This is a genomic window from Halobacillus sp. ABR2_026 (assembly GCF_056158545.1).
Map to the genome: position 1 here is coordinate 3711432 of NZ_JBSWTM010000001.1, position 57671 is coordinate 3769102.

Sequence of the window (57671 nt, forward strand, 5' to 3'; positions counted from 1 at the left end):
ATCGTAAATTTCCCCACCATTAATGGTTACGATATACGACGAACGGCCAAGGTCTTCTGCAATAGTTCTGCAACGGGAAAGTGAACGCCCTGTACTGAGCACAACATGGATCCCCTTTTCTTTTGCTTTCTGCACTGCTTCAGCATTCGCTTTGGAGACTTCACCTTCGTGGTTGACGAGAGTTCCATCTAAATCCAAGGCGATTAACTTGATTTCTTTATCCATATGCTTCACGTCCTCTCTATGACTTCTCTTATTTTAATATAAGGTCCAGTCGTACACAATGAATCAGCCGGCCCTTATGGACCGGCTGTCTACTAAAGACGTTTATGTTCCTCCTGGATATCTTTTAGCAAAAGTGGATCTGTTAATAATTCAAGGCCGGTTTGAGCGAGTGCTGCCGCCCCCTTGATTAGAGCTGCATCTCCTTGTTCAGATACTGCAGCTTCCCGGAATTCATCGGTGTGGGCTACAAGATGATCTGCACCGATTTTTATATAAGGGTGAATAGTTGGAATCACCTGGCTGATATTCCCCGCATCCGTGGACCCCAATCCTTTACGATTCTGGTGATAATATTCCCCGAGCTTTGATATCTTTCCTTCAAACACACGATCGAATTCCGGGGTGACCTTAAAGTTATCGACTCCATTTTGTATCCTTGTCATCCGATAAGTGGTTCCAGTCATTTCTGCCGCGCCTTTGGCAACCTGTTCGGCCTTTTTCGTCAGCTCATCGCACGTTTTTCTTTTATCTGCACGTAAAAAGAACCTTGCACGTGCATAGTTGGGGACAATATTCGGAGCGTCCCCTCCGTCCAGTATCACTCCATGGATGCGGACATCATCCGTCACATGCTGTCTTAACGCATTCAACCCATTATATAACTGAATAACCCCATCCAGCGCATTGATCCCATCTTCGGGATTGCTTGCAGCATGGGCCGGCTTGCCAAAAAACTCGAAGTCAACCGGGTCTACAGCAAGCGTAGGAGCAGAGCCCGATGTGCGTCCCATAGGGTGGACCATCATACAGGCATCCAACTCTTGTACAAGTCCGTGTCTCACGAAAGTACCTTTTGCACTTCCGTTCGGTCCTCCTTCTTCCGCAGGCGTTCCAAGTACCACTACTTCTCCTCCTGTTTGCTCCAAAAAATCTCCTAGTGTAATGGCAGCAGCCACGGAAGCCGTACCGATAATGTTGTGCCCACATGCGTGCCCGAGACTCGGGAGAGCATCATATTCAGCAAGGAAACCAATTGTAGATCCTGGTTTACCTGAAGCCTTACGTGCTTTAAAAGCTGTCGGGTGTTCCGGTATCCCCGTATCCACATCAAAACCTGCCGCTTCAAGAAGAGATATTAGTTGCTGGGACGCAAAATACTCTTCATTTCCAACTTCAGGATTCGCGTGAATCGCATGACTGACTTTCAGATATTTCTCTCGATGAAATTTCAATTTCTCTTCTATAGAGGCTTCTAATGAATGATTGATACCTATACTCATACTCGCCCCCCCCTTTACCAACCGATGTCTTCCAGTGGAACAAATGTAGGAATGAGCGACTGATTGTATACTTCCTCGATGTGTTGAGCTACATCTTCCTGTTGGTAGATTTCTACGATTTTTTGATACGTTTTATTGTCGGTTTCATCCGCACGGGCGGCGATGATGTTAATATATGGTTGAGCCGTTTCATCCTCAATGGCAATCGCATCTTCAACCGGAACAAATCCAGCTTCGACCGCTACACCATTATTAATGATCGATGCTGATACATCCGGCAGAACACGAGGGGTTTGAGCCGCGACAATCGGTTCAAATTCAAGATTTTTAGGATTATCCTTCACCTTGCTTAAATCGCCGTTTCCGTCAAAATCATCTGGAAGTCCAATCAAACCAGATTCTTCCAGAAGCAAGAGCGCCCGGCCCATGTTAGTCGCTTCTTTCGGTATGGCAATTGAGCTTCCATCGGGAATTTCACTGACATCTTCATACTTGTCAGAGTAGATACCCATCGGGGCAATCAATGTGGTGCCGATCGGAGCAAGATCCAAGTTATGTTCTTCAATAAAAGAATCGAAATAGGAGACCGTTTGGAAAGCATTCAAATCGATGTCTCCGTCCGCAAGAGCCATATTAGGACGAACATAATCAGCAAATTCGACGAGCTCAATTTCAATGCTTTCTTCAGCCGCTTTTTCTTTGATTTTCTCCCAGATTGGTACTCCTGACCCGTTCAATCCCACTTTCACTGTCTTAGTTTCCTCAGAGGCTGCCCCGCTTTCATTCGAGCAACCTGCGAGTACAAGACCTCCTATGACGATTAAACTTAATGCAATGATCCATTTTTTCATCATTAAAACCTCCTATTGTCTTCGTATCTTTTTAGACGCCATGTTTCCGATCGTCTGTGTGATTTGTACAATTAGAACAAGTAGTAAAACTGTAGCGATCATGATATCTGTTTCAAATCGCTGGTATCCATACGATATCGCGAGATCTCCAAGACCTCCGCCTCCTACGAAACCGGCCATAGCCGATGCTCCCACCAGACCGATCGTCGCAATCGTTAAGTTGAGGACAATCGAACTTAACGCTTCCGGTATGTATACTCTGCGTATGATCTGCCACGGGGTAGCTCCCATCGCTTCCGCCGCCTCAACGACTCCAGGTTTCACTTCCATGAGGCTGCTCTCTACCAAACGAGCAATATAAGGAGCAGAGAAAATCACGAGTGGGACGACCGCTGCTGCAGTACCTATCGAGGAACCCACAAGCAGTCGTGTAAATGGCAGGATGGCCACAAGCAAAATAATAAAAGGAATAGAACGGAAAAAGTTCACCACGGCACTGAAACCCCCGAACAGTGTTTTATTTTCCAACAGCCCTCCCTGTCTCGTTACGACGAGAAGAATCCCCAAAGGCAGGCCGATCAAAGTAGCAGCCAGCAAGGAGATCCCCACCATCAACAATGTCTGATACGTCGCTTCCCAAATCTTCGGCCAAAAATCCATTAAGTTAACCTGCATGTGAAGACACCTCCTGGACCGATACTCTTTGTTGAATATGATTGATCACCCGGAGAATTTCCTGATCTTCCCCTTGAAGTTCTACGACAAGGTGACCGAACGGTGTACCTTGAAGTTCTGTAATTTGCCCAAACAGCACATTCACTTCTACAGGAAATGATTTCGCCACCTGAGAAAGTACGGGTTCGCCAGCCCTCTCATCTACAAACGTCACCCTGTAAATATTCCTCGCGGATCCTCTTTCCTCAATCCCTTTTAAGATCGATGCCGGGATGTCATTTTCAAGGACCGTCCGAACAAAATTTTGAGTGGTCGGATGTTGAGGATTCGAGAAGAGGTTGAAAATCGATCCTTTTTCAATCACACGTCCATTTTCCATGACGGCGATCCTGTCACATACATCTCGAACGACATTCATTTCGTGTGTAATCATCAGAATCGTTATCCCGTATTCATCCCGTACTCTTCTCAACAGCTTCAATATTGATTTTGTTGTTTCTGGATCCAAAGCCGATGTCGCTTCATCACATAGCAAAATATCTGGCGATGTGGCTAAAGCCCTTGCAATGCCGACTCTCTGTTTCTGCCCCCCGGATAATTCCTCTGGATATTGCTTCGCTTTATCAGAAAGGCCGACGAATTCAAGGATTTCTTCAACCCTTTCATTCACCTCTTTTTTCGGGGTCCCTGATAATGACAATGGAAAAGCGACATTGTGGTGAACAGTCTTGGACTCAAGCAGGTTGAAATGTTGAAAGATCATCCCGATTCGCTTCCTCACCTGCCTCAAATCAGGCTTGGAAAGACTGGTCAATTCCTCCCCATTCACCAGCACCCTTCCTTCCGTCGGCCGCTCCAGCAGATTGACAAGTCGGATCAAGGTGCTTTTACCGGCTCCACTAAAGCCGATCACTCCAAAAATCTCACCTTTCTGAATAGTGAGATCCACTTGGTCTACAGCTCTCAAGTCATTCCCATTGTGATCGTAAACCTTTGAAACATTTTCGAACTGGATCATTTTGTCCCCTCCTAGACGCAAAAAGAGCCCCTCTTCTTAAAAAATAAGAAGAGGGGCTCCCAACCTGTATGAGATACCGTCTCTCCTCATCTTTCACATGCATTCGCACATGCTGGAGTTGGCACAGTTTCTGATCCATAGATCAGTTCCGCTGCCGAGGTTTCGTAGGGCCAGTCCCTCCACCTCTCTAGATAAGAAGAAAATTCATTTGCTTTTTTATTGATGTTGCCAATCATAATACAGCTAAAAACCTTTGTCAATTTAATTCACTAAAATTTCCGAAATATCGATCATTACGTCATTTTATGCCGGAAAGAAAATGCGGCTCTCCTCTCAAATTAAAGCTGTGTAAGGTTCTGCCGCTGAGAATGATTAATTTCATACCTCAACGGGTATGGATAAGAAGAATTTATGATCAAGGAGGGTCTTTCCATGTTTCATTATACTGTGGAAACAGACAAAGGAATTGATGAAGCCATCGAGAGTCTTGAAGCTAATTTGAAAGAAGCACAATTCGGCGTATTATGGAATTTCGACATTAAGGATAAGCTTCACGAAAAAGGACTGGAATTCGAAAAAGAATTTAAAGTCCTGGAAGTCTGCAATCCCAAAGAAGCTCAACGCATTCTAAATGAAAATGTAATGGCAGGGTATTTCCTCCCTTGTAAGATGGTCGTTTATGAAGATGGACATAAAACTAAAATCGGTATGCCGAAACCGACTTCCCTGACAGAAATGGTCGATGATCAAACCATTCAGGAAATGGCCGGTGATGTTGAAGAAAGGTTAAAGCGCTGCCTTGACCAGAGCGTATAATATCCCAAAGAGCCACCTTAAGCGGTGGCTCTTTTCATTCCTCCCTCCACTCAATGTTCAATGGGAGGTAAATCTTCCGCTTTTTTTCCTTTTAACGAATAATGGAACGCCCCCTGGCTTGTAATTGCAGCATAAAAGACCTCTTGAATTTTGTGTCCTCCTAGTGCAGTATTCAACCATTCCTTGTCCCTTCCTAAGCGGGCCAAGAGATCTTCTTGCATTTGACCATCAAGAATAAGTGGAATATCATAACCCCCACCCCTATGTAAAAGACCAAGGTCTTCCCGTGTCGGCGTTTCTTTTTCGTTTTTCAACTTTACCGAGAGTTGGCCATTAGGTTCGATGATCCCCAAAGAGACACTCCCCAGTTCAAATACTTTCTGTTCCCTGAGCATGTGTGTAATGTTATCAAGCGAATAGTGAATCCTTGAAATATTTTCTTCCACCATTCTTCCATCATAAACCACGATCGTCGGTTCAAAGGTTAGAACTTTGCCGATCGTTCGATGGTGGAGCTTCACCCATACGATAAATTTCTGTAAAAGAGCGATAACAATAATCGCTGTCACCGTATGAATATGATCAATCTTAGGATCTGCGATATCTGCTCCAACAACAGACCCCAATACGAGCACGACTAAAAAATCAAATACAGGAAGCTCACCGATTGAACGCTTGCCCATAAAGAGACCTACCCCCAGAAGCAGAGGCAGAATGGTCAAAATTCTTCCGATTACTTTAAGGGTATCCATCCATAACTCCATATTCCTCACCTCGCTTTTAGTTTGATACGGACTTATAGGCATTATCCAAGAAAATACGAGCTTGGGTGTTGACATTATACCTACAGGGGTATATTATGAGTCATGTACTGTTCAATAGCGAACGATCCACACTTCACAAGGGAGGTCTTATTCAGTGGAATATAATGATGCAGCCAAAAATAGAATCAAACGCTTGGAAGGTCAACTGCGAGGCGTTCTGAAAATGATGGAAGAAAATAAAGACTGTAAAGATGTCATTACTCAGCTTTCCGCTTCCAGAAGTGCGATTGACCGTGCGATCGGGCTCGTGGTAAGCTCCAACCTTGTGGAGTGTATCCAGGACGCTGACGATCAAGAAAACAAAGAAGCATCCATTAACGAAGCCGTTCAATTGCTTGTCAAAAGCAGATAATTTTTTTACAGCAAAATATACCCATACGCGTATAACTATAAATATTAGGAGGATGAAGCATGTCTGAAACAAAAAAGACGAATATTGTTCTATTCAGCGGGGATTATGATAAAGCAATGGCTGCCTATATCATTGCAAACGGGGCCGCAGCTTATGACCACGAAGTTACGATTTTCCACACCTTCTGGGGATTGAATGCCCTTCGTAAAGATGAGAATATTCAAGTAAAGAAAGGCTTCATGGAAAAAATATTTGGTAAAATGATGCCCCGTGGAGCAGATAAGATGGGCATCTCTAAAATGAATTTTGCAGGGTTTGGCCCTAAAATGATCAAAGATGTGATTAAAAAACACAATGCAATGCCATTACCAGACCTCATTGAAATGGCTCAGGAACAGGAAATTAACTTAGTTGCATGCACAATGACCATGGATCTTTTAGGATTGCAGAAAGAAGAATTACTGGAAGATATTCAATATGCAGGTGTAGCTGCTTATCTTGCAGATGCAGAAGAGGGAAATGTGAACCTGTTTATCTAATGAGGAGGAATCATATATGAAAACAATGACAGCAAAAGAAGTAGAACAACAACTATCTGAAGGTAAAGAACTAAACATTATCGATGTACGTGAAGATGAGGAAGTGGCAGAAGGTATGATTCCTGGGGCAAAGCACATCGCACTGGGTACTGTTGAAGAACGTACAGATGAATTGGATAAGGATACGTCTTATATTATGGTATGCCGTTCCGGCGGTCGCAGCGGTCGTGCATCTCAAATCCTGGCCGAAAAAGGATACGATGTGACGAACATGGAAGGCGGCATGATGAGCTGGGAAGGCCCTACTAAATAAATGACTGAACACAATATACCTGCAAGGGTAGAGGAGGAATGTAAGAATGGAATTGAAAACAGATCTTACGTTAGATGCCAAAGGATTAGCTTGTCCTATGCCTATTGTGAAGACAAAGAAAACAATGAAGGACATCGAAGCTGGGCAAGTCCTTGAGATCCAGGCTACTGATAAAGGTTCAAAAGCAGACCTTGAAGCATGGTCGAAAAGTGCAGGACATCAGTATTTAGGAACGATTGAAGAAGGAGACGTCCTCAAGCATTATATCCGCAAATCAAGTGGTGAAGAAGAACAAGAGAAGAAACATCCGAATGTTGTAGACAACGAAGAGCTGGATGTTCTGCGCAAGAACGATGATGTCCTGCTGGTAGACGTGCGCGAATCTGCTGAGTATGCCTTCGAGCATATCCCTGAAGCAACGTCTCTTCCACTTGGAGAACTAGATGAACGTGCAGATGAATTGGATCGTACGAAGAAGATCTATGTCGTCTGCCGTACAGGAAGCCGCAGTGACCTTGCTGCTCAGAAGCTTTTAGAAAAAGGGTTTGAGCATGTTTACAATGTAATTCCAGGCATGAGTGGCTGGAACGGCGAACTAACAAAACTTTAAATCTATATTTTTTTACGAAAAATTATACCCCGGGAGGTAATAAGATGGCTGTAAAAAACATGACGGTTAAACAAATCACCGATAAAGTGTTGAATAATGAAGAACTTTTCCTTCTTGATGTACGGACCGAAGACGCCTATCAAGATTGGAAAATAGAAGGCGAAAACTTTTCTTATCTGAACATTCCTTATTTCGATCTCCTTGATGGTGTCGAAGAAATTGTCGATCAGCTTCCAAAAGAAAAAGAAATTGCTGTCGTTTGTGCCAAAGGCGGATCTTCTCAAATGGTTGCTGAAATGCTTGTGGAAGAAGGATTCGAAAATGTTTACTCCGTAGAAGGCGGCATGAAAGCCTGGAGTGAACATCTGGAGCCTGTCAAAGTCAATGACCTGAAAGATGGCGGCGAACTTTATCAGTTCGTACGTATCGGGAAAGGCTGCCTTTCTTACATGGTTGTATCTAACGGAGAAGCAGCGATTATCGACTCAACAAGAATGACAGATGTTTATGTTGATTTCGCTAAAGAACTCGGTGTGAAAATCACGAACGTCTTTGATACGCACTTGCACGCCGATCACATTTCTGGTGGACGCAAAATTGCAGAACAAACAGGTGCCACATATTGGCTGCCTCCCGAAGATGCTGGTGAAGTGACATTCGATTACCAACCACTTCGTGATGGAGACCATGTCACGGTAGGAAATACAAACATCGATATTCATGCGTTGTACTCTCCTGGACACACGAAAGGATCCACTTCCTTCGTTGTAGATGATCAATACTTGATGACAGGCGACATCCTATTTATTGATTCTATAGGACGTCCGGACCTTGCCGGGAAAGCAGATGACTGGGTCATGGACCTTAGAGAAACTCTTTATACACGTTATAAAGAGCTTTCTGACGAACTAATTGTCCTCCCTGCTCACTTTATGATCATGGATGAGTTGAACGAAGACGGTACAGTTGCAGAAAAACTAGGAACGCTTTTTGAAAAGAACCATGGTCTGAACATTGATGATCAGGATGCGTTCAGAAAAATGGTAACAGAGAATCTTCCGCCTCAACCGAATGCTTATCAAGAGATTCGTGAAACAAACATGGGTAAAATCAGCCCGGACAATGAAGATCAGCGTGAAATGGAGATTGGGCCAAACCGTTGTGCCGTGAGATAAAAAATCATGAGCCTGGAAGCCCACGCTCTCCACAATAAATAACTTAACATTTGGAGGTATTCAATTATGAACGTAGCAAAAACACTGGATGCAACAGGATTAGCTTGCCCAATGCCGATCGTAAAAACTAAAAAAGCCATGAATAACATCGAAGCGGGAGAAGTATTAGAAATCCACGCAACAGACCAAGGTGCAAAGGCAGATTTGACCGCATGGGCAAAATCAGGTGGTCATGAACTTTTACAAACAGAAGAAGATAACGGTATATTCAAGTTCTGGATCAAAAAAGGAGAATAATCAGATCACGCCTGACTGACTCAAGATAGAATAAAGGGAACCTGCAGTGGTTCCCTTTTTTATAGGAGGTAATACAATGGAATTCGGACTAATCATGACGATCTTTTTAATAGGCTTCATAGGTTCTTATATATCTGGAATGCTTGGAATTGGCGGGTCCATTATCAAATACCCGATGCTGCTTTATATACCGCCACTTATAGGTTTTACAGCCTTCACGGCCCACGAAGTATCGGGAATCAGTGCCGTACAAGTCTTTTTCGCAACGATTGGTGGTGTATGGGCGTACCGTAAAGGCGGGTATTTGAACAAAACGCTCATCGTATATATGGGTGTCAGCATTCTGATCGGCAGCTTTATAGGTGGGTTTGGATCGAGGTTCATGTCTGAAGATGGCATCAACATTGTTTATGGTGTTCTGGCTTTAATTGCGACAGTCATGATGTTCGTACCGAAGAAAGGTATCGATGACAAACCATTAGATGAAGTCACCTTTAACAAACCTCTAGCCGCCCTGCTTGCATTAATTGTAGGAATCGGAGCAGGGATTGTCGGAGCTGCCGGCGCCTTTCTTTTAGTTCCAATCATGCTGGTTGTTCTAAAAATCCCGACACGGATGACAATCGCCTCTTCCCTGGCCATCACTTTAATTTCATCCATTGGAGCGACAATCGGAAAAGTAACGACTGGACAGGTGGAATACTTCCCAGCGGCCATCATGGTGATTGCCAGTCTGATCGCGGCCCCTCTTGGCGCCATGGCAGGTAAAAAAGTGAATACAAAAGTATTGCAAACCGTTCTTGCTCTTCTCATTTTAGGAACCACGATTAAAGTTTGGTTGGATATCTTTTGATATCGTTAAAGGGTAAGACGTAACTCCTTCAGAGTTACGTCTTACCCTTCCCCCTTTCTTTTTACATATATTGGGTTAAAATCACATGTGCAGGGTATAGAAGAATAAAGGAGCGATAGATGATGAGTAAGAAATGGAAAATATTGTTTATGATTCTTGCCGGTCTCATCCTCGCTGGGTTCTTCATCTATGACTTCATATCCGGAGATGTCGGCTACAGGACTGGTAAAATAGCACTCGCTATCGGGGTCGTCATTTACGTCCTTTACACCGTTTTCTCCAAGAAAAAAGAAAGTGAATTATAAGGGGGCGATATTTCTGTTGATCCCCCTGCAGTTTCACTAAAAGGCAAAAAGGCCACTTTCCATATGGAAAGTGGCCTTTTATAATTATTCTTCTTTATTTTGGTTCGGTAAGGTGCTTTCACTTTGCACCATTTCAGTTTCATCAAGATAACGCAACAGATCGCCATATATGATGGAATCAGACATCTCCAACTCTTCTTGAGCTTTATTAAAGCCTTCTGTACAGAGGTCTGCTTCTAATTCTTCCCCTGTTTCCCGATCATAACATGTTCCTTGAATACCAACATGTTCCTCACTGGCAAAGTTACCATCACGGGTAATCATCAACTGACGACGATCCTCATCAAGAAGATCATGTCCGAATTGAATAGGGTTGTCATCCTGGATACCTAGTAAATTCGTAAGCGTTGGCCGCAGATCGACTTGACCACCGACTGTGTGATTTTTTTCAGAGTCGATTCCTTTTCCATAAATCAGTAGAGGGACGCGCTGCAATTGGAATTGCTCGAACTCATTGATGTCTTTATCCAGATATTCGCCCATCGCCTCTTGGTGGTTTTCAGAAATTCCGAAATGATCCCCGTACATGACAAGAATCGTGTCATCATACAGCTCGGAATTTTTAAAGTCTTCTACAAATTTTTTGAGCGCTTCATCCTGGTAACGGATGGTCTGGAAATAACGGTTCAATGTACCGCTCGTCGTCTCCCCTTCAGCAATGAACTTCTGCTCTTCAGGAAGGGTAAAAGGATAATGGTTCGTCAGCGTGATCAATTTAGAATAGAACGGTTTATCCATTTCCTTCATCATGTTCAAGGAATCTTCAAAGAAATACTCATCAAGGTAGCCCCATCCATGAGACTTCTCCGGTGTCACTTCATAATCTTCTTTTGAATAAAACTCGTCATAACCTAAAGAATCATACATCACATTTCTGTTCCAAAACGTCTTATCATTCGCGTGCATGGAATTGGTCACATATCCATTTTCACTAAGCAGCCCCGGAAGACCTTCGTATTCATTTGAAGAATGGGTGAAGAATACGGCTCCACGGTTCAAGGGATACATGGAGTTTGCAAGTAGGAATTCCGAATCTGAAGTTCTTCCCTGTTTTACCTGGTGGTAGAAATTATCAAAGTAAACTCCTTCTTCTTTCAAATCATTGAAGTAAGGCGTTAACTCTTCACCGTGCAGTGTATTATCGACAACAAACGTCTGTGTACTCTCAAGGGAAATTAAAATTACATTTTTCCCTTCCGCAGCCCCCTCCATACGATTGCTGTCTTCTGATTTATTTTCGTTCAAATAATTAATGACAGGGACGAGTTCGTTACTGTCGGCCAGCGTCTTTTTCATCTCCGTTTTACCTTGAAGGACTATGTCATAAACATGATAGTTGATGACACCAATATATTTCACGAGCATATTACGATCAAATGTACGTTCCAAAAGATCCGTACGTTCCGTTTCTGCCCATTGAAGGTTGATCATGAACAATGGAACGGCAACAATCGCAAGGATCAAGCCTTCTCTGCGTTTCGGCATGAAAGACTGCAGGCGAGATGGCTTCAAATAGAATAATAGAAAACCAGCCACGAGAACATCTACGAACAGGAGAGCATCCATGGGACTCATAATGGTAGTAATACTACCACCAAGGTCTGCAAGGTTTGCCACTTGATTCAGCATCGGGATTGTAATGAAATCGTTGTATTCTCTATAGAAGAGAACGTTTACGTATAAAAGAATGGAACCTAGGATATAGGAAACAAACATTCCCCGACGTCCCCCAAGAAGAATTCCCAATCCAAAAATCAGAAAGATACTGCTCAGTGGATTAAAAGACAGGATATTCGCTTCATTGGAATTTTCAACATTAAGGGAAAAAATGCTTGTTTGTATATAGTTCATTTTTAACCAGAAAAGGCCAATAACTACTAGATAGACTACTAGTTTCAAACCCATTTTTTTATTTATATATTTATTGTTTGTAAACATTGTAAAACCTCCGTTAATTTTACATTACCCTATTTTACCTCATATCAAATCTTTTTTGTACCATCTTACTGATAGTTTAAAAAGTCTGACAGATTGCCATCATCTATATCAATGGTTAGCTGTACAAAAATGAAGCTCAATACCTATAAAGATGACATATTTCCTATAAAAGGAAATTAATAAAAAACACACGCTCCTCTTTTTATGTTAACCTTAAATAAAATATGTTAACAAAAGAGGGGATGCGATTTATGTCTGCACAAAGTGAGAAATTAAGGTTCATCATAAACGGAGCTCTTTTCGCTGCACTGACAGCTATTATGGCTCAAATTGAAATCCCCCTGCCGATTGTACCGATCAGCGGCCAGACATTAGCAGTCGGATTGACAGCTACTATACTTGGAAGCAGACAGGGAGCGGCGGCTATGATTGGATATGCTGCCTTAGGTGCTGTTGGACTTCCGGTATTTGCAGGGTTCAGTGGTGGTGCGCAGGTTTTAGCCGGGCCTACCGGGGGCTATATATTCGGCTTTATCCTTACTGCGTTCATCACGGGGTATATCTTAGAGAAGACGACCTTTCATTTACCGATGGCCATCATAGCGAATGTGATAGGTATGATCATCACATTAATGTGTGGAATGATTCAATTGAAATTCGTACTCGATATGTCCTGGAATCAAGCACTCGCAGCTGGGGTTTATCCTTTTATAGCTGTTGGGCTCATTAAAGCTTTTTTAGCCGCATGGATTGGTATCACCGTAAGAAAGAGACTTATACAAGCAAGATATATAAAGACAGGATCTCGTTCCGTAGCTTCCTGAACCTGTATTTCCGGGGAAATAAGGGATATATAAACATATCACATGTCGCTTTTCCTCATATCACTTGAGTATCCTTATGTGCATGAGGTTCATTCAACACATCGCTTTTTTCATCATTCATTATAATTTAAAGAATTTCGGGGAACTTAATATTGGAGGTGGATGAATATGCAACCGTATTTATGTCCCAATTGTAAAACCAATCGTTCCCGTTTCAATTTAATTGAACAAGAAGCAATAGCTATCAAAATGAATCCTAGAACTGGTGAACATGATGAAACCTATTCTTCGGAAAACATAGACCCGTTCCACATGGCATATAAAGGTCCTCAAATGAAAGTCCAGTGCGGCGCGTGCGGATTAGTTGAAGATGAAAAGTCATTCATCGCATTTGCTGAGCACAACCGCTTGAACTGATCCTCTGACATGAAACAGAGGATCTTTTTTATTCTTTTATTTCTATCGGGGAATGACTGACGTGCTTCAACAGGAATATAGGAAGTCCAAGTAAAACTAATGGCTGATAGATACCTGCTCCTATAAGGATCAGAGAGGCTACTCTTGTCCATTCTTTTTTGTAAAAGTTTTCTTTTTGAACAGTCATCATTCGTTCAGATACGACCTTCGCTAAATCGAAAAAAACAAATATGACCGTAGCCATCACCTGCATCACTATTCCTGCGAATGAAACTTGAAGCAGCACCTGTACCATGATCAAGGTCACAATCATAGGCACGGCCCCTAAATAAGCCCACTGCAAATAGCTCTTTTTACAATCTGTTTCCTCAATAGGTATAGCATGGAAGACATTCTCCACATCAGAAAAAAGTCCACCCGCCACTTCATTGTAAACGGCAATGGCGATTGGGAGTGTAAACATCAACATCCATTCTGCTCGTAATGGGATGACCAGTACAATCAGACAAACCGTTGAAATCGTCTTTAAAACTATATCCATAGACCTTTGGAAGTAGCCCAGCCATATACGTCCGAATAAATGGCTCATCGAATGATGACGTCCTCTTTTCTTTTTCCAAATGGACTTTGTAACCCCATACCTTTTTGGCGGTTTGATATTCACATGTGTGAACTGCCCTACCAGCCACATATTCCAAATTCGTGCGTCATTTATATCTATCATCCTCAACCAGTTCATTTCTACCTTTCTCATAGTTACCCAAAACACGATAACGGTTAAGCCTGCGAAAAGAATGAGGCGCGGGCCTCCATTAATATAAAACAGAGTCATGGCCAATACTGATAGGGGTAATAGAATCTTAACGGCAAGCGAATAAGAAAAGACCTTCCATTGCACCCATAAAGACAACGGATAGCTGAGAATCAGCATAAACACCCATAAAACGGCTGGCTTCCAATCCATCAAAAGATAAGCCGAAGGCAGTGGAATCAGACAGATAATGAATACACGAATCATTGTTTTTTCTACAAATAAATAGCCAATGATTTTATTTCTTGAATGAGGCAACTGCTCCAACTGTAATTCAGATGAACCGAAACGGATGCCTGGGTCTGTAAGGGACGTCATACATCCACTCATTACCGCAATAAAAGGAATAATCAAGACAAACGGGGCAATAAATGTCCCTCTCCCTTCCAATATAGGTAGGAGTTGCTGTAAAAAATCGTAACCTATAAACAAACAAAACATTAAGAATAAGATGCTATAGAACACTAATACAGGATCTACGACAAGATTGTAGGTCCGTTTATACATCTCCATCTTTTTCTGCAGCCTTTTGACCCGGATCCATTTATAGACGTAGTATGTCGTATCCTCAATCATTATGTAGATCTTCTTTCTAATTCGTGAAACTCCGACACTACCCCTGAAGAAGATACTTTGCCTTCAACGAGCATTACGTAACGATCAGCAAGTTCAGATACTTTATCTAATTGGTGTGTGGTCAATACGATACTGCATCCTTCTTCTCTTTTCTTCTGCAATTCACTCTCAAGGAATCGACCAGCATAAACATCCAAACCCATGAAAGGTTCATCAATGAATAATACAGGAACGTCTGGAATCAATGCACAAATCGTTTGAACTTTTTGTCTCATCCCTTTGGATAACGCTTCCGGGTATTCATCCAACTTATCTTTCAGTTCAAATCCTTCAGTGTAGGATTTTACACGGTTTTCAAAAACATCATCTGGAACCGAATAACTTTTTTGATAGAGTTTAAAATGGTGATAGACTGTCAATTCGCTAAACAATAAGGGCTCTTCCGGGATGTAGGTGAAATTCTTTTTATATACTTTATAATTCTTATCCTGGTCTTTAGCTGATATGGATATCGTTCCAGATTTTTTGGCGCGCGAACCAATCATCGTCTTCATCAGAGTCGACTTCCCAGCTCCATTGTGACCGACCAAAGCCATGATCTCATGGCAGTTGACATGGAAGTTGACATCGCTTAAGATCTGCTCTTTCTGTATATCCACATTACATTCAATCACTTCTAAAATGACTGCCATTATCTACACCTCCGGAACTTTAGATTATATACGGTCTCTAAGATCCATTGGTTTCAATATTTTCCAATAAAAATAAGCCCTCTCTGCTTATACGAGGGGCTTACTTATTCATTCTGGATAAAAAATCTCCCAGCAGATCATCATCGGTTTCTTCTTCAACATCTTGTCGTTGTTCCTGAAAGTCCACCTGAAGGTTATCCAGATCCAAGTCATCTAAGTCATCGTCTCCGTCTATCTCCAACGGAGTTTCCGGCAGGACAGCCTTCTCCTTCACGGTTTCGATGTTTGCCTGAGGAGGTGCATCTTCTTCCGAAGCAGCTTCTTCTTGAAGATAGAGAGCATCATCAATGTTATAGGCATTACTGTTCAAAGATGCAAGTAAAGAAGTAGCCCTTACAGGATCCATCATAAGCTGATAGAGAATACTTCCGATTAGAGCTTCCGAGTGTTCATGCTTTATCCAATTTCTCTGTTCTTTCGTTAATGCCTTTGGAAGTGGAATGGTTACCGTTTCTTTATCTTTCGAATGGGACTCGTTGACTCCCTCAAGGACGAACTGTGCTATTTTACTTGAAAAGTTACGACGCTCTTTCTCTTTTAACTGGGACAGCTGCTTTAATAAATGATCCGGTGTATCCGAGGGGATACGAAAAGTAATCGATTGTCCCCTCTCCACACTTTTTCTAGAAGAACTCATCCAATCACCTTATTTAGAGGATCCGGCTTTTTGTTCTACTTTTTTTTCAGACTTGTCCGCAAGCTTGGTGTTCTTACGGATATAGTCAGAAATAAGCTTATAATAAGCATTGGCCATCATCCAAATGCTTTCATTTTCATCCTCAAAAAATTCGATATTAAAGCCGTCCAGTTTATTGTTCAATGTCTTAATGTAGTCTTTCAAGACAGCCGAACCACCACCTACGAAATAGCAGATTTCAGACTGAGAGTTTTTCTGCCATACGTTTCTTAAATAGCGGTATTGTTTCTTTGCAAGCTCCAGTAAGATGCGGTCGGTAATATCATGGACATTCGTACGGCTTCCGCGGACCATGATGTGATGACGATCATTTTTACGGGTGATGATATCGACTACGTCGCGGCGACTGTCGAGTTCAACCCCATGCTTTGTCAGGATTTCATCACGAATCATCTCTAGTGATTCTGATACCCCCAGATTAAAGCCCTGCGCTTTATCATCATCTACATTACGGTTTCTGATGACTGCGATATCAGTTGAAAGACCACCAATGTCCTGAATTAATATCTGTTTATCAACAAGTTCCTTATTTATGATGTTCAGATCATTGTCCATGACCAGGTTCACGTATGCAGCAAATCCCTCTGGATATACCTTCACTTCATCAAATTTAATGTTCACTTTCATCCCTTGGTATTTAGGAGTGACCAAGAATTCCACCTGGTGAACAGAACCAAGAAGCTGGGAGCGGTATCCCACATCTTTTCCTTCTTTCACTTCACGAAGGGGTAATCCTGTACCCAATGTATAATTCGCTTCAATTACATTGTTTTTTGCGGATTGGGCATCTTTCCCTGTTACGGCATCCATGGCAATTGATGCAAACAGCATGATCAACGTTTGATCTTCTTCGGATTTATAACTTCCGGGATCCAACTCTGCAGAGTTTGTTGTTTTCGTAGCTAAGTTTCCCACACGGTAAATCGCATTATTTTCACGCAATGCTGGCGAATGCACTCGAATATGTAAATTATCGAGTGGATCCTTATCGTCTAAATCCTCAATTCCGATGACTGGACGATCCTCAAGGTCTCTAGCGACCACATTCGGTATATACAATGAAGATTCCAATTTCCCAAAGTTCGCCTTTACGGCATCATTTCCAACATCAACAGCTGCAATTCTTGAATTTGTCATTACACAGCTCTCCTTTTATATTACCTAGATTTGACCTCTCCTTGTTCTTAATCTATTAAACTATCAGAAAATAGTCAATGCGCCTTTTTTCGTGTTCATAAATGCACACTTGCACACATAATTGTATACATGAATACAAACAAGCAAACAAGTCGTCATCATAGCATGTGTACAAGATTGATTACATGCACACGAAAAAGAAAACATCATGTTTACAATTTTGTGTACATGCAATCATAATTGTAAACATGAATTCGTTTTTGTATTCAAAGCACAATATAACACTATATTACAATCAATAACACAAAAACATGGACTTAGTTTATCCTGCAATTTCTAGACCCTGGGCTGATTTGCATAAAAAAAGAGAGGCAAGGGCGCCTCTCTTTTTTAAACTAATTGATATAGGTACTGAATAAATCTTCGAGTTTTTTAGTAAGCGCAAGGGTCATTAACCCATTACCTTCAGCAACTTTCGAGTGTCCTAGAGGGGTTGTTCGCTTGATAAGTTGAGAAAAGATTTCCGATTCAGACATTTGCCTTTGAAACTGCCTTTCCACCAACGGAATGATTAAAGCAAGACCACCAGAAACATGAGGGGTTGCCATAGAAGTCCCTGATAAACGAGCATATTTTCCTTCTAAATAGGTAGAAAGAATATTAACTCCTGGGGCTACGAGATCAATTTGGTCGTTCGTGTTAGTGAAAGAAGCCAAAAGTCTATTTTCATCTACAGCTCCTACTTGAATGACCTCATTGTACGCACCGGGATATGCATATTCCATCGTATCTTCCCTCCCATCGCCTTCATTACCCGCTGCACAAACAACAGATACTCCTTCAGCAATGGCTTTTAAAATAGATTGGCGAAGTTCAGGTGTATCCTCAGGACCTCCAAGGGACATGGAGATGACACGGACACGTTCGTTATTCTCCCCTCTCCATTGAACCGCATAATCGATTGCGTCCGTTATCCATTCATATTTCCCGTTTCCTTCCTCTGAGAGCACCTTAAGGATGAGCAACTTAGCCTGGGGAGCTACTCCTACTACTCCCTCTCCATTTTCTACAGCAGCTATCGTCCCAGCCACGTGAGTCCCATGACCATTATTATCTTCATAATTACTCGAATCTCCATCATGATCGTCCGTGAAGTTTCTCCCCCCTATAATTTGACCTTGCAGGTCAGGGTGATCCTTCTGACAGCCCGTATCAATCACGGCTATGACACTACTATCCCCCTGCTGAGTATCTTCCCATAGACTTTGAGCCTCTACCATATGCACACCTTTTGGCACTTCCTTTGTCGTATCCAGAATCGCATCCATTCTGTAAGGAATAAGCTTCATTCGGTTCATCATCTTCCTCCTTCATTATAGAGCTGTGGAAGACTGATCTTGTTGAAATGGTAATTCTTACACAATTATAACACCGACCATTATATAGGTTCATCCTAAATCTTTGGAGAAATAAAGGAATAAAATACTAGAAAGGTATCAACATCATAAATGCAGCTTGTAAGTCCTCATTAATCCTGTATAATTTAAAGAAACATTCTATATAAAGAACAACTTCATACATAGAGGAGGAGATTATGTTGATAAAGAAAATATGCACCAAGTGCTATAGAACTTCTTACAGCAGCAGTCCAGCTTGGAAATGCCCTGTTTGCACCGAAGACCTTTCACATCTCCCTCATTTACCAATCAAGCCTCAAGCGTTCCAAACATCTAAAAAGAAAGCGATTCATATGTATGAAAAAAGTACGGGAAACCTATAGAGAAAATCAGAGTCTTTATCATCACAGCGCATGCGATTGTCCACATGTGTATAAGTGGGAGTTTGTGACTACTGTGATATAATTTCATCCACAAGGGGCTCCTTTCTGAGAAACAGTACTGCATGTGCATCTAAGGTTTTTTCCCCCTGTGTTTGCCTTAAATCAGTTGAGCGTTAAATAGAAAAATTGGAAACAAAAAAAGAGAGGAAATCTCGAAGATTTCCTCTCTTTTTATTCCCCTCATCTAATTAAGGCAAGTATTTACGCGGGTTTACAGAGTTTGAACGAGCACCATTCCAGCTTCCTTCATGAATCTCAAAGTGAAGGTGCTGACCTGTAGATGCTCCTGTGCTTCCCATATTACCAAGGAATTGACCTCGTGAAACAGATTGGCCTGCGGATACGGCAGGTGCACTTCTCATATGAGCATAAACCGTCGTGAATGTCTGTCCGTTGATTCGGTGAGAAATCATAACAACATTTCCATAGCTTGTGGAATAGTTAGCTCGAATGACGGTACCGTCCGCAGCGGCACGAATTGGAATCGTACCTCCTCCTGCTAAATCAATCCCGGAGTGAAGTTTTGGCTCGCCTGTAATTGGGTGGATACGGTTCCGATCAAATTCAGATGACACCCCAGCGCTTGCCGGCCAACTGAACAGAGATCCACTACTGTTACTAGACGTTTGACTGGAAGAGTCTGAAGATGAAGAAGTATTATTGCTTCCTGTATTCGAAGCTTGTGCTTTCTTAGCAGCTTCTGCTTTCTTTCTGGCTTCTTCTTCGGCTTTTCTTTTTCTTTCAGCTTCACGTTCAATTTCTTTTTGGATGGCTGCTTCTTGCGCGGCAAGGGTTTCCTGCTCTTCTTCTATATCAACCACGTGGTTGTGTGCAAGCTCTTCATCACGCTCAAGACTTTCCATCAATTCATTTTTCTTTTGTTTCTTTTGATCAAGTTCTTGTTTCAAAGTTTCTAATTCTTGTAGCTTTTGTTCAAGGTCTGCTAGTTTGGATTCAACTTCAGCCTTTTTCTTTTCAACTTCTTCTTTGTCAGCTTTATGCTGCTCAAGAATTTCTTTATCTTGTGACGCAATTGTGTTCAAGCTCATTACGCGTTCCAGGAAGTTTCCGAAACTTTCTGCTCCCATGAGAACATCAAGGTAATCAATGGCTCCCCCATTTTGGTGCATGGACTTCACGCGGTCTTTTAGTAGTTCATCGCGTTCAGCAATTCGCTTTTCAAGCTCAGCAATGTCTGCTTTCAATTGTTCAATATTTTCTCTAGTATTTGCAATTTCACTTTCTTTTGCTTCAATCTTATCCATCGCTTCCATGACCTGCTTGTCCAATTGAGCGATTTCAGCATTTACTTCTTCCTGCTGTTCTTGAAGATTTTCAATTTCTTCCTGTTTTTCCTGTTTTTCTTTTTCAATTTCAGATTGTTTTGCACGGTTTTCCTCTAGTTTATCCTGGTTCGTTTCAGCGTTGATTGTAGTGGAATAGAGTGGAAAACCGGATAGAATAAGACTGACGGTCAGAGCGGCTGTTAAAACTCTCAACTTCAAACTTTCTTCCTCCCCCGAATCCTTACCTTTTTATTTGGCAGATCAATAAATTTAAACTTTTAAATACTTTCGAATAGACGTAAAGCTTCCCCACAAACCAATGACAATTCCCATTAAGACCAGTAGTGCAGACACTTTCAGCACGAATGGATAAACAGGAAGCAATTCAATAAACAATGTTGGATACCTTGTAGTTACTTCTGTATACAAATAATCATAACCGAATACGACGACAGCAATCGGCAGCAGTGATCCAAGAATTCCGATCAGCAGACCTTCAAAAAGAAACGGCCAACGGATAAACCAATTGGTTGCTCCCACCATTTTCATGATTTCAATTTCTCTCTTCCGGGCAACAATCGTAATTCGAATCGTATTAGCAATCAGGAACATAGCCGTAAATAGGAGTCCTGCAATAATAGCGAGTCCAACGTTCCTAGCCATGTCCATGACATTAAAGAGGCGTTCGACCGTTTCTTTTGCATATTCGACTTTGTCGACACTGTTGAACTTTTCAATCTTCTCTGCAACTGTAATGGTGTCTTCAGGGTTGTCCGTTTTAACGATGTACACATCATTCAAAGGATTCTCATCTTTCAAGGATTCAAATACCTCACCATCGTCCCCGAGACTGTCAATCAGCTGTGTTAGTCCTTCTTCCTTGGACTGAAATTCTACAGTAGACACATCAGAAAGCTCTTCTATTTTGCCTTTCAAGGCATCACGGCTTGCATCTTCTGCCGTTCGATCGATAAAGACGCGTACTTCCACATCTTCTTCAATCTGTGTTCCAATATCATTCAAGTTCAAAAGTAATGTGGCGAACACCCCAACAAGCAGCAAGGTAACTGTCACAGCTGATATAGAAGCTATCGACATCCACCTGTTTCTTGATAGGTTTTTCACGCCTTCTTTTCCGTGGCGACCAAATGTTTTAAATTTCATAATGCTGGTCACCCCATATATTCCGTTCAATCTTCCTATTGGTTGGAACGGAAACCCTCAGAACATAAGGTGCTGGACTGCGGTGATGCAGATCGAACAATTTATATCACTTCCTACTAAACTCTCATTTTGTATATCTATGATGTCTGTTTTTATGTACTTTTTTATCTGTTTCATTTACCTTTCTCATTATATCAAAGTTATTCGCTAAATAAAGACAAATTATTATTACATTTATGTTTCAGAACGTAACATATCAATGGGAAACCTACATTTCCCTTCGACAAATTTTGATGAAACTTCCTACCTTTCAAGGATAAAAGTCATGGGTTCATAGTACCGCGACACCGTTTGAAATTAGGATGATACAGATTCAATAGAGGGACTTTTACATTGAGTATATAGCGAGCACCTTCAGCCCTAAAAAATATCACGAAAAAAGACAACCCTAAGGGTTGCCATGGAAACGCATATTTATCTTTTCATTTTTTTCAAAGCTTCCAATTCGCGCTTCAAACGGATGTTTTCCTGACGAATACCCTCCAAGGTCTGAGGTTTACTTTTCTCCGGTGACAGTTGGATTTCATACCAGGATTTTTTTAAGGCATCATTCACCTCACTGGTTCTTTTTATGAGGGCTGAGGGGTATTGGGCTTTCAAGTGTGAAACTTCTTTTTCAGAAAGCCTTAACTCTCTGAAGGTCACTCCCTCTTTGAAAGACTCTGACAAAAATTGTTCGAACCCGCTCTCGGCCATGGAAAGCATCCCTCCTGAAAATTCGTTCTTGTAACAAATATAAGAAGAGGGAACACGTTTCATGACTTTTGATAAACAGATTCTTTAACGACGACGTTGGCTACGACTTCCATTGGATCCATTAAAGGAACAGGGAGGTGATAAGGCTTCAATACAAGGCCGATTTCCGTACACCCTGAGATAATAACATCCGCCCCACGATCCAGAAGTTCCTCGGATGCCTCTTTCAATAATTGCAGAGGTTCTCCATCTGTGTTTCCACTTTTAATTCCATTTTCACCATAGATCGCTCTCATCACTTTTTCATTCTGAGTATATGGGGAAGGTTCCATGACTTCCAAGTGATTGAAATACTTTTTGAACAATCCGGTTTCCAACGTACCTGTAGTAGCCAGCACACCGATTTTCCGGACGGTCGGGTAATGGTCTTGAATGAACTTCTTCAACTCGAGAAATGCATTCAATAACGGGAAGGAAACGGACTTTTGGACTTCTTCAATGAAATAATGGGCAGTCATACATGGGATACAAGCGACATCAACGTCCAGCTTCTCTAAATTCTTTGCCGCATGGACCATTTCAGGCACTGGATTCTCGCCTCGTCCAGCGATCGCTTCTGTCCGGTCAGGGATTTTTGCATTGCTGTCAATGATCACCCGATAATGCTCTTGATCTTTGCTTGCGTTCGTCGCTCGTATAATTTTCATATAACATTCGGCTGTTGCTTCAGGCCCCATCCCCCCGAGTATGCCGATAATTTTATCATTCACTGTTATGCCTCCTAACGAAAGACCGGGCTCTGCTGTATCAATTCTCAAAGGATCCCTGCAACTCTGTTCTTCAATGGCTTGAACAATTTTTCTTCATCCATATCCGGACGATTTCTATTTAACTGCTCTAAAGCAATTTTTGCACCGGGGTCCATGCCCTGGCATCCCGCCAAAAGGACAACATCATCTTGTTCAGCTTCCGAAAGAGCATGATGAATGGCATCATCCAGCTCTTTATATAAATGAACATGGATACCTGCTTCATCCATCATCTCTTGGAAAACTCGGAGTTCTTCATCCGTCACCCGGTCTTTTTCATCCACGTGGGAATGGCTTACAGTAGCAATTACTTCTGTCAATCCTAATTTAGGGGCCCATTCCACGATGGCCTTTGCATTTTCTTTGTTGACGGTTATTCCCCGGCTTCCACGAATCGCATATACAAGCTTAAGACTCGAGTAGTCCATTTGCTGAAGAGTGTTCAACGTAACATTGATATTTCCGTAGTTGGCGAAATGGTCATCCAAAATTTTAATATCATCCTCGAATACCATCTCAAAACGACGCTCGACGCCGCCGAACGCTTTTAAGCCTGCCTGAATAGTTGGAATCGGTACCTCATTCAGCAACCCTGCGATAATCGCAACCATGGAGTTGTAAACAGAATGATAGCCCGGTGTAGACAACTCTATAGAGAATTCCTGAGGCTTATAGGTTGTCCCTTCCACAGTGAATGGTTTACGAATTTCAACGGTGAATTTCGCACGTCCGGTAGACAAATCCAAGTCTTTACATATCAAGTCTCCATCTGAAGTTTCTACGCTGAACGTCAGTAGATTAGCTTCTGTTTCATCGATTAATGATGCGGAGTAGGGATCATCCAAGTTGAGGATTGCCCACTTCCCTTTTCCGGCTTCCCGGATCAGACTTGCTTTACTATTGAAGTACTCTTCAAAAGAACCATGAAGATCTATGTGCTCACGGCTGATGTTGTTTAATGTAACAATATCAAAGTCCACACTTCCGACTCTGCTCAAATCTAGAGCTGAAGAAGAAACTTCCATGGTGACGTGGGAGACGTCCTGATCCCTCATTTGCGCAAAATAATGATGCAGATCCAATGATTCAGGTGTCGTCAGCTTTGTAGGTTCGGAGTAGTCCCCGAATTTAACCACGACTGTACCTATCAAGCCTGTTTTAAGCCCATGTTCTTCAAGAATGGCATCCGTCATAAAGGAAGTGGATGTCTTACCGTTCGTCGCTGTAATTCCAATGGTTTTCATAGCCTTAGATGGGTGATGGTAATAAGCATCACTCAGTGCTGCAAGGGCACGGCGGCTGTCTTTTACACGATATTGCGGAAGACCATCCCACCCAGGCTGGTAATCTTCAACTATAATGGCAGACGCTCCATTTTCCAAAGCATCCGCAATATAGCGGTGACCATCTGTCTTAAAGCCTTTGATACAAACGAACACATCTCCTTGTTCGACATTTCTTGAATTGTATGCGAGTCCACGGACGTCCAGTTCCTTATCATTCCATGACTCAAGTACATCGATGAATGATAGTAATTTTTTCAACTTAGCCATTCTTATCTACCTTCCCTGCATTGTTTTTGCCTTGTCCATTGAATGCTCTGTCGTTCCATTCATATGGTTCACTTATTGGTTAGCATTTCCTATGATCCATTAACTATATTCTAAATAAGGAATTATCTGTTTTTCTTCGTAACCTTATCCACGACTAAACCAGCAAGCTTCTTCCCGAATGTAAAAGCCGGTTTTGGATCTTTAGGATCCCAAATCGCATGAGCTTTAGGTCTGAAATAGGATTTCAGAACTTTTTGCGGCGAAAGCTGACCGGTTTTAATATATTCCCTTACTGCCAGAAGGTCTTCATAGGCATACCAGAACACAATGTTCTGATCCTCTTCAACCGCTTTCGGTGTGACAGGGTCCCCGATCAGTTCACGGTAGGTAATATAAGGAATATTAATGCCTGTTTTCTGCAATAGGTGATTCAAGTTTGTAATCCGCACATTAATTTCAATTAAATAATACGTGCCTGTTTCGGCATCTTTTTTGAATTCAATCTCCGCGAATCCTTTGTAACCGATCCCTTCCAAAAATTTCGCCCCCAAATCGTAGAGCTCGGGTACGTATTTTTGCTGCGTGTAAACAGACGCTCCATAGTTTACAGGGAATTGACGGAGTTTTTGACACGTCACCCAGTGTGTCACTTTAGATCGTTGATCCAAGTACGCATCAAACGTGTACATATGATCGTCAAAACCAGGAATAATGCGCTGGACAATCACTTCGATATCCGCTTCTTTCGCCTGCTCCACTTTCTCTATTAATTCTTCTTTATTGTGAACTTTGAAGAGCTTTCTTCTGAACTTGGACACAAAAGCGGGGGAGTCCACCGGCTTTACAAGACAAGGGTATTTGATCTCCTCTTCCACTCTGTCCACAAGGTTCTCATCGTCCACCTGTACGGTTTCAGGAACAGCTACACCGTGCTGGGAAGCCAATGTGTGCAGAGTACCTTTGTCCATTATCTTAGTATATAATCCCTGCTCTGTTTGAGGAATGAGGAAATGTTCCTTTAATTCTGGAAGATATTTATCTACGAATTCTACGTACGGATCAGCTGTCGGGATCAGTACAGGTGCAAGCTCCTGCTGTTTCGCATAGTCGATCAAGAAAGATTTCAAACCTTCAGGGTCTTCTTTATAATGAGGTCCGATTAATGCTTCTGTACAGTATTTGGACTCGAGGCCGTAGGCGCCTTCCCAGGCATAGTCAACCGCTGCCACATGAACATCATGAATCCCGAGACACCTGATCGTGCTCAGTCCAATATAATAATTCGCTCCTAAAACAACCGCTTTATTCGCCATGAGATATCCCCTTTTCCATCTATTGGATTGTGCTTGAAATTTATAATACACGCTATTATTTTGGTGGTTTTCTTTCTATATGTAAACATAACTATTTTACCACAAACAGGAACCTAACAAAACGTAAACCCCCGCCCTCAACCTAAGTACCCATCACCATTCCAATAACAGCGGTATCGTTACTGTAAGATGAAAGCCTTGGATCCTTGCCATGGTAAGAGCGGGTACGGTCGGGAGGCGGTGATTTTGATTAAAAAGAAAGTGACTCCACTTAACTAGGAGCCACTTTCTTTTAAAGCATTTATTTGAACGACTGGTGGCTGAAATCGACTTCAGCAGGAACCTGGTCTTGTTGAATCGTAGGATTCTGGATTTTCTTGTAGCGACGGGCAACTTTATCAACGGCATATAATACAAGGAACGTAAGCAGAACGGTTAACGACAATACATAAAGAGATGTAAGCATAAGCTGCAATCCCCTTTCCTTTTTTCTATAATTCAGGTAGGAACAAACATAACCTTCCCCTGTGGACCAGCCCGTTTATTCGCCTGTATTTTATTAAATCCTAGTATATAATACCAAATTCTACACTGAAGTAAATATATATTTTAAAATTCTTTTAAATCCGTCAAAATCCTCAGCTATTCCTTTATGTATTCCCCTTGAACTTCTCCATAAAAAGATAAAAAGCTGCTTCGTTACAAAGCAGCTTTTCCATTACCATTCAATCTCCCAATCTTCTTTTAACACTCCATAAGCGGCATATAACCTGTCAGCGAGCTTTTCTTCACTCTGCGCACCATCATCTAAACCAAGCTTCGGGAGCAGAATTTTGGCTACCTCATGAGTCATGTCTGATTTCTCCGTCGGTGGTAAAGACGGATATCGTTGGACATACGTTTTCAAGAGATTCCAATCTCTTGAGGTCACACGCTGCCTCTCCCATTCCCCTATGGTTAACTGCCCTTTCTCCAATCCCCGATGTTCCCATTCGCGTTCTTCAGCAGGTCGCTTCTTCTTGGTCCGTTGTTTCTTTCGTTCATGTATCACAATTGTCCCACCTACGAGGTCTCCGAGTCTTTTGTGCTGGGGATGGAAGAAAACCATCAGCATCCCAAATAAATAATAGAAGGGAAGCATGTCGATGATCCTTATTAAATTGCGGATCAATATCGATAAGGCCGTCGCTTTTCCTCCGTCCTCCTTCACAACCCGAAGCCCGAGCATCATCTTACCTAAGGTTTTACCCCCGCTGAACCATTCGAATAAGAAGAAATATCCCCACTGGATCGCGAACATGAGGAGAATGACGAAAGCAATCAGCCATCCTCTTCCCTCCACCATAAATTCCAGGTGATTCTCTGAAATTAGGAGGAGCGCGACTATTCCGATGTAAAATAATCCTAATAAGAGCGAATCTACGATCTGTGCAGCCCCTCTGCTTCCTAAACCAGCAGGTTGAAAGTGTAGGGTCACATGTTCCGGTGTCTTCACTTCTACTCTCTCCTGCATCTTATCCCTCCTCGTTTATGGGTTTCCATATGTCCGTTGTTTTTCTATAATAGAAATAGAATGTAAAAAATTCCCGTATTGCAGGTGAAAACATGAACTATCGCACTTTCCTCCAACGCCATCGCGACGAATGGAAACGTTTAGAAGAATTGATTCAATTGCTGCACAAAAATAAGAGTCAGTGGGCTCCCATACATTTGGATGAATTCCAGCGCCTTTATCAAAAGGTCACCCAGCATCTCGCTTTCAGCCAGACCTACTTTCCTAAAGAGGAAACAACAGGATATTTGAATGAGCTTGTGACAAAAGCTCATAACATGCTCTACCAGGAAAGTACATCCAATTGGAAACAGTTGAAGCAAATGTTTGGCAGCTCCTTTATTACCCTTATCAGCGAACAGTGGAAGTTCGTTGTCCTCAGCATGCTGTTATTCTTGTTAGGGGGCGTGGGAGCATTTCTCGCCGTTTATCAAGATCCTCTGTCCCTGTACACCATACTTCCGGACTCCATATCACAGGCTGTAGACCCGGCCCGTGTTGGAAATCAAGCAGGAGCAGTAAATGCTCCCATTATGTCTACCGAAATAATGACAAATAACATCCAAGTCGCTTTTCTCGCTTTTGCCGGCGGCGTGACATTCGGTTTACTGACGGTATATCTGCTCATTTATAACGGAATTATCGTCGGAGCACTTGCAGCGCTGTTCATGGTTTATGGAAATTCCTACGATTTCTGGGCCTATATCGTCCCACATGGAATCATTGAATTAACAGCTATTTTCATCGCAGGCGGAGCCGGGCTATTGATGGGGTATAAGCTGTGGGTTCCAGGAAAAAGAACACGCAGTTATCAATTGAAAACCTACGCCTACCGATCCGTACTTCTGTTGATTGGTACGCTCCCTCTTTTCATCATTGCGGGAATCATTGAAGGGTTCATCACCCCTTCACGTCTATCTCTTGAAGCTAAATATATGTTTGCCTTCCTTACGGTGCTCGGATTGTTGACTTACATAACGATTGGCAAAATAAAGGCCGGTCAAACTAAAGGACCCCACGGTTCATAATGTGGATATAATGAGATACAGCGGTTGTCGCCAACTGCTCTTCCGGTGCTTCCACCATCTGTAGACCTTGGCGTTCCCATTTCTGCATTTCCTGTTTTTTATCCAGTACATGTTTTTGGGCCATCGTTTTCACTAGCGTAGACTGTATATCATCAGGAGACCTTTTCGCCTGAGCTTCCATGCTTTGGTCCTCGATTCCGATCATTAAAAAAAGGTGAGAACGACGAAGTCTCTGCAAGTAATATAAGGCTGCTTCTTCATAAAGAAAAGTGCTCACATCACTGAATAGGAGGAGAAGGCTTCTTCTGCTCTGCACGCTTTGAAGGTGTTGGAACACAGCCGTGTAGTTGGATTCATGACCTTCGACGTTCAAATGATAGATTTCACGGAGGATGGTCTGGATATGGGCCATCCCTTTTGCTGGAGGTACATATACGTGAACATGAGTGGAAAAGGCGAGAACAGCTACATAATCCCCACGTTTTAAGGCTGCCGTCGCTACGGTCATCGCTGCCTCGAGTGACTTTTCTAACCGGTTATTCTCTTCAAGCTCCACACCCATCATACGACCACAGTCAATCAAAAGCGTGACGAATTTCCCCTGCTCCGGTTCATATTCATTAGTCATTAGATTTTGTGTTTTGGCCGTCTGTCTCCAATTCATTTTCCGTATATCATCTCCAACAACATACGACCGTATTTTACTAAACTCGCCTGTGCCCATTTGATGCTTCTTCAAGCGTGTCCCCTCATAAAGGAGGAAACGTTGAGCATCCTCCAAAAAATTTTTACTTTCTGTAAGATCCGGGATGATTTTCACCCTGTCTTCCTGTTGTACCTTCATTTGTTTTTCCCATAATCCCAGTCGAGAACGATAACGAACATGAAGGAAAGGCAGCGTGTAATCTCCACGTTGATCCGCGGAGAAAGAATAAGAAATGGTAACCTCATCTTTTCCCTGCAGCGATTGTTGCAAAGGAAAGGGTTGATTGAACGTCTGCGGAAAATGATCGATGATGTTCACAGTCATTCCTTTGTCAGCGGTGTTTTTGACGACGACCTTCGCCTCGTTTTCGACCCGCCGCTCCATTTCTTCATCAATCACCCGGTATACCACCAGTTCTTTTCTCTTTGGTGAGAAGAAAAGGTCCATGAAGCTCAACATGAGGGCGGCTCCATTCACACCGATTACAAAAGGCCAGGAAATCCCCATCCACGAAAGCAGAACCAATACAATCGACAAAAAAAACAAGACGTTGATAAGACGTCTGCTCGGAACAATTCCCTTATCTCGGAACAGGAACTGATCCCACAAGCTCTTGAATGATCTGGTCATGGGTTGATCCCTCCAGTTCCATATGTGGCGCCAGGATAATCCGATGCCTTAAGGAAGCATGGGCGACCTTTTTGACATCATCCGGAGTCACATAATTTCTTGAATCGAGATACGCCCACGCCTTGGCAGCTTTGGCCATGGCAATCCCTGCCCGAGTACTGGCCCCATGACGAATGGCTTCTGTTTCTCTCGTTTTACGGACGATGGTCATGATATATCCATACATTTCCTCAGTCATTGTAATCGTTGAAATCTCCTCAGTGATTTGGATGAATTCCTGAACCGTTAATAAAGGCTGGGTTTCCTCGTCATCGCTGGTTCCAATCACTTGTTTCAGGACCGACACCTCTTCTTCCTTAGAGGGAAAATCAATATGCAGCTTGAATAAAAAGCGATCTTGCTGGGCTTCCGGCAATGGGTAAGTCCCTTCAAACTCCACAGGGTTTTGTGTTGCAACGACAAAAAAGGGATTGGGCAGTGGGTAGGTCCCCCCCTGAATGGTCGTTTGCTTCTCTTCCATCGCTTCTAGCAGAGCAGCTTGAGTTTTCGCCGGTGTCCGATTGATTTCATCGGCAAGCAGGACATTTGTGAACACAGGACCTTTCATGGTTTCAAACTCCCCGCTCTTCATGTTATATATCATGCTGCCTGTTATATCACTCGGCAGAAGGTCAGGCGTGAACTGAATCCTTTTAAAGTCTCCTCCCAGGAGTTCAGCTAACGTGCGCACCATTTTGGTTTTTCCAGTTCCGGGCACTCCTTCTAATAACACATGGCCGCCTACCAGAACAGATGAAAGCATCAACCGGACATTTTCCGCCTGTCCATAAACCTTCTTTTCGTAGGCATCTATTAAATCTGTCAATTTCTCATTCATGACCCCTGCACCTCTTTCCTCATCTCATCGAATGTATGTGACCATTTCAAGAATTCTTTTTTATCGACCTCTGTGATCCCTACTAACGGTTCGACGGCCCGCGTCCATCCTTCCCAAGCTTTATAATCCTCATCATTTAAACGATAGGATAACGTGTGACGGATGTCCTGCCAGGAAGCAACAGAAGATACCCCAAACCGTTCGTGGAGAAGTTTTCGAATGTAGGATTCCTGTACTTGTAGAGACTCTCTGTAAAATGTGCCTTTACGATACCAGGCGGCCAGGGCCTGGAGCCTTTCATCTCCGAACCTTACCGAAGCTTCTCTCGGAAGAAAAGCAGGACCGAATCTTTTCCCCTGCATCCATAAGAAAAAGAGAAGGAGCAGAGCCGCCTGGATTGTGAAAACAGAAAGCCACATCGGGTAAACATTGATCCCACTGAAAAAACCTTTTTCTTTATGAACATACTCATCAAACCAAAGGCTGCTGAAATCTGGTTCAGTTCTCAGAATGGATGAGATGATTTCATAATGGTCCTGATCGGTTATGACTCCATTTGTGAACCAGTCCGGATTCATACCGACCATCAGCTTCCCTTCTCCATAAGGACGCTCAAAGGCAAGGGTTCCTTGCTCATCACTCAAGAGAACCTTATCGGACTCCTTCGGCAGCAGACGGTGTTCCTGTGGGACAACCGCTTGATATGTACGCCCCTCCTGATCCTCTACCGTTGTTTCTCCTTTATATCCAACTCCATATTCTACTTCGACATCAAAATAACCGACAGGGTTGTTTTTCATCAGCCATAACGTATTCCCTTCTTCCATCCACTGTTCATACTGATCCATTTCAGCTCCGCTGACGGTGAAAAAAGGTTCGATCAAAAGGAGCGTTTGGTTTCCTTCCGCGGCCGGCAGCCCAGCCGGATGGTTGTTCCAACGCCGCGGATTTTCTCCTTTTTCATCAAGAAGCGTAAAATAAGCTTTTACTCCTGTAGGAGAAGGCGACTCAGTTAAGTAAGGAGGGTATGGCTCAGGACGTCCGCTGGACACCCAATAAAGCACTCCTGTAAGAATGGAAACCGTGAGGGCGATCCACACCCATGTTTTTTTCGAATCATTCACGCTTCTCTCCTCCTTTCGCCGTCCATCCAACGAAAAGCTCGGGAGCGGTAATCGTTATATTCTTCTTTACGAAGTGAGCGATGACCGTAAGTGATTTGATCAAACGTATCCGCCAAGTAAGCAAAATCATCGAGCATACCTTTTTCAAAACTCTGCAATTCTTTTTCATAATCACTGTTCGTTTTCCAGGACTGCACATCCACCATTTCTCTGGCATCAAAATTCAAAAGCATACCTAAAAAGGTGTGTCTCGCTGCTTCTGAATATTGCTCATCACCTGCCTGGAGTGCCGCTTCCTTCAGATGCTTTTCAGAAGACCAGCCAAAATCCGTGTCCATCCGGAACGTTCTCTGTTCAGGGAGCGTCTTCTCTCCTGATATTCTTCCAGCAAGCTTAACCACGAGGAGGATAAGCACCCCCATTCCGATCAGGCCGAAAAAATAGATCCAACCATTGATCGCAGAATCAGAGACTTGAAAGTCAGGAAACCAAGCGGAAAGCAGCTCCTTCACCCACGCTGTAATAACATCCATCAGGTGCTCCCGTGCCGTCCCGCCCTGTTCATAGGCCTGGTATTCTGAACGCTCTAGAATCTCATTCAATTGTTCTTTTTCTTCTGTTGATCCGCTCATATGATTCACCTACGTTCATCATTCTTTATAAGAAGCAATCATATCCTTCAAATCATCCGCTTCATTTCTCGTTTTCAAATCAAAGAAGACCACCGTGTAGCCCACCATGATAAATAGTGTCGTTATGATGGAAGCAATATCCGTCAACACACGTCCCAGCAGACTTCCTCCTAATAAAAGAACCGATACCCCTTCAATGATGGAAGTAAGCAGAAAAGTAATGATTACGAAAACAATGAAAAGACCGAATGTCGCCCAAAATCGTCCCTTCGTCAGCTGCCAGCTTTTCGAAAATCCAGGAGCGACCTTTTGAAAAACAATGGCTCCAAAAAACATACTCCATTTCACTGCAAGAAAAGCAAGACCGGCTAAGAAGAGGAGACCGAACAGAACCGACAGGACGAACCCTGCACCGAAGCCGTCCCTCGCAAAGCTTATGCCTCCTAAAACGCCGAACATAAGGAGGGAAATAAAGAATGCGGTTCCGAAGATGAGGCCGACGAGGACCGTGCTGCCGAGAAGTGGCCAGAACCTCGATAAGGCACCCTTGACTGCTTGGGCCTTGGACCATTCTTCCCGCTTCAACACTTTACTTGTTGCAACCACTATGGACCCTTGCGCCAGCGGGTATATGATAACTGCAAGAATGGTAGAAACTAATAAATAAAGGACCTCCATACCAACCCCAAGGTTTGTAGCGACGATTTCCTGTGTCGCCGCTGCTGTATCAAGGTTATTGAGAATGGATTGGCCGAATCCCCCTTCCGATGGTTCGCGGAATACGTTGATCCCACTCAAAAGCATAAATAAATAATCAAATATGTAGAGGGGCCCAAACAAAAGAAGCAGAATAAGAAATAACGGGCCGAAGTTGTTTTTAGATATACTGAATGTATGATCCAATATTTCACCGAATGTTTTAGGCTTTAATTGTGATTGTTCCATGTTCAACCTCCTAGCTGATATCTTTCTATTATTCTAACATTTCAGCGTTTCATTTTGACAAAAAAAGACAGACTTATCCAAATACCTGCTCTTAAGGTATGAAAAAAAGACGACAATCATTAAAAAAGAGGAATATTAAAAGCTTGATTGCGGAAGCGTTCGTCAAATAACTTCCATATCAAAAAAAGGACCTTCCAATAGATTGGAAGGTCCTTTTTTTGCTGGAAGGATCAAAATCATCTCCGTTTCGATGTACAATTAACAGAATCTTCCTTATAATTCCTGCAAATATTTACATACGGTTTCGATCCCTTTTGTGAAGTTTTCAAGATGGAAATGCTCATTCGGTGCATGAAGATTTTCTGTCGGAAGCCCAAAGCCCATTAAAACAACCGGTGAATCCAGTACACGACCGAATACTTCCACGATTGGTATGGACCCTCCTTCTTTCGGGAATAAAGGGCGAACCTCATAGACACTTTCAAACGCATCGGCTGCTTTTTGGATGTAAGGGTTCCTGGAATCTATGGACACTGGATCTGCGGTAATGTACTGATGTATATCCACGCGCGCCCCTTCAGGCTTCTTAGTCATAATATGGTGTTTCACCGCTTCAAAGACCGCTTGGGGGTCTTGATGCCCCACAAGACGACAGCTTATTTTTGCACTTGCCTCTTTGGGTACGATCGTTTTTAAACCTTCTCCTTGAAACCCTCCTGAAATTCCGTTAATTTCGAGCGTCGGCCTAATGCCTACACGTTCCTGGAAAGTGAATCCCTCCTCCCCGAACAGGGATTCAAGGTTAAGCTCTTGTTTTGTCCGTTCTTCATTGAAGGGAACTTCCGCCACTTCCTTCCTTAGTTCCACTGTAGGATCAGGAACACCCTCATAAAAACCTTCGACTGCGATACGGCCGTTTTCTTCATGGAGAGAATCAAGCAGATGAACGAGAGCGTGGATAGAATTAGGTACGCCTCCCCCGTAGGTGCCTGAATGCAAATCCGAATTAGCGGTGGTCACAGACACTTCCATAGCCAATGCTCCCCTTAAGGAGGTACAAATAGCCGGCTGACCTTTTTCACTAAAAGAAGTATCACTAATCACAACCGCATCACACGCAAGCTTTTCCTCATTGTCCTGAATGAACGGTCCCAGGTTTGGGCTTGCGATTTCCTCCTCCCCTTCAATGACAAACTTTACATTGACAGGGAGCTGCCCATTTTCTTTCATGAGAAGGTCAACGGCTTTGATATGGATAAACAGCTGCCCCTTGTCATCTGTAGCTCCTCGAGCATAAATTTTTCCATCCCTGATCACAGGATCAAAAGGAGGGGATTCCCACAATTCAAGAGGATCTTCCGGTTGAACATCATAATGACCATAAACGAGGATGGTAGGCTTTTCTTCGGCATGCATCCAATCGGCATAGACAATTGGATGTCCTTCTGTAGGGATAACCTCGACATTCTCCATCCCCGCTTTTGTTAAGGCATCAGCGGTCCATGATGCGGCTTCCTTTACATCTTCTTTATACTCTGACAATGAAGATATACTCGGAATGCTTAAATAATGCTTCAATTCTTCAATGAACGTATCTTTATGTAACTGCACAGATTCTCTCACCATGACTCCTCCTTTGAATCGTTTGTCTATAGTATACAGAAAATTGATGACCGCCTGAAACATCCTCTCTTCATAGAAGAGATGAATTTCATGGTTGATAAAGCTGCCATAAAAAAATGACCAGTATAGACTACCGGTCATTTTTATGGATCATATGAAAATTATTCATTATAGCAGAGAAATAATAAAACCGATCACGACAACTAAACCAATGATCATTAAAATTGTTCGAATCATGGAATCACCTCTTCACCTTATAATATTTACTCATCCTTTCCCTTATCTTCACGCCATTTAAACAAACTATACTAAAAAACCTTCATTTCACCCTTGGAGACACCAAATAAAGGAAATCCTCCCCACTAGAGGACAGGACCTTTAGTCGTGTTACAACCAAAAAAACACCGGACTCGAATACACCGAGTCCGGCAGTCTTTTCTTATATTAATTGACGATCCCAATGACGGTGGGCAGCGACAGCCTGAGCGAAGTCCTTCGCAAATCCATCCATGTCATCACCGGTAACTACACCACTCTGGTCTGCAAGTTTATTATCGCTGAGCCATTTCACTGCATTGTGTGTCGCGCCTAGCGGTTTAAAGTGGGAGAATGCTTCGTTTAGGAAATGAGACGTGTGCTTCTTAAACGCTTCGCCTTCATCACTTCCCCCCACAGCATAAATCGCATCATATAGCACAGAGTCTGTCGTGAGGAAGGTGTGATCGATTTTCAGTTCTGACCCATCGTCTCCCTTGACCATCCCCTGCTTATCGCTAATGATCTCCGTCATGATGCCTTCTGAAGAAAGCTTTTCAAGGGCCTGATTGACTTCTTTTCCATTGAAGCCACTAGCCAGAATAACGCCTACCTTACGCGTGGAGGCTTTATGCACGGTGTTCGCCTGACTTAAGGCTGGAGAGGATTTTGTGACATCAGAACCACCACTTTCAGGAGGTGTCACACCGATATTTTCTGCGAATCCCCGGGCAAGCTCCAGGCTTACATGAGAGAACATGTCCACTACCTGCTCCCGGACAGCTTCACTTTCAACTTTTCCGAGCTCAAAGCTGAATGCGTTGATCATATGTTGTTTTTCATGATCGCTCATACTGTTCCAGAAAAGCGTAGCCTGAGAGAAATGATCTTTGAAGCTCTCACTTCGGGCACGTATTTTGTGGCCTTCTACTTTCTCCTGATAGTGCGAATACCCGCCTTCTTCCTCACTTGCAGGAGCAGGTGTGTTATTCCATAGGGAGTTCTTATGATAACTGACCTGGCCTTTATTAATGGTTTGACGGCCATAGCCATCCCGCTGGTTATTGAAGAAAGGGCATACCGGGCGGTTGATCGGAAGTTCATGGAAGTTCGGTCCCCCCAGACGGATCAATTGCGTATCCGTGTAAGAGAACAAACGCCCCTGAAGCAATGGATCATTCGTGAAATCAATACCCGGTACGACATTACCTGGATGGTAGGCGACCTGTTCATTTTCAGCGAAAACATTATCTACATTCCGATTCAACGTCATCTTACCAACAATTTGAACAGGGACATCTTCTTCCGGCCACAGTTTCGTTGGATCAAGAACGTCGAAATCGAACTTGAACTCATCTTCTTCAGCAATGACCTGAATTCCAAGCTCGTATTCTGGGTAATCGCCATTTTCAATGGAGTTGTAGAGATCACCGCGGTGGAAATCCGGGTCTTTACCATTGATTTTCTGCGCTTCATCCCAGACGAGAGAGTGAGTACCGAGTAAAGGCTTCCAGTGGAACTTTACAAAATGGGCTTTTCCTTCACTATTGACTAAACGGAACGTATGAACACCAAACCCTTCCATCATCCGTAAGCTCCTTGGAATAGCACGATCAGACATCGTCCACATCACCATATGAGCAGACTCCTGGTTCTGTCCTACAAAATCCCAGAAGGTGTCATGAGCAGAAGCCGCCTGAGGCATTGCGTTATGCGGTTCTGGTTTTACGGCGTGAATCAGATCCGGGAATTTGATGGCATCCTGAATGAAAAATACAGGTATGTTATTACCGACTAAATCATAATTTCCTTCTTCTGTGTAAAATTTCGTGGCAAATCCCCGGGCATCACGCACGGTTTCCGCTGAACCTTTAGAACCTGCGACTGTAGAGAACCTTACAAACGTGGGAGTTGTCTTCGATGTATCGGTCAGGAAGTCGGCTTTTGTATATTTCTCAAGCGATTCATATAATTGAAATTCGCCATGCGCTGAGAAACCTCTCGCGTGTACAATACGCTCAGGGATTCGCTCATGGTCGAAGTGTGTCATTTTTTCACGAAAATGAAAGTCCTCCAGTAAAGTAGGTCCACGGGCCCCTGCTTTTAAAGAAAATTCGTCTTCTGAAACTTTGACCCCGTGATTGGTTGTCATATGTTTTCCGGAGTCATCCACCCGAAACTGATCCAACTGCTCATCTTTTCTTGATCTCTTATTACTCATTGAGCTCCTCCTTAAGAAACCATTTTTTTAGAATGGTAAGTAATAAATAAACATTACAATCTACGTACCCGGCCATTCGACAGAATAAACACACAAATTACTTTTCCAGGAAAATGTTCTGTCAGAAACTGTTGCCGTGAATCGAAATTGTTTCCATTGTTTTCTTTAGGTCTCTTGAAAAGCCATCACCGAAAGATGCTTGTAGTCGTTCATTAAGAGAACTGGGCTGTTTGCCTTGCAGGATGAGGGCAGAAGAGGGAGGTTCTTCAACAACATGACATGGAACTCCATAGAAAAAAGCCACCTCTGAACTAGAGATGGCTTGAAAGGTTGGTTCATATTTATGGAAGTTGTGAAGCACCCATCATATAGCGGTCACATTCCCGTGCGACTTCCCGGCCTTCGTTGATGGCCCAGACGATCAAACTTTGTCCTCGTCGCATATCTCCAGCAGCAAATACACCCTCGACGTTCGTGGTGTACTTTCCATACTGGGCCGCAACATTCGAACGTACAGTCGTTTCGATTTCCAACTTATCAATTAGATCCTGTTCAGGACCACTAAAGCCGATAGCCAGAAGGACAAGGTCTGCTTCCCATACCTTTTCAGTCCCCGGAATTTCTGTACGTACTTTGTTTCCATTCTCATCATAAGAAAGAGCGACATCAATCGTGTGCACTTCTTTGATACGGTTGTTTTCATCCCCCACAAACTTTTTCGTCATGACTGCATAGGCACGAGGATCCTTATTGAAAGTCGCCTCCGCTTCTTTTTGGCCATATTCCACACGGTGGATGACCGGATACTGCGGCCACGGGTTGACCTCGTTATCCCTTGTTGAACCTTTTTTATCATAAATATCGAACTGTGTCAGACTCTTACAGCCATGGCGCATCGATGTTGCCATACAGTCGGTTCCAGTATCACCGCCTCCGATTACAATGACATTCTTGTCTTCTGCGCTGATGTAATTTCGATCGGCATGGTTGGAATCAAGCAGGCTCTTTGTATTGGAGTGTAGGAAATCCATGGCATAATGGATCCCCTTTAACTGACGACCCTCTACTTCCAAATTTCTAGGCGTGGTAGCCCCTCCGCATAAAATGACTGTATCGTACTCTTCATTGAGCCGGGATACCGGGTAATCACGTCCAACTTCAGTATTCGTCATGAAGGTGATTCCTTCTTGCTTCAGAATGTTCACCCGCCGTTCAACTACCCAATAAGGAAGTTTCATCTCCGGAATGCCGTAAGTCAGCAATCCACCAACGCGATCATTACGTTCATAGACCGTGACCCAGTGCCCTGCTTTGTTCAATTGGGCTGCTGCTGCAAGGCCTGCCGGACCAGAGCCGACAACGGCCACCTTCTTACCTGTCCGATAAGCCGGAGGTTCTGGTTTGACCCATCCTTCTTCGAATCCCTTCTCAATAATCGAACGCTCTACACTTCGAATAGCGACGGGAGGTTCATTGATTCCAAGAACACAGGCTCCTTCACACGGTGCCGGACAAGCAAAACCTGTAAACTCCGGGAAATTGTTCATTTCATGTTCTTTAGCAAGAGCTTCCTGCCACTTTCCCTGATAAACGAGGTCATTCCACTCCGGTATCAAGTGGTAAACCGGACACCCACTCGTAATTCCATTGATCTCCATTCCGGAATGACAGGTAGGAACGCCGCAGTCCATGCAGCGTGCCCCTTGCTTCTGTGCCTCTTCATCTGAGAGGGGAAGCTTATAATCTTCCCAATCTTTTATTCTTGTTTCAGGATCGCGCTCAGGTGTTGATTGGCGTGTATATTCCATGAATCCAGTAGACTTACCCATCAGATTCCCCCTTCTCCGTTATTTGACTGTTGCTACCGGTTTATTTCGTTCATCGAATGCTGTCATTTCAGCCTCGAATTTATCCAATCCACTGTCTCGAAGGTTTTTAATCCGTTCCTGCATGGACAGGTAATCTCTTGGAATTACTTTGACAAATCTAGATACAAAGTAGCTCCAATTGGATAAAACCTTCTGCCCTAATGGACTGTTTGTATAAGAAACATGCTGCTCGATCATGTCATATAGTTCCTGGATTTCTTTGTTATCTGTCAACTGTTGGAGATGGACGAGTTCCTTGTTGCATTTCGTATCGAACGGTTGTGCAGCCTCATCGAGTACGTAAGCGACCCCGCCAGACATACCTGCGGCAAAGTTTCTTCCCGTACCTCCAAGGACGACAACTCTCCCGCCTGTCATATACTCACAACCATGATCACCGACACCTTCTACGACTACATCGGCCCCACTGTTACGAACACAGAATCGCTCACCTGCAAGTCCGTTGATATAAGCTTCACCCGCGGAAGCGCCGTAGAAGGCGACATTTCCTATAATCGTATTTTCTTCAGGTACGAACGAGGACTTGGTAGAAGGGTGGACGATGATTTTTCCTCCAGACAACCCTTTTCCTACATAATCATTGGAATCTCCCACAAGACGAAGGGTGACACCTTTTGGAATGAAGGCGCCAAAGCTTTGCCCGGCGGATCCTTTGAAGGTCAGTTTAATCGTGTCTTCAGGAAGTCCTTCTGCCCCATATCGGCGTGTGATTTCACTTCCAAGAATCGTACCCGTTACGCGGTGGATGTTTCGAATGGATCCGGTACCTGTCACGGGTTCACCTGTTTCGATGGCTTTCTTGCAAAGCGGAATTAATTCTTCCATATCCAATGTTTTTTCAAGGTTATGATTCTGCTTTCTCACGGCGAAACGACCATAATCTGCCGGGACGTCAGGTTGATAAAGCAAGGCAGACAAGTCTACACCTTTGGCTTTCCAATGGTCTACGGCCTCATTTGTCTGCAGGACATCTGTACGACCGATCATTTCATTGACCGTACGGAATCCAAGTTCTGCCATGAGTTCACGTGCTTCCTGAGCTATGAACCGCATGAAGTTTTCCAGGTGATCAGCTTCACCAGTAAATTTCTTACGAAGTTCAGGATCTTGTGTTGCGACACCGACTGGGCATGTGTTCAAATGGCAGACACGCATCATCACACAGCCAAGCACAACAAGCGGCGCAGTAGAGAATCCGTACTCTTCTGCTCCCAATAAGGAGGCGACCACAACATCGCGTCCGGTCATCATTTTCCCATCGGTTTCCACGACAATCCGGTCACGCAGGCGGTCGAGTACGAGCGTTTGATGTGTTTCGGCAAGACCGATCTCCCATGGGAGACCGGTATGCTTAATACTTGTCCTTGGAGCGGCACCTGTCCCACCATCATATCCGCTGATCAATACAAGATCGGCGCGCCCTTTTGCAACACCGGCTGCGATTGTCCCGACACCGACAGCTGATACAAGCTTCACACTGATGCGGGCTTTAGGGTTGGCGTTTTTCAAGTTATAAATCAGCTCAGCCAAATCCTCGATGGAATATATATCGTGGTGAGGAGGTGGTGAGATGAGTTCAACTCCTGGAGTAGAACCACGCACTTCTGCCACCCATGGATACACCTTTTTACCAGGAAGGTGTCCTCCTTCACCAGGCTTCGCACCCTGAGCGACCTTGATTTGGATTTCATCGGCATTGACAAGGTAGTGACTGTTAACACCGAAACGTCCGGACGCCACCTGTTTGATAGCGCTTCGTTTCAAATCACCATTTTCTTCAGGGGTGAATCGATCAGGATTTTCTCCGCCTTCTCCGGAGTTACTCCTTCCTCCGATTCGGTTCATCGCAATCGCTAAAGCTTCATGAGCCTCTTCACTGATTGAACCGAACGACATTGCTCCAGTCTTGAATCTTCTGCAAATATCTTCTACAGATTCCACCTCTTCAATTGGTATGGAAGGGCGTTCCTTGAAAGAAAGCAATCCACGAAGAGACTGTAAGTTATTCTTCTCATCCGTCAGCATCTTCGAATATTGTTTGAATAACTCATAGTCATTGGAACGGCAGGCATGCTGCAACGTCGCAATCGTCTGCGGGTTGTACTGGTGGTCTTCCCCATTGTGGCGGTACTGGTATTCATCTCCTGCTTCAAGGGTACGGTTTGAACCACGTGTTTCTCCATATGCCAATTCGTGTCGCATGAGTACTTCTTTTTCAATGATATCAAGACCGATTCCGCCCAGTCGGGATGCTGTACGCGTGAAGTACTGGTCGATGACATTTTTATGAATGCCGACGGCTTCAAAAATCTGAGCTCCACGATAACTTTGAATAGTGGAGATCCCCATCTTGGAAAGCACCTTGATGATCCCGTCGGTTGCCGAATGGATATAGGTTTGAACAGCCCCCTCATGCGACTCCGCTTCCAGCAAGTTACGATCCAATAAATCTCTCAAGGATTCATACGCAAGGTAAGGATTGATTCCTTCGGCTCCGTAGCCGAGAAGTGTCGCGAAGTGATGGACCTCCCGCGCTTCTCCGGATTCAATCAGCAAGCTTACTTTCGTGCGGGTCCCTTTTCGAATCAAATGATGGTGCAGCCCAGAGACAGCAAGCAGGGATGGAATCGCAGCAAACGATTCACCAATGCCACGGTCTGAGAGCACGAGCAGTGTAGCCCCGCTTTCTACCGCTGCGTCCGCTTCATCGCATAAACGATCAAGGGCAGGTTTTAAGCCGCCTTCTTTTGCATCGAACAAAATGGAAAGTGTTCGAGCCTCGAATCCATCTATATCCTGCTGGCGGAGCTTCTCAAGTTCACGGTTCGTCAAGATCGGTGTTTGCAAACGGATTTGACGGCAGCTTTCCGGTTTCGGATCCACCAAATTTCCCTCTGCTCCAATAGTCGTTTCCACCATGGTGATCAATTTTTCACGAATAGCATCAATAGGTGGATTCGTTACTTGAGCGAACAACTGCTTAAAGTAGCTGTATAACAATTGTGGTTTTTTGGACAGGACCGCAAGAGGGGAATCATATCCCATAGAACCGACCGGGTCCTTCTTCTCATTGACCATCGGCATAAGGATTTTATTCAACTCTTCTGTGGTATAACCGAAAGCAAGTTGCTGATCAATCAATTGATCGACTGGGCGGTGTTCGGTCATAGGCTCCGGAAGGTCTTCCAAGTCAAATTTATTCTCTTCGATCCATTCCTTATATGGATGTTCCTGTGCTATCTGAAGCTTAATTTCATCATCTGGAATAATCTTGCCTTCTTCTAGATCCACGAGCAGCATTTTTCCTGGTGCAAGGCGGTCTTTATACAAAATATCGTCTGCGAAAATATCAAGGGCTCCTACTTCGGATCCGAGGACAATCATTCCATCTTTTGTTACATAATAACGAGCAGGACGTAAACCGTTACGGTCAAGGCAAGCCCCTATTTGCTTCCCATTCGTATAGGCAAGGGCAGCCGGACCGTCCCATGGTTCCATTAAACAACTATGATACTCGTAGAAATTCTTTTTATCTTCTTGTATGGTTTCATCATTCGACCAAGGCTCCGGGACCATCATCATAGCAGTATGAGCGAGTGAACGGCCGGATAGATATAAGAATTCAAAAGCATTATCAAACATAGAAGAGTCACTGCCATTGGAATCGATGACAGGCAGGAGCTTCTGCAAATCTTCTTCACTGAAATATTCAGAGTTGCAAAGTTCCTGGCGTGCTCTCATCCAATTCACATTGCCCCGCAATGTATTGAATTCTCCATTATGAATCGTGAATCGGTTCGGGTGCGAACGTTTCCAGCTCGGGAAGGTGTTCGTACTAAAGCGGGAATGCACTAAAGCGAGGGCCGTTTTGAAATCCGGGTGATTCAAATCAATATAGAAGGAATCCAATTGTTCAGGAATCAGCATCCCCTTATATACGATCGTGTTTGATGACAAACTGCTAATATAAAAGTCATCGTACCCATCTTTTCCGGCGATCTCGATTTCCGCCCGTTTACGAATGATGTACAAACGACGCTCCAAGTCCATTTGGTTGTGAATGTTTTCAGCTGGAGCTACGAATGCTTGACGAATGAAAGGTTTGGTTTTCTTCGCATCTTCCCCAACGAACGAATCGTTAACCGGTACCGTACGCCAGCCTAAGAATTTCTGACCTTCTTCAGCGACGATTTGCTCGAATGTCTTCATACAATGAGTTCTCGTTTCATGATCCTCTGGAAAAAAGATCATCCCGATACCATATTTTCCTGCTTCCGGCAGGTAAATATCTTCCTTTTCACATTGTGCTTCGAAGAAATGATGAGGGATCTGAGTCAGTATTCCAGCCCCATCTCCTGTACTGACATCAGCGGATTGTCCACCACGGTGCTCTAAGTTACATAGAATAGTGATGGCATTCTCTACAATACTGTGACTCTTCGTTCCATCGATGTTGGCAATCACTCCGATACCACAAGCTTCATGCTCATTTTCCGGATGATATAGCCCCTGCGGAACAGGATATCCGTGTTTTTGCATATTTTCTCCCCCTAGCGGACATATTCTTGTAGGTCAAAGGCAAATATTAAAAAATTCTGTCTTTTCAGTTTCTTACTAGTATAGCATGAAAGACTTGAAGAATCACTCTTCCATCAGGGTCATACGCTGAATTTTCACGAAAATCCGACAATTCATATTCCATAGAAACCCGAATATTAAAAGGATGTAAGCGCAATCAATAAAATTTGGAAAATCGAATAATTTTTTTCACATATGCTTGCTTTATGCAGAAAAAAACAGAAAGATAAAGGGTGTATGCATATTCAAGCTATCTATCGTATGAACATGCAATGAAAAGGATATATCGGGAAGCTTTTCGAATAAAGAAGAGGGAGGTGTTACGATGAATTCATCCATAAGAAAACAGGGGTTCACTATAGGTTCCTTACATGTAGGAGAACGAAATCAAATCACAGATGTGCCTGGTGTGACGGTGGGTCATCACACATTGGATAAAGGCCATACCCAAACAGGTGTAACCGCAATTCTTCCTCATCAAGGTAACCTTTTTCAAAAAAAGATGCTCGCGACTTCTCATATCATCAATGGCTTCGGTAAGACAGCAGGGACAGTTCAGCTTGAAGAGTTGGAAACACTAGAAACACCGATTGTATTGACGAACACTTTCGCCGTAGGATCTGCCTATGATGCACTGGTCGCTTACTCTTTGAAAGAAAATCCAGAAATCGGTCGAACAACTGGAACCGTAAATCCAGTCATCGGTGAATGCAATGATATGTATATCAATGACATCCGCGCCCAATCCGTAAGTAAAGAAGATGTATTACAAGCGATCTCGAAAGCTCGCCCATCGTTCTCTGAAGGGAGCGTAGGGGCGGGCCGTGGTATGGTTTGTTACTCCATGAAGGGAGGAATCGGTTCCTCTTCAAGAAAGGTCTCCCTTACACACGGGGATTATACGCTTGGAGTTTTGGCACTCACTAATTTTGGACGGTTAAAAGACTTTAGGGTGAAGGGATACCCCCTCGGGGAAAAACTTCAGAGCTATATAGAGCCGAGGAATGTAAAGGATAGAGGTTCCATCATGATCGTAGTCGCGACAATATTCCCGTCTCAGGCCGTCAATTAAAACGAATATGTAAAAGGACAGTGACGGGGTTATCCAGGACAGGGTCGATCATTGGAAATGGCAGTGGAGATGTGGTTCTTGGATTTTCCACCGCTTGGAACATCACACACCACAGCACAGAAAATCTTCAGTCTTATTCCATGATGCATGAAGAGGAAATAGAGGCAGCTTTTGAAGCTGCAGGAGAAGCGACAGAGGAAGCTATTTTGGAATCTCTTTTCCAAGCAGAACCGGTAATGGGCCGAGGACCTTACCGGATTCCTACTTTGACTGAACTGCTGAGTAAGTATCAAATCCAACTTCCACTCAAATAAAAAAGTCCCGGATACCACTTAAAGGTATCCGGGACTTTTTTAGGTCCAGAATCAAGCTGCTTTTGTTTTGTCACTTCCATGCCTGCGGTGGTAGATGACATTAATTTCAGCACCTACCATAAGGATAATTCCTGTGAGGAAGAACCATAACATCAAGATGATAATCCCTCCCAGGCTGCCATAAGTCGCCGAGTAATTACCAAAATTACTGACATAAAAAGAGAAGCCCAGGGATATCAATTGCCAAAGTACAGCAGTAATCACTGCCCCTGGAAGGATATGTTTAAAAGGAATGTTCTTGTTCGGAGCAAAATGGTAAAGGGCCATAAGAACCGCTCCGATTACAACAATACTCAACGTCCAGCGGATTACTTGAAGAAGAATAGCCGTCTGAGAGGGCAGGTTGACCATATCAATCAAAAGCTGACCAAAAACAGGAAGCACCAAAGCTACGATAATCGCCAGAATCATTCCTACCGTCAAGGCGATGGACAACAGGCGGACTTTGATGAATGACCTTGTTTCTTCCACATTGTATGCTAGATTGGAAGACTGGATGAAAGCGTTGATCCCACTAGACGCAGACCACAGCGTCCCTAGTATACCTACTGTCAATAAGCCTCCGCTAGGCTGCTCCACAACTGCTACAATATTCTCCCTGAAAACTTGTGCTGTATCACTTGGGATGACGTTACTCATCGCCTGAATGGCCGTTTCAGCTTCTATGTTCAAGTAGGGGAGTATCGATAATACCAAAATCAACAGAGGGACGATTGATAACAAATAATAATAGGCCTGGGCAGCACCTAATAACGGAATGTTATCTTTTTGAAATTCAGCAAAAACATCTTTAGCATACGATACAATTTTTTTCACCAGTGACTCCTCCTCATCCATCATCTACTAGACTATCCCCTTTTTTTAAGGGAACTAACCTAGGAATGCAACAGAACGGGAGAAAGCCCCTCGCGTGCGGAAGCTCTTCGTTTTGATGAAGATGGAAAGTGAAGAGACTCCCGGTATTTTGCAACAGTTCGGCGGGAGACCTTCACATGGTGTTTTTCCTTTAATTCTGTGGCCATTTTCTGATCGGATAGAGCTTTCAAAGGATCTTCCTTTTGAATCATTTCTTTAATCAACCCCTTAACATGCGAAGCTGAAAACTCTCCTCCATCCGCAGATTGGTATCCCGTGCCGAAAAAACTTTTCAACTCGTACAGGCCTTTTGGTGTCTGTAGCACTTTATTAGCAACAGCACGGCTGATCGTAGATTCGTGTACGCCGAGTTTCCTGGCGACTTTTTTTAAAGTTAAAGGTTTTAAAGGACCTCCGCTCAAGAATGCCTGCTGATGTTTGATAATGAATTCGGCCACTCTCAAAATGGTGTTCTGGCGTTGTTCAATGCTTTGGAGAAGCCATTGTGCTTTCTTAAAGCAGGCATCCAAGTACTCATGAGCTTCACTACCTTCTTTATACATGGTAACCAACTGCTCATCCCACTTGATTTGTCCCCCTACTTGAAAAGGCGTACGTAACACATATCCCCCCTCATTCTTCTCTACGATTAAATCAGGCATGGCCGGAATATTCTCCGGACCATGCTCGATCAGAAGAGGGCGTGGTTCCAGAGACTGAATAATTTTCAATGAATCGATAACCACCTGTTCCTCTATTTCCAACTCTTGAGCAACCTTCATAAAATTCTCAGTAGCAAGGTCTTCCAAATGATTCTCTATCAAAACCGATAGCACGGAAGAATCCGGGTGATCCTCCTCCACTTGTAAGAGCAGGAACTCCTTGAAGTTCAAACACCCGATTCCCATTGGCTCAAACTGCATTAACAACCGTCTTGCTCGCTTAATCACAACTAATGATTGACCGGTCTGAAGGGCCGCTTCTTCTTCAGAAATCCGACAAAACCCTTGATCATCTATATTTCCGATTAAAAATAAGAGTGCTTTTTTCAATGTACGATCAATATTCAACCAGCCTGCCTGCTCCACCAAACCGTCTCTCCAGCTTTTTTTATCAGGAACGATTTGGTCGATGGGGTCGTGATAAGCTTCTCTGTGGTGATGGGAGGGTCCGACTGGTGATTCCAACGTAAGAATGGGATTTTCATAGACTTCCTGCTGAATTTGTTCCCACAGCTCAGCAGAATTCCATTGAAGCATCGTGATTGCTTGACGCATTTTTGTTGTCATTACTAAGCCTGTCGTTTGCTTATGAGCCAATTCAAGCTTCATGTCCACACCTCATTTTGATAACGCTTTCATTGTTGTTTAACAGTATATATTTATTACTAATGATGCGCTAATCAGACCAAAAATTCAAATTTATATGGAATTTTTAGATTTTTGGTGTATATTCGAGAATGTTGTGAAAACCTATTCTTTAACCCTCCCACGCTTTTAGAAGTGTATGGCTATAAGAGCATGACAACATTGAACTTATTGATGTCACTTCAACAGAAAAAGTCAATTAGGGTTATCTCTGAAATTCTCTTACGGAACCAGATAGAAAATCACTGCACCATCTTTTCATTTAAGCAAAAGGCTCTGTTAAAGTTTAGTGTTGATATTACTGCAAAAAAGGGTCTTCCAATTTAATGGAAGACCCTTTTTTTATATTGGGCTTATTTAACGAAAGCTCCCTTTTCTTGAAGACTTTATTTCGAGATGCTTGTGCGGTAGTTTGGGACTGCGGGGGATGACTCGCTTTCCGCGGGAGCGCGGTGAGCCTCCTCAGGCTTACGACTTGCGGGTCTCACCCAGCACTCTTTTCCTCATAGATATCCGGTTTATGCGCCTAGCGGCTAGTGAGACTTCCCTCGCTTCTGTACGATAAGTCAACATCGATTCCCTTCGTTCTTCGTGTTTCCTTTATCTCCTCCAGCTCAGTCCAGTCCATACGCCGCTGAACGAGACGCCTAAACACTTAAGATAGGAGTCTCGCCACCCCCCCTCCGCCCCTTAGCTAGATCAGTGTCTCGAAACCCCTTCATGAATCATCAGCTATTCTAGTTGGTGAGAGGATAAGGATCATACGCCCAAACCGAGGTATTCGAACCCGGAAAGCTTGCTACATAGCGTTTTATGCCTACACACCGGGATAGTGGAAGACCATCCAACGTTGGTAAAGGGGTTCGTTTCCCCCCTCTTGGAATGGGGGGATTGGGAAGCTGGGAGACTCCCGTGGGAGAAAGGAGCTCGGCACTCCACACGATAACGAACCCGGAAACATCTCGAAATCGTAAAAGTAGATCATCTAAAGGTTTCGACAATTGGAAATAAACCCCCTTTTACCATCCTATCATTCATGGTCACTTCCATCCGTTGATGCAAATATCAACACTGAACTTTAACAGATCCAAGCATAAAAAAATAAGCCGGGAACCTTTGCTCCAGGCTTATTTTCAGAATTGTTTCACGTGAAACATTTATAGAACATAAGTGGCAAGGGTTTGTTGGACTTCTTCAATTGGACTATCTTTCTTGAACAGTTTTCCGATCGGCTCATTTGATCCTGAGAGCCAGATTTTTAGTTCAGAATCCAAATCGAAGCTTCCGGCTGTTTCCACGCTGAAATGCGTAATGCTTTTATATGGAATCGAGTGATATTCTACTTTCTTCCCCGTCATGCCTTGTTTGTCAATCAGCAGTAATCGCCGATCTGTAAAAATGAAAGAGTCTCTCAACACCTTATATCCACTTTGGATCGCCTCTCCTTCAATGAGGATATCCTCCAGCTCTCTTTCCAGTTTATCTACATCCACTTGACTTGCATTCCCCATAAGACCATCTAAAAACCCCATCGCTTTTCCCTCCTATTTCATCAAACGTAACAACATCGCTTCACACGGTTCTAATTGAATCGTTAAGACATTGTTCTTAGAGCTGAAAATACGTTTTTTGTTCTCTAAATGCTGCCACTTCCCTTTTTGAATAGGAAGATTGATTTCTATGCTTTTTCTCGTGTGACGGTTGAATAGATAAAGAATCCGTTCATTAGAAGCTTCTCCGTTGAAATGGTCCACTCCGTCATCCGTCCAGCGTTCAAAACCGATGACATCATAATCGAGAGTGAACGATTTCCAGTGTCCCGTTCGAAGAGCTGTATGTTCATTCCGCCACTGCCCGATTTTCTTATACCAATCCATCAGTTCCTGATCTTCCCTGCCCCATGGATAAGGCTTGCGATTATCCGGGTCCGCTCCCCCAGTCACTCCTGCTTCATCACCATAATAAAGGGATGGAACGCCTGGAAAGGCATAAATCCATAAACTGAGGGCTTTGACTTGCTTAATGATGAGCTTATCTTTTTCATCTCCACCAAAATCATCTGGGAGATAGTCTTTCAACATTGTTAAAATCCGTTCTACATCATGGCTGGAAAGCATGTTCATGAGTGCGTAGAAGTATTCCTTAGGGTAATGTTCACATAAAGTCATAAGACGTCTGTGAACCGCATAAGCATCCATTTCGCCTTTCATGAAATCCAGCATGATGCGACGCATCGGGTAGTTCATCACAGAATCCAGAACACCACCCAAAAAGTAATCACGCCTTTTTCCATAGGCTGTTTTGTTGGAGGCATCCTCCCACACCTCACCGAGCAGGACGCTATTCTCATTGTTCTGCTTCAGCTGTCGATAAATTTGACTGATGAGATCATCGGTCAATTCATCAGCAACATCGAGACGCCAATGGTTCATGCCGGATTTCTGCCACGTTTTAATGACACTGTCGTCATTGTGAACGAGGAAGTTTTGATACGCTTCGTTTTCTTTATTCAAGGTAGGCAGAGTCCCCACTCCCCACCAGGCATCATATTCGTCCGGATAATGATGAAAGGTGTACCACGTGTAGTAAGGGGAGTTCTTTGACTGATAAGCCCCCAATGAATCATATTTACTTTCTCTGTTGAAATAGATACTGTTGCTCCCGGTATGACTGAACACCCCGTCGAGCATTATTTCAATGCCTTTGGCTGCAGCTTCACTGATCAATGTTTCCAAATCTTCTTTCGTGCCTAAGAGGGGGTCTACTTTATGGTAATCACCTGTATCATACCGGTGATTACTCTCCGCTTCAAAAATCGGGTTCAAGTAAAGGACAGACACTCCAAGAGATTGGATGTAATCCAGTTTCTCTGTAATGCCCTTGAGATTCCCTCCAAAAAAATCCCACCGGATCACTTCTCCCCGTTCATTACGGATGTAAACCGGGTCATTTTCCCAATGAGCGTGCACAAGACTCGTTTCAGGAGCCTTTTCCATCTCTAAATCCCCAGCTGAATAAAATCGGTCAGGGAAAATTTGATACATCGTCGCGTTTTTCCACCAATCTGGAGTTTTGTAGGAAGGGTCGTATACCGTGATCTGCCAGGATGGAGGAATATGATCATACACCTCTCCATCGCCGCTTTCATAGCTTTTTTCCCGCCCGTAAAAAAGCGTCTGATCTTCTAATACAACTTCGAAGAAATACCATATAAGCTGGGGCGTATCCGGCATACGGATGGTCGTTTCATAAGAGACCTGCTGATGTTCCTGACTGTGAAGATCCATTTCCTTCGTCTTCTCATCGTCGGTGCGGTCTAAGATGTAATGAAGGATGACATGGGATACTCTGTATCGGTCGCTGATGTCGATTTTGAGTGTAACAGGAGAACCCTTCGGTGCAGCACCGAAAGGCTCTCGATAAGATTCTTCAAAACTATTGTGATACATCTCCTTTTGTCTCACACATCCGTCCCCCTAAAAAATACCTCACTTCAATGTTTTTACACGTTGAAGGTCCCAAATATCACGAGCATACTCCTGGATTGTCCGGTCGCTAGAGAAAACACCGGATTGAGAAATATTAACAAGGCTCTTTAAGTTCCATTGACGTTTACGCTGGTAATCCTGGCTCACTTTTCGCTGTGCCATTAAATAACTTGCAAAATCTTTCAGTACAAAGTACTCATCGTTATAAGTGAGAAGGGCGTCGTAAATGTCTTGAAAATCAGTTTCACCTTTCGAAAACGGGCTGTAGTGGATAAGTTGGTCAAGGGTATGTCTGACACGTTCATCATTTTCATAAACGGCCCGGGAAGAATAGGATCCGTTGCGGTAATAGTCCCACACCTCATCAGACCTTAAACCGAAAATGTAAATGTTTTCATCTCCCACGAGGTCATGGATTTCCACATTCGCCCCGTCCATCGTCCCTAGAGTCAAGGCGCCGTTCATCATGAACTTCATATTCCCTGTTCCTGACGCTTCTTTTGTGGCCATTGAGATTTGTTCACTGACGTTACTAGCCGGTATGATTTTTTCTGCAATAGAAACCGAATAATTTGGAAGGAACACGACTTTTATATAATCCCTCACATCAGGGTCGTTGTTGACCACAGATGCAATACGGTTGATCAGTTGAATTACTTTCTTCGCAAAGTGATAGCTCGGTGCGGCTTTTGCCCCGAAGAAGAAGGTTCTCGGAACGATATCAAGGGTCGGGTCCGACTTCAGTTCATTGTATAAATGCATAATATGAAGAGCGTTAAGCAGTTGTCGTTTGTACCCATGAAGCCGCTTGATGTGCACATCGAAAATGGAATTCGGATCGACCGTTATTCCTTGGGTGTTTTTCACCCAGCGGGCAAAATCCTTTTTATTCTCATGTTTGATTTCATGGAGACGGTCAAGAAATGCAAGGTCATCTTTACGGTCAAGCAGGCGTGACAATTGTTGCGGTTCTTTCATCCACTCTTCCCCAATCGCTTCTGTAATCACAGAGCTCAAAGAGCGGTTGGCATGCATAAGCCATCGCCGGTGGGTAATCCCATTCGTTTTGTTATTAAAGCGTTCAGGAAATGTATTGTAAAACCGTTTCATTTCCCTTTCTTTCAAAATATCCGTATGGAGTTTAGCTACCCCGTTGATGCTGTGGCTGCCCACTATACTTAAATGTGCCATCTTCACTTGACCATCCGCAACAATCGCCAAATCGGCAATCCGGTCGAATTCTCCAGGGTATGTTTTCCATAAAGCCTGACAGAACCTCTCATTAATCTCATGAATGATCATGAATATTCTCGGCAGGAGATCCCGTACAAGCCCCACCGGCCATGACTCGAGAGCCTCGCTCAACGTCGTATGGTTCGTATAGGATACGGAAGCTTGTGTAATATCCCAGGCTTCTTCCCATCCAATACCTTTTTCATCCATAAGAATTCTCATCAATTCAGGAATGACAAGGGCCGGATGGGTATCATTGATATGAAGCGCCACTTTGTCAGGGAAAGAAGACCATGGCAACCCAAGCCTCTCAAATGAACGCACAACGGATTGCACGCCAGAAGAGACTAAAAAGTACTCCTGTTTCAGACGAAGCCGTTTTCCTTCTTCCGTGGAGTCATCAGGATATAGAAAATCCGAAATGGACTCAAGAGATCGTTTATGTTCCAAAAAGTGTCCGAAGATCCCCTGATGTTCAGCCTTCGTCATTGTATCTTCCACACTGGGCTCGGCGGACCAGAGCCTCAGAGTATTGACTGTATCATTATGGTAACCGACCACCGGTACATCATAAGGGACGGCTTGGATCGGTTCATAGTTCTCATATTTAAAATGGAGCTTTCCATCTTTATCTCTTGTTGAGGAAACGTGTCCTCCGAAACGCACTTCAATCGCATCTTCCGGACGACGAACTTCCCACATGAATTCTTGTGAAAGCCAATAATCCGGGAATTCCACTTGTTTACCGTCCATGATATGCTGATCGAACATTCCATAACGATACCTGATCCCATAGCCATGCCCAGCCAGTTCCAAGGATGCTAGAGAATCAAGAAAACAAGCAGCTAATCGTCCTAAACCTCCATTACCAAGTCCCGCGTCGCTCTCTTTTTTTTCAAGTTCAGACAAAGAGAGCCCAAGGTCCTTTAAACCTTCTTCCACGAGTGAAAGATTATCAAGATTCAACAGATTGTTACCCAGGAGACGCCCCATTAAAAATTCCATAGAGAAATAATAGACCTGCTTCGTCTTATTCGTCTTGTAGGATTGATTTGTCTTCAGCCAATCTTTATTGATCTTTTCACGGATCAAAGACCCAAGCGCCCGGTACGTATCGAATTCGGACGCTGTATCCATGGTTTTTCCAAATTTACGTTCCAACTGTGCTTGGAACTCCGACTTGAATTCTTCCTTGTCACTGAACATCACCATGAAGGTTCCTCCTATCACCGCTGCTAACGGAACATGGATTGATAAAGGTCCATATACTGATCAGCAGAGTTTTTCCATGTGAACTTACTCTTACAAATATTTTTCACTAGATTCTGCCAAGCAGCAGGTTCCTGATAGAATTCGAGCGCTCTGCGTATGGTGTACAGCATGTCATGGGCGTTGTAGTTGGAAAACGTAAACCCGTTGCCTTCTCCAGTCTCTTCATTATATGGCTGGACGGTGTCCGCGAGTCCTCCTGTTTCCCTTACAATAGGGGCGGCTAAATAGCGTAACGCAATCAGCTGGCCGATGCCACATGGTTCGAACCGGGAAGGCATAAGGAAAAGATCGCTCGCTGCATAAATCTGTCTGGAAAAAGGTTCTGAAAAACGGATATTCGTAGACATCTTCTCAGGGTGTCTTTGCTGGGCCCACTGAAGCATCTGCTCGTATTGATATTCTCCTGTACCTAGCAGAACGATCTGGACGTCATCATGATACAACAGCTCATCAATGACCCTCCCGATCAAATCGAATCCTTTCTGCTCCACCAGCCTGGAAACGATGCCAATCATCGGTACATCTTTCCTGACCGGTAACCCAAGCTCTGCCTGAAGCCACATTTTGTTCTGAGCTTTTTTAATTAAAGAACTGCGAAAAGGAAAAGCCAAAGCCTCGTCTTTCATAGGGTTATAGTTATGATCGTCGATGCCGTTGACAATTCCGATCAATTCATCCGTCCGCTTTCGTAGGACTCCGTCTAGGTTTTCCCCATAATAAGGGGTTTGAATCTCTTTTGCGTAAGTTTCACTCACGGTTGTAATGAAATCCGCGTAATTCAAGGCACCCTTCATAAAATTGATATCTCCGAAAAATTCAAAAGCATCTTCGGTCATCATGTTCTCATCAAAGTCCATCAAATCATGGAGAACGGATTGGGCGAAAACACCTTGATACTTCAAATTATGGATGGTGAAAACCGTTTTCATACCTTGAAGTTTTTCAACTTCTTTATAGTGGGTATGTAAATACACCGGGATTAAACCTGTCTGCCAATCATGGCAGTGGAGAACATCCGGCGTCCATTCCATCTCGCAGATCCAGTCCATGACTGCACGATTGAAAAATACAAACCTCTCTGCCTCATCATCATATCCATACAGGTTGGATCGCTTGAAATAATACTCGTTATCTATGAAATACACAGGGATTCCATCGTAGTTGATATATTCAATCCCTGCATATTGATTACGCCAGCCAAGGGTAACATTCAATTCACCCAGGTGCTCCATCTGATTCTTCCAATGATCATCCATATTCTCATATTTCGGCAGAATAACTCGCACATCCGCCCCTTGTTTTTTCAGAGCATGTGGCAGAGAACCCAAAACATCAGCGAGTCCTCCCGTTTTAATAAAAGGGGTACATTCAGAACCTATCATTAATACATTCACGTTTGACCCACTCCTTTTTTAATGGTTGTATGTTCAAGACATCACGTATGCGCTCATTACATGAAAAGGACTGTCAGAGTGATGAAGTCCGGACAGTCCCTTCCCTTAGGGGTATTACATTGTTCTTCGTTTCGCTACGACAAACGGTTTTTCCGGTGCACCAATTAATGTCTTCCCGTTTGAAATGTTGCAGTCTTTATCAAGAATGACGTTTTCCAATACAGCATTGCTTTCAATTTCACAGCGCTGCATAATGATGGAATTTTTAATGACTGCTCCTTCTCCGACTTTCACCCCACGGAAAAGGATGCTGTCTTCTACGTGGCCTTCAATTACACACCCATTCGCCACCATCGTATTCGAAACGTTTGATGTAGCCGTATAATTGGACGGTGCTTCATTTTTAATCTTCGTGAAGACAGGAGCATCATCTTTGAAAAGCTCATCATGTTCTTCTGCATTCAAAAGTTTCGCACTGTTTCGGTAGTAACTTTCTACGGAATTGATCAACGCATGGCCGCCATGATACTCATACGCATGGATGTTGATATCAGGCAGCTGGGCTTTGATTCCATCAAGGAAGAAGTGAGAGCATCCATGAGCTATGCATTTCTCAATGAGTCGGTACAAAAGATCTTTTTCAATGATATACATATCCATATACACATTCTGACTGCTGTGATCGTTATGGATCGCCGTTACGCGGTTGTTTTCATCGACGTCTAATTTATGGGCTTGCTGATGCTCAGGATAGAGCTCATTCACTTTCTTATAGACAACGGTCACGTCTGCCCCTGAGTTTTTATGCTCCTGAAGGACATCTTGATAATTGATATTACAGATGTGCTGGGAACCTGACACAACAATATATTCAGCCAGCGTACGATTAATAAAATCGATGTTGTTATGGAAATGTTGCAAATCCCCTCGGGAAATGTCCGTCGGATCGTTCCAATCTGGTGGAAGAATGAACAACCCACCACGCTTGCGGTCCAAGTCCCACGCTTTTCCCTGCTCTAAATGATCCATTAATGAACGGTATTTCCTCCGAGCGAATACCGCAACGGATTCAATCCGGGAATTGGTCATATTTGAAATGGCGAAGTCGATCATACGGTAACGCCCTGCAAATGGAACAGCAGCGCCACAGCGGAAATAAGTCAATTCATCCAACATATCTTGTTCATGATCCAAATTTATGATTCCTGCTATACGATCCATAAAATCCTCCCTTTAACTATTGGTAGCATAACTTGTGGCAAGGACACTCCCCTCATCTGCCACGAGTGTTATTTCACTGTCTGGTGATGGGTCCCCGATCACTGTCCCATCTTCGATGACACTTCCTTTCGAAATAATGGCCCGATGGATTTTTACATTTTTTCCGATTTTCACATCAGGCATGATGACACTGTCTTTAACCACTGAGGATTCATCGACGTGGACACCATAGAAAATGATCGATGTATCTACGGTCCCCTTGATCCTGCAACCCTCATTGATCAAGGCATTTCTCACATGAGCGCCTGGTGCGATATATTGAGGCGGCTGGTTCGGATTTTTTGAGTAGATCCGCCACCTTGGATCGTTCAAATCCAAGTCAGGATCTCGTTTCAACAGGTCCATATTCGCTTCCCACAGACTGTCGACCGTACCAACATCCTTCCAATATCCATCGAATGTATAAGCCATCAATTTTTTATAATCGTAAAGAAGAGCTGGGATGATGTCTTTACCGAAGTCATGGGAGGAATTTTCCTTTTCCGCATCCTCCAGCAGATATTGTTTCAATACATCCCAACGGAAAATATAAACACCCATGGACGCCAGGTTGCTCTTCGGATTCTCAGGTTTCTCATCAAATTCCGTAATTCTGCCATCCTCATCTGTATTCATGATGCCAAAGCGGCTGGCATCCTCCCAAGGGACTTCGATCACTGATATCGTAGCGTCAGCACCGGACCCTTTATGGTAATCAAGCATGGCACCATAATCCATTTTATAAATATGGTCACCGGAGAGGACTAACACGTGTTCCGGATCATACTGGTTCAAGAACTTCAGGTTACGGTAAATGGCATTGGCTGTTCCTGTATACCACCCGCCACCTTCAGCCTGCATGAAAGGCGGGAGAACAGAAACACCGCCAAATTTACGGTCAAGATCCCATGTATCGCCAATCCCAATGTAATCGTTTAAAATTAAAGGTTCGTATTGGGTAAGGACACCGACCGTATCAATTCCTGAATTCGTACAATTGCTCAATGGAAAGTCTATGATTCTATATTTACCGCCAAAGTAGACGGCAGGCTTTGCGATTTGTTTGGTTAATGACTTCAGCCGGGTACCTTGGCCACCAGCTAGAAGCATAGCTACACATTCTTTATTTTTCATGATTTTCCTCCTTGGATACTGAAGTTCTTTTCAAGAAGCTCACACCGAGCGGGGGAATCGTCATGGAAATATGCTGATCCTGTCCTTGCCATGGGG

The 57671-nt window shown here is 43.5% G+C and carries 50 protein-coding genes, 1 pseudogene and 1 riboswitch (2 of these 52 cut by a window edge); of the genes and pseudogenes, 13 read left to right on the forward strand and 38 right to left on the reverse strand.

What is annotated here, in order from left to right:
* The 5 genes from ACXADE_RS18810 to ACXADE_RS18830 form a co-directional block, all read right to left on the reverse strand.
* Positions 1-225, reverse strand: the beginning of a protein-coding gene (locus tag ACXADE_RS18810) for a Cof-type HAD-IIB family hydrolase (protein WP_474981950.1). 519 nt of this gene lie to the left of the window's left edge; only the first 225 of its 744 coding nucleotides appear in the window; it begins with the start codon at positions 223-225; its stop codon lies off the left edge, out of view.
* A gap of 92 nt (positions 226-317) precedes the next feature.
* Positions 318-1505, reverse strand: coding sequence for a M20 family metallopeptidase (locus ACXADE_RS18815; protein WP_474981951.1), 1188 nt, complete (start codon positions 1503-1505; stop codon positions 318-320).
* A 14-nt stretch (positions 1506-1519) separates the two neighbouring features.
* A complete protein-coding gene (locus ACXADE_RS18820) occupies positions 1520-2356 on the reverse strand; it encodes a MetQ/NlpA family ABC transporter substrate-binding protein (RefSeq protein ID WP_474981952.1) in 837 nt (278 codons plus the stop codon).
* A gap of 12 nt (positions 2357-2368) precedes the next feature.
* On the reverse strand, positions 2369-3031 hold the full coding sequence (locus ACXADE_RS18825; RefSeq protein WP_474981953.1) for a methionine ABC transporter permease: 663 nt from the start codon (positions 3029-3031) through the stop codon (positions 2369-2371).
* Positions 3021-4049 (reverse strand): methionine ABC transporter ATP-binding protein, encoded by a 1029-nt coding sequence (locus ACXADE_RS18830; protein WP_474981954.1) that lies wholly within the window; start codon positions 4047-4049, stop codon positions 3021-3023. The genes ACXADE_RS18825 and ACXADE_RS18830 overlap by 11 nt, the downstream gene beginning before the upstream one ends.
* 83 nt (positions 4050-4132) lie before the next feature.
* Positions 4133-4247: riboswitch (SAM riboswitch) on the reverse strand.
* Positions 4248-4481: 234 nt separating this feature from the next.
* On the opposite strand from ACXADE_RS18830, the gene ACXADE_RS18835 reads away from it, so the two are divergent.
* Positions 4482-4865 (forward strand): DUF302 domain-containing protein, encoded by a 384-nt coding sequence (locus tag ACXADE_RS18835; protein WP_474981955.1) that lies wholly within the window; start codon positions 4482-4484, stop codon positions 4863-4865.
* A gap of 50 nt (positions 4866-4915) precedes the next feature.
* On the opposite strand, the gene ACXADE_RS18840 is transcribed toward ACXADE_RS18835, so the two are convergent.
* A complete protein-coding gene (locus ACXADE_RS18840; RefSeq protein WP_474981956.1) occupies positions 4916-5629 on the reverse strand; it encodes a DUF421 domain-containing protein in 714 nt (237 codons plus the stop codon).
* A 154-nt stretch (positions 5630-5783) separates the two neighbouring features.
* Between ACXADE_RS18840 and ACXADE_RS18845 the strand changes: the two genes are divergently transcribed.
* The 8 genes from ACXADE_RS18845 to ACXADE_RS18880 all read left to right on the forward strand — a co-directional run bounded on the left by ACXADE_RS18845 (position 5784) and on the right by ACXADE_RS18880 (position 10133).
* Positions 5784-6041: a metal-sensitive transcriptional regulator gene (locus tag ACXADE_RS18845; protein ID WP_474981957.1), complete on the forward strand. Its 258-nt coding sequence runs from the start codon at positions 5784-5786 to the stop codon at positions 6039-6041.
* A 59-nt stretch (positions 6042-6100) separates the two neighbouring features.
* Positions 6101-6580 carry a DsrE/DsrF/DrsH-like family protein gene (locus tag ACXADE_RS18850; protein ID WP_474981958.1) on the forward strand — a complete coding sequence of 160 codons (480 nt, stop codon included), beginning with the start codon at positions 6101-6103 and terminating at the stop codon, positions 6578-6580.
* 16 nt (positions 6581-6596) lie between these two features.
* Positions 6597-6893: a rhodanese-like domain-containing protein gene (locus tag ACXADE_RS18855; RefSeq protein WP_474981959.1), complete on the forward strand. Its 297-nt coding sequence runs from the start codon at positions 6597-6599 to the stop codon at positions 6891-6893.
* 46 nt (positions 6894-6939) lie between these two features.
* A complete protein-coding gene (locus ACXADE_RS18860) occupies positions 6940-7503 on the forward strand; it encodes a sulfurtransferase TusA family protein (RefSeq protein ID WP_474981960.1) in 564 nt (187 codons plus the stop codon).
* 44 nt (positions 7504-7547) lie between these two features.
* On the forward strand, positions 7548-8678 hold the full coding sequence (locus tag ACXADE_RS18865; RefSeq protein ID WP_474981961.1) for an MBL fold metallo-hydrolase: 1131 nt from the start codon (positions 7548-7550) through the stop codon (positions 8676-8678).
* 66 nt (positions 8679-8744) lie between these two features.
* Entirely contained in the window at positions 8745-8975 is a 231-nt protein-coding gene (locus ACXADE_RS18870; protein ID WP_474981962.1) for a sulfurtransferase TusA family protein, read from the forward strand.
* Between the two features lie 76 nt (positions 8976-9051).
* Entirely contained in the window at positions 9052-9828 is a 777-nt protein-coding gene (locus ACXADE_RS18875; protein WP_474981963.1) for a sulfite exporter TauE/SafE family protein, read from the forward strand.
* A gap of 122 nt (positions 9829-9950) precedes the next feature.
* Positions 9951-10133 carry a hypothetical protein gene (locus tag ACXADE_RS18880; RefSeq protein WP_474981964.1) on the forward strand — a complete coding sequence of 61 codons (183 nt, stop codon included), beginning with the start codon at positions 9951-9953 and terminating at the stop codon, positions 10131-10133.
* Between the two features lie 84 nt (positions 10134-10217).
* Here ACXADE_RS18880 and ACXADE_RS18885 read toward each other — a convergent pair whose 3' ends face one another.
* Positions 10218-12131 carry an LTA synthase family protein gene (locus ACXADE_RS18885; protein ID WP_474981965.1) on the reverse strand — a complete coding sequence of 638 codons (1914 nt, stop codon included), beginning with the start codon at positions 12129-12131 and terminating at the stop codon, positions 10218-10220.
* 251 nt (positions 12132-12382) lie between these two features.
* Between ACXADE_RS18885 and ACXADE_RS18890 the strand changes: the two genes are divergently transcribed.
* Together ACXADE_RS18890 and ACXADE_RS18895 are read left to right on the forward strand one after the other, a co-directional pair.
* Positions 12383-12955 carry a biotin transporter BioY gene (locus ACXADE_RS18890; RefSeq protein ID WP_474981966.1) on the forward strand — a complete coding sequence of 191 codons (573 nt, stop codon included), beginning with the start codon at positions 12383-12385 and terminating at the stop codon, positions 12953-12955.
* Between the two features lie 168 nt (positions 12956-13123).
* Positions 13124-13372, forward strand: a complete 249-nt coding sequence (locus tag ACXADE_RS18895) for a DNA alkylation repair protein (protein WP_474981967.1) — start codon at positions 13124-13126, stop codon at positions 13370-13372.
* Between the two features lie 28 nt (positions 13373-13400).
* On the opposite strand, the gene ACXADE_RS18900 is transcribed toward ACXADE_RS18895, so the two are convergent.
* The 13 genes from ACXADE_RS18900 to ACXADE_RS18960 all read right to left on the reverse strand — a co-directional run bounded on the left by ACXADE_RS18900 (position 13401) and on the right by ACXADE_RS18960 (position 27579).
* On the reverse strand, positions 13401-14759 hold the full coding sequence (locus ACXADE_RS18900; protein ID WP_474981968.1) for a hypothetical protein: 1359 nt from the start codon (positions 14757-14759) through the stop codon (positions 13401-13403).
* Positions 14759-15451 carry an ABC transporter ATP-binding protein gene (locus tag ACXADE_RS18905; protein WP_474981969.1) on the reverse strand — a complete coding sequence of 231 codons (693 nt, stop codon included), beginning with the start codon at positions 15449-15451 and terminating at the stop codon, positions 14759-14761. Before ACXADE_RS18905 ends, ACXADE_RS18900 begins: the two co-directional genes overlap by 1 nt.
* 100 nt (positions 15452-15551) lie before the next feature.
* Entirely contained in the window at positions 15552-16148 is a 597-nt protein-coding gene (locus ACXADE_RS18910; protein ID WP_474981970.1) for a hypothetical protein, read from the reverse strand.
* A gap of 9 nt (positions 16149-16157) precedes the next feature.
* Complete coding sequence (locus tag ACXADE_RS18915) at positions 16158-17345, reverse strand: Alp7A family actin-like protein (RefSeq protein WP_474981971.1); 1188 nt, start codon at positions 17343-17345, stop codon at positions 16158-16160.
* 395 nt (positions 17346-17740) lie between these two features.
* On the reverse strand, positions 17741-18703 hold the full coding sequence (locus ACXADE_RS18920) for a S8 family peptidase (protein ID WP_474981972.1): 963 nt from the start codon (positions 18701-18703) through the stop codon (positions 17741-17743).
* Positions 18704-19373: 670 nt separating this feature from the next.
* Entirely contained in the window at positions 19374-20690 is a 1317-nt protein-coding gene (locus ACXADE_RS18925) for a murein hydrolase activator EnvC family protein (RefSeq protein WP_474981973.1), read from the reverse strand.
* 51 nt (positions 20691-20741) lie between these two features.
* Complete coding sequence (ftsX, locus tag ACXADE_RS18930) at positions 20742-21635, reverse strand: permease-like cell division protein FtsX (RefSeq protein WP_474981974.1); 894 nt, start codon at positions 21633-21635, stop codon at positions 20742-20744.
* Between the two features lie 474 nt (positions 21636-22109).
* Positions 22110-22391 carry a hypothetical protein gene (locus tag ACXADE_RS18935; RefSeq protein WP_474981975.1) on the reverse strand — a complete coding sequence of 94 codons (282 nt, stop codon included), beginning with the start codon at positions 22389-22391 and terminating at the stop codon, positions 22110-22112.
* Positions 22392-22450: 59 nt separating this feature from the next.
* The gene (gene cuyB / locus ACXADE_RS18940) at positions 22451-23161 is read right to left on the reverse strand and encodes a cysteate racemase (protein WP_474981976.1); all 711 of its coding nucleotides are present in this window, start codon (positions 23159-23161) and stop codon (positions 22451-22453) included.
* 44 nt (positions 23162-23205) lie between these two features.
* The gene (locus ACXADE_RS18945) at positions 23206-24753 is read right to left on the reverse strand and encodes a Mur ligase family protein (RefSeq protein WP_474981977.1); all 1548 of its coding nucleotides are present in this window, start codon (positions 24751-24753) and stop codon (positions 23206-23208) included.
* 122 nt (positions 24754-24875) lie between these two features.
* On the reverse strand, positions 24876-26066 hold the full coding sequence (locus tag ACXADE_RS18950; protein ID WP_474981978.1) for a carboxylate--amine ligase: 1191 nt from the start codon (positions 26064-26066) through the stop codon (positions 24876-24878).
* A gap of 301 nt (positions 26067-26367) precedes the next feature.
* Positions 26368-26532, reverse strand: coding sequence for a hypothetical protein (locus tag ACXADE_RS18955; protein ID WP_474981979.1), 165 nt, complete (start codon positions 26530-26532; stop codon positions 26368-26370).
* Between the two features lie 252 nt (positions 26533-26784).
* Positions 26785-27579 carry an RDD family protein gene (locus tag ACXADE_RS18960; RefSeq protein WP_474981980.1) on the reverse strand — a complete coding sequence of 265 codons (795 nt, stop codon included), beginning with the start codon at positions 27577-27579 and terminating at the stop codon, positions 26785-26787.
* Between the two features lie 92 nt (positions 27580-27671).
* On the opposite strand from ACXADE_RS18960, the gene ACXADE_RS18965 reads away from it, so the two are divergent.
* Positions 27672-28646 (forward strand): stage II sporulation protein M, encoded by a 975-nt coding sequence (locus ACXADE_RS18965; protein WP_474981981.1) that lies wholly within the window; start codon positions 27672-27674, stop codon positions 28644-28646.
* On the opposite strand, the gene ACXADE_RS18970 is transcribed toward ACXADE_RS18965, so the two are convergent.
* The 9 genes from ACXADE_RS18970 to gltB all read right to left on the reverse strand — a co-directional run bounded on the left by ACXADE_RS18970 (position 28624) and on the right by gltB (position 44087).
* Complete coding sequence (locus ACXADE_RS18970; protein ID WP_474981982.1) at positions 28624-29982, reverse strand: DUF58 domain-containing protein; 1359 nt, start codon at positions 29980-29982, stop codon at positions 28624-28626. The genes ACXADE_RS18965 and ACXADE_RS18970 overlap by 23 nt on opposite strands.
* The gene (locus tag ACXADE_RS18975; protein ID WP_474981983.1) at positions 29933-30859 is read right to left on the reverse strand and encodes an AAA family ATPase; all 927 of its coding nucleotides are present in this window, start codon (positions 30857-30859) and stop codon (positions 29933-29935) included. The genes ACXADE_RS18970 and ACXADE_RS18975 overlap by 50 nt, the downstream gene beginning before the upstream one ends.
* Positions 30856-31983, reverse strand: a complete 1128-nt coding sequence (locus tag ACXADE_RS18980; RefSeq protein WP_474981984.1) for a DUF4350 domain-containing protein — start codon at positions 31981-31983, stop codon at positions 30856-30858. The genes ACXADE_RS18975 and ACXADE_RS18980 overlap by 4 nt, the downstream gene beginning before the upstream one ends.
* Complete coding sequence (locus ACXADE_RS18985; protein WP_474981985.1) at positions 31980-32615, reverse strand: hypothetical protein; 636 nt, start codon at positions 32613-32615, stop codon at positions 31980-31982. Before ACXADE_RS18985 ends, ACXADE_RS18980 begins: the two co-directional genes overlap by 4 nt.
* A gap of 18 nt (positions 32616-32633) precedes the next feature.
* Complete coding sequence (locus tag ACXADE_RS18990; RefSeq protein ID WP_474981986.1) at positions 32634-33560, reverse strand: hypothetical protein; 927 nt, start codon at positions 33558-33560, stop codon at positions 32634-32636.
* 273 nt (positions 33561-33833) lie between these two features.
* Entirely contained in the window at positions 33834-35186 is a 1353-nt protein-coding gene (locus ACXADE_RS18995) for a dipeptidase (protein WP_474981987.1), read from the reverse strand.
* Between the two features lie 436 nt (positions 35187-35622).
* A complete protein-coding gene (locus tag ACXADE_RS19000) occupies positions 35623-37659 on the reverse strand; it encodes a catalase (protein ID WP_474981988.1) in 2037 nt (678 codons plus the stop codon).
* A 341-nt stretch (positions 37660-38000) separates the two neighbouring features.
* A complete protein-coding gene (locus tag ACXADE_RS19005) occupies positions 38001-39488 on the reverse strand; it encodes a glutamate synthase subunit beta (RefSeq protein WP_474981989.1) in 1488 nt (495 codons plus the stop codon).
* An 18-nt stretch (positions 39489-39506) separates the two neighbouring features.
* Complete coding sequence (gene gltB, locus ACXADE_RS19010; RefSeq protein WP_474981990.1) at positions 39507-44087, reverse strand: glutamate synthase large subunit; 4581 nt, start codon at positions 44085-44087, stop codon at positions 39507-39509.
* A 364-nt stretch (positions 44088-44451) separates the two neighbouring features.
* On the opposite strand from gltB, the pseudogene ACXADE_RS19015 reads away from it, so the two are divergent.
* Positions 44452-45512, forward strand: a pseudogene (locus ACXADE_RS19015) (DmpA family aminopeptidase).
* 51 nt (positions 45513-45563) lie between these two features.
* Here ACXADE_RS19015 and ACXADE_RS19020 read toward each other — a convergent pair.
* From ACXADE_RS19020 to glgB, 9 genes are all read right to left on the reverse strand, one after another.
* Positions 45564-46388, reverse strand: a complete 825-nt coding sequence (locus tag ACXADE_RS19020; protein WP_474981991.1) for a YihY/virulence factor BrkB family protein — start codon at positions 46386-46388, stop codon at positions 45564-45566.
* A 59-nt stretch (positions 46389-46447) separates the two neighbouring features.
* Positions 46448-47758, reverse strand: a complete 1311-nt coding sequence (rpoN, locus tag ACXADE_RS19025; RefSeq protein WP_474981992.1) for an RNA polymerase factor sigma-54 — start codon at positions 47756-47758, stop codon at positions 46448-46450.
* Between the two features lie 1193 nt (positions 47759-48951).
* Positions 48952-49326 carry a PH domain-containing protein gene (locus tag ACXADE_RS19030; RefSeq protein ID WP_474981993.1) on the reverse strand — a complete coding sequence of 125 codons (375 nt, stop codon included), beginning with the start codon at positions 49324-49326 and terminating at the stop codon, positions 48952-48954.
* Positions 49327-49338: 12 nt separating this feature from the next.
* Positions 49339-51258, reverse strand: coding sequence for a glycoside hydrolase family 13 protein (locus tag ACXADE_RS19035; RefSeq protein WP_474981994.1), 1920 nt, complete (start codon positions 51256-51258; stop codon positions 49339-49341).
* A 24-nt stretch (positions 51259-51282) separates the two neighbouring features.
* Positions 51283-53721 (reverse strand): glycogen/starch/alpha-glucan phosphorylase, encoded by a 2439-nt coding sequence (locus ACXADE_RS19040; protein ID WP_474982273.1) that lies wholly within the window; start codon positions 53719-53721, stop codon positions 51283-51285.
* Between the two features lie 29 nt (positions 53722-53750).
* On the reverse strand, positions 53751-55181 hold the full coding sequence (glgA, locus tag ACXADE_RS19045) for a glycogen synthase GlgA (protein ID WP_474981995.1): 1431 nt from the start codon (positions 55179-55181) through the stop codon (positions 53751-53753).
* Between the two features lie 114 nt (positions 55182-55295).
* Positions 55296-56402 carry a glucose-1-phosphate adenylyltransferase subunit GlgD gene (glgD, locus tag ACXADE_RS19050; protein WP_474981996.1) on the reverse strand — a complete coding sequence of 369 codons (1107 nt, stop codon included), beginning with the start codon at positions 56400-56402 and terminating at the stop codon, positions 55296-55298.
* Positions 56403-56414: 12 nt separating this feature from the next.
* On the reverse strand, positions 56415-57575 hold the full coding sequence (locus tag ACXADE_RS19055; RefSeq protein ID WP_474981997.1) for a glucose-1-phosphate adenylyltransferase: 1161 nt from the start codon (positions 57573-57575) through the stop codon (positions 56415-56417).
* A protein-coding gene (glgB, locus tag ACXADE_RS19060; RefSeq protein ID WP_474981998.1) for a 1,4-alpha-glucan branching protein GlgB crosses the window boundary here: on the reverse strand, positions 57565-57671 show its final stretch. Its footprint extends 1813 nt past the window's final position; only the last 107 of its 1920 coding nucleotides appear in the window; its start codon lies off the right edge, out of view; its stop codon occupies positions 57565-57567. Before glgB ends, ACXADE_RS19055 begins: the two co-directional genes overlap by 11 nt.

Bases quoted from the DNA above. Each gene is read 5' to 3' on its own strand.
- ACXADE_RS18815 (WP_474981951.1), bottom strand. From the start codon at position 1,505: ATGAGTATAGGTATCAATCATTCATTAGAAGCCTCTATAGAAGAGAAA.
- ACXADE_RS18820 (WP_474981952.1), bottom strand. From the start codon at position 2,356: ATGAAAAAATGGATCATTGCATTAAGTTTAATCGTCATAGGAGGTCTT.
- ACXADE_RS18825 (WP_474981953.1), bottom strand. From the start codon at position 3,031: ATGCAGGTTAACTTAATGGATTTTTGGCCGAAGATTTGGGAAGCGACG.
- ACXADE_RS18830 (WP_474981954.1), bottom strand. From the start codon at position 4,049: ATGATCCAGTTCGAAAATGTTTCAAAGGTTTACGATCACAATGGGAAT.
- ACXADE_RS18835 (WP_474981955.1), top strand. From the start codon at position 4,482: ATGTTTCATTATACTGTGGAAACAGACAAAGGAATTGATGAAGCCATC.
- ACXADE_RS18840 (WP_474981956.1), bottom strand. From the start codon at position 5,629: ATGGAGTTATGGATGGATACCCTTAAAGTAATCGGAAGAATTTTGACC.
- ACXADE_RS18850 (WP_474981958.1), top strand. From the start codon at position 6,101: ATGTCTGAAACAAAAAAGACGAATATTGTTCTATTCAGCGGGGATTAT.
- ACXADE_RS18855 (WP_474981959.1), top strand. From the start codon at position 6,597: ATGAAAACAATGACAGCAAAAGAAGTAGAACAACAACTATCTGAAGGT.
- ACXADE_RS18860 (WP_474981960.1), top strand. From the start codon at position 6,940: ATGGAATTGAAAACAGATCTTACGTTAGATGCCAAAGGATTAGCTTGT.
- ACXADE_RS18865 (WP_474981961.1), top strand. From the start codon at position 7,548: ATGGCTGTAAAAAACATGACGGTTAAACAAATCACCGATAAAGTGTTG.
- ACXADE_RS18870 (WP_474981962.1), top strand. From the start codon at position 8,745: ATGAACGTAGCAAAAACACTGGATGCAACAGGATTAGCTTGCCCAATG.
- ACXADE_RS18875 (WP_474981963.1), top strand. From the start codon at position 9,052: ATGGAATTCGGACTAATCATGACGATCTTTTTAATAGGCTTCATAGGT.
- ACXADE_RS18880 (WP_474981964.1), top strand. From the start codon at position 9,951: ATGAGTAAGAAATGGAAAATATTGTTTATGATTCTTGCCGGTCTCATC.
- ACXADE_RS18885 (WP_474981965.1), bottom strand. From the start codon at position 12,131: ATGTTTACAAACAATAAATATATAAATAAAAAAATGGGTTTGAAACTA.
- ACXADE_RS18890 (WP_474981966.1), top strand. From the start codon at position 12,383: ATGTCTGCACAAAGTGAGAAATTAAGGTTCATCATAAACGGAGCTCTT.
- ACXADE_RS18895 (WP_474981967.1), top strand. From the start codon at position 13,124: ATGCAACCGTATTTATGTCCCAATTGTAAAACCAATCGTTCCCGTTTC.
- ACXADE_RS18900 (WP_474981968.1), bottom strand. From the start codon at position 14,759: ATGATTGAGGATACGACATACTACGTCTATAAATGGATCCGGGTCAAA.
- ACXADE_RS18905 (WP_474981969.1), bottom strand. From the start codon at position 15,451: ATGGCAGTCATTTTAGAAGTGATTGAATGTAATGTGGATATACAGAAA.
- ACXADE_RS18910 (WP_474981970.1), bottom strand. From the start codon at position 16,148: ATGAGTTCTTCTAGAAAAAGTGTGGAGAGGGGACAATCGATTACTTTT.
- ACXADE_RS18915 (WP_474981971.1), bottom strand. From the start codon at position 17,345: ATGACAAATTCAAGAATTGCAGCTGTTGATGTTGGAAATGATGCCGTA.
- ACXADE_RS18920 (WP_474981972.1), bottom strand. From the start codon at position 18,703: ATGAACCGAATGAAGCTTATTCCTTACAGAATGGATGCGATTCTGGAT.
- ftsX (WP_474981974.1), bottom strand. From the start codon at position 21,635: ATGAAATTTAAAACATTTGGTCGCCACGGAAAAGAAGGCGTGAAAAAC.
- ACXADE_RS18935 (WP_474981975.1), bottom strand. From the start codon at position 22,391: ATGGCCGAGAGCGGGTTCGAACAATTTTTGTCAGAGTCTTTCAAAGAG.
- ACXADE_RS18945 (WP_474981977.1), bottom strand. From the start codon at position 24,753: ATGGCTAAGTTGAAAAAATTACTATCATTCATCGATGTACTTGAGTCA.
- ACXADE_RS18950 (WP_474981978.1), bottom strand. From the start codon at position 26,066: ATGGCGAATAAAGCGGTTGTTTTAGGAGCGAATTATTATATTGGACTG.
- ACXADE_RS18955 (WP_474981979.1), bottom strand. From the start codon at position 26,532: ATGCTTACATCTCTTTATGTATTGTCGTTAACCGTTCTGCTTACGTTC.
- ACXADE_RS18960 (WP_474981980.1), bottom strand. From the start codon at position 27,579: ATGCAGGAGAGAGTAGAAGTGAAGACACCGGAACATGTGACCCTACAC.
- ACXADE_RS18965 (WP_474981981.1), top strand. From the start codon at position 27,672: ATGAACTATCGCACTTTCCTCCAACGCCATCGCGACGAATGGAAACGT.
- ACXADE_RS18970 (WP_474981982.1), bottom strand. From the start codon at position 29,982: ATGACCAGATCATTCAAGAGCTTGTGGGATCAGTTCCTGTTCCGAGAT.
- ACXADE_RS18975 (WP_474981983.1), bottom strand. From the start codon at position 30,859: ATGAATGAGAAATTGACAGATTTAATAGATGCCTACGAAAAGAAGGTT.
- ACXADE_RS18985 (WP_474981985.1), bottom strand. From the start codon at position 32,615: ATGAGCGGATCAACAGAAGAAAAAGAACAATTGAATGAGATTCTAGAG.
- ACXADE_RS18990 (WP_474981986.1), bottom strand. From the start codon at position 33,560: ATGGAACAATCACAATTAAAGCCTAAAACATTCGGTGAAATATTGGAT.
- ACXADE_RS18995 (WP_474981987.1), bottom strand. From the start codon at position 35,186: ATGGTGAGAGAATCTGTGCAGTTACATAAAGATACGTTCATTGAAGAA.
- ACXADE_RS19000 (WP_474981988.1), bottom strand. From the start codon at position 37,659: ATGAGTAATAAGAGATCAAGAAAAGATGAGCAGTTGGATCAGTTTCGG.
- ACXADE_RS19005 (WP_474981989.1), bottom strand. From the start codon at position 39,488: ATGGGTAAGTCTACTGGATTCATGGAATATACACGCCAATCAACACCT.
- gltB (WP_474981990.1), bottom strand. From the start codon at position 44,087: ATGCAAAAACACGGATATCCTGTTCCGCAGGGGCTATATCATCCGGAA.
- rpoN (WP_474981992.1), bottom strand. From the start codon at position 47,758: ATGAAGCTTGAATTGGCTCATAAGCAAACGACAGGCTTAGTAATGACA.
- ACXADE_RS19030 (WP_474981993.1), bottom strand. From the start codon at position 49,326: ATGGGGTTTTTAGATGGTCTTATGGGGAATGCAAGTCAAGTGGATGTA.
- ACXADE_RS19040 (WP_474982273.1), bottom strand. From the start codon at position 53,721: ATGTTCAGTGACAAGGAAGAATTCAAGTCGGAGTTCCAAGCACAGTTG.
- glgD (WP_474981996.1), bottom strand. From the start codon at position 56,402: ATGGATCGTATAGCAGGAATCATAAATTTGGATCATGAACAAGATATG.
- ACXADE_RS19055 (WP_474981997.1), bottom strand. From the start codon at position 57,575: ATGAAAAATAAAGAATGTGTAGCTATGCTTCTAGCTGGTGGCCAAGGT.